38 protein-coding genes and 1 pseudogene (2 of these 39 running past the window's edge) are annotated in these 57,671 nt (G+C 70.2%); 23 read left to right on the top strand and 16 right to left on the bottom strand.

Features of this window, described 5'->3' with window-relative positions; genetic code table 11:
• The 12 genes and pseudogenes from nirD to RS883_RS00835 all read left to right on the top strand — a co-directional run.
• Nucleotides 1–53, top strand: the 3' portion of a protein-coding gene (nirD, locus tag RS883_RS00785) for a nitrite reductase small subunit NirD (RefSeq protein WP_315761716.1). It extends 286 nt beyond the left edge of the window; the window shows 53 of its 339 coding nt (coding positions 287–339); its start codon lies beyond the left edge, outside the window; its stop codon occupies nt 51–53.
• Between the two features lie 151 nt (nt 54–204).
• Entirely contained in the window at nt 205–2,787 is a 2,583-nt protein-coding gene (locus tag RS883_RS00790; RefSeq protein ID WP_315761718.1) for a molybdopterin-dependent oxidoreductase, read from the top strand.
• Nucleotides 2,777–3,577, top strand: coding sequence for a uroporphyrinogen-III C-methyltransferase (gene cobA / locus RS883_RS00795; RefSeq protein ID WP_315761720.1), 801 nt, complete (start codon nt 2,777–2,779; stop codon nt 3,575–3,577). The genes RS883_RS00790 and cobA overlap by 11 nt, the downstream gene beginning before the upstream one ends.
• A 32-nt stretch (nt 3,578–3,609) precedes the next feature.
• Nucleotides 3,610–4,311 carry an HAD family hydrolase gene (locus tag RS883_RS00800; protein WP_315761722.1) on the top strand — a complete coding sequence of 234 codons (702 nt, stop codon included), beginning with the start codon at nt 3,610–3,612 and terminating at the stop codon, nt 4,309–4,311.
• Between the two features lie 215 nt (nt 4,312–4,526).
• A pseudogene (locus tag RS883_RS17105) lies at nt 4,527–4,805 on the top strand (BapA/Bap/LapF family prefix-like domain-containing protein); the annotation flags it as partial.
• 190 nt (nt 4,806–4,995) lie between these two features.
• Nucleotides 4,996–5,502 carry a hypothetical protein gene (locus RS883_RS00805; protein ID WP_315761724.1) on the top strand — a complete coding sequence of 169 codons (507 nt, stop codon included), beginning with the start codon at nt 4,996–4,998 and terminating at the stop codon, nt 5,500–5,502.
• Nucleotides 5,478–13,757, top strand: a complete 8,280-nt coding sequence (locus RS883_RS00810; RefSeq protein ID WP_315761726.1) for a BapA/Bap/LapF family large adhesin — start codon at nt 5,478–5,480, stop codon at nt 13,755–13,757. Before RS883_RS00805 ends, RS883_RS00810 begins: the two co-directional genes overlap by 25 nt.
• Before the next feature lie 278 nt (nt 13,758–14,035).
• On the top strand, nt 14,036–15,214 hold the full coding sequence (locus RS883_RS00815; RefSeq protein WP_315761728.1) for a TolC family protein: 1,179 nt from the start codon (nt 14,036–14,038) through the stop codon (nt 15,212–15,214).
• Nucleotides 15,211–17,394, top strand: a complete 2,184-nt coding sequence (locus RS883_RS00820) for a type I secretion system permease/ATPase (protein WP_315761730.1) — start codon at nt 15,211–15,213, stop codon at nt 17,392–17,394. Before RS883_RS00815 ends, RS883_RS00820 begins: the two co-directional genes overlap by 4 nt.
• A complete protein-coding gene (locus tag RS883_RS00825) occupies nt 17,391–18,578 on the top strand; it encodes an HlyD family type I secretion periplasmic adaptor subunit (RefSeq protein ID WP_315761731.1) in 1,188 nt (395 codons plus the stop codon). Before RS883_RS00820 ends, RS883_RS00825 begins: the two co-directional genes overlap by 4 nt.
• Nucleotides 18,575–20,254: a hypothetical protein gene (locus tag RS883_RS00830; protein WP_315761733.1), complete on the top strand. Its 1,680-nt coding sequence runs from the start codon at nt 18,575–18,577 to the stop codon at nt 20,252–20,254. The genes RS883_RS00825 and RS883_RS00830 overlap by 4 nt, the downstream gene beginning before the upstream one ends.
• Nucleotides 20,245–20,724 carry a winged helix DNA-binding protein gene (locus tag RS883_RS00835; RefSeq protein WP_315761735.1) on the top strand — a complete coding sequence of 160 codons (480 nt, stop codon included), beginning with the start codon at nt 20,245–20,247 and terminating at the stop codon, nt 20,722–20,724. Before RS883_RS00830 ends, RS883_RS00835 begins: the two co-directional genes overlap by 10 nt.
• Here the strand turns inward: RS883_RS00835 and RS883_RS00840 are convergent, their stop codons facing one another.
• The 5 genes from RS883_RS00840 to RS883_RS00860 all read right to left on the bottom strand — a co-directional run bounded on the left by RS883_RS00840 (nt 20,725) and on the right by RS883_RS00860 (nt 28,277).
• Nucleotides 20,725–22,230 carry a tannase/feruloyl esterase family alpha/beta hydrolase gene (locus RS883_RS00840; protein WP_315761737.1) on the bottom strand — a complete coding sequence of 502 codons (1,506 nt, stop codon included), beginning with the start codon at nt 22,228–22,230 and terminating at the stop codon, nt 20,725–20,727.
• Entirely contained in the window at nt 22,230–24,881 is a 2,652-nt protein-coding gene (locus RS883_RS00845; RefSeq protein WP_315761739.1) for a TonB-dependent receptor domain-containing protein, read from the bottom strand. The genes RS883_RS00840 and RS883_RS00845 overlap by 1 nt, the downstream gene beginning before the upstream one ends.
• Nucleotides 24,882–24,949: 68 nt before the next feature.
• Entirely contained in the window at nt 24,950–25,984 is a 1,035-nt protein-coding gene (locus RS883_RS00850; protein WP_315761741.1) for a hypothetical protein, read from the bottom strand.
• Complete coding sequence (locus RS883_RS00855; protein ID WP_315761743.1) at nt 25,981–27,102, bottom strand: CapA family protein; 1,122 nt, start codon at nt 27,100–27,102, stop codon at nt 25,981–25,983. The genes RS883_RS00850 and RS883_RS00855 overlap by 4 nt, the downstream gene beginning before the upstream one ends.
• On the bottom strand, nt 27,099–28,277 hold the full coding sequence (locus RS883_RS00860) for a cytochrome P450 (RefSeq protein ID WP_315761745.1): 1,179 nt from the start codon (nt 28,275–28,277) through the stop codon (nt 27,099–27,101). The genes RS883_RS00855 and RS883_RS00860 overlap by 4 nt, the downstream gene beginning before the upstream one ends.
• Before the next feature lie 78 nt (nt 28,278–28,355).
• Between RS883_RS00860 and RS883_RS00865 the strand changes: the two genes are divergently transcribed.
• Complete coding sequence (locus tag RS883_RS00865; RefSeq protein WP_315761747.1) at nt 28,356–29,348, top strand: LacI family DNA-binding transcriptional regulator; 993 nt, start codon at nt 28,356–28,358, stop codon at nt 29,346–29,348.
• Between the two features lie 60 nt (nt 29,349–29,408).
• Nucleotides 29,409–30,320: a hypothetical protein gene (locus tag RS883_RS00870; protein WP_315761749.1), complete on the top strand. Its 912-nt coding sequence runs from the start codon at nt 29,409–29,411 to the stop codon at nt 30,318–30,320.
• On the opposite strand, the gene RS883_RS00875 is transcribed toward RS883_RS00870, so the two are convergent.
• Nucleotides 30,317–31,588: an alpha/beta hydrolase gene (locus RS883_RS00875; protein ID WP_315761750.1), complete on the bottom strand. Its 1,272-nt coding sequence runs from the start codon at nt 31,586–31,588 to the stop codon at nt 30,317–30,319. The two genes, RS883_RS00870 and RS883_RS00875, sit on opposite strands and share 4 nt — an antisense overlap.
• Before the next feature lie 64 nt (nt 31,589–31,652).
• Between RS883_RS00875 and RS883_RS00880 the strand changes: the two genes are divergently transcribed.
• Entirely contained in the window at nt 31,653–33,020 is a 1,368-nt protein-coding gene (locus tag RS883_RS00880; RefSeq protein WP_315761752.1) for an MmgE/PrpD family protein, read from the top strand.
• Here RS883_RS00880 and RS883_RS00885 read toward each other — a convergent pair.
• From RS883_RS00885 to RS883_RS00925, 9 genes are read right to left on the bottom strand one after another with little or no spacing between them, the layout of a single operon-like run.
• The gene (locus RS883_RS00885; RefSeq protein ID WP_315761754.1) at nt 33,006–34,280 is read right to left on the bottom strand and encodes an MFS transporter; all 1,275 of its coding nucleotides are present in this window, start codon (nt 34,278–34,280) and stop codon (nt 33,006–33,008) included. The two genes, RS883_RS00880 and RS883_RS00885, sit on opposite strands and share 15 nt — an antisense overlap.
• Entirely contained in the window at nt 34,277–35,827 is a 1,551-nt protein-coding gene (locus RS883_RS00890) for a serine hydrolase domain-containing protein (RefSeq protein ID WP_315761756.1), read from the bottom strand. The genes RS883_RS00885 and RS883_RS00890 overlap by 4 nt, the downstream gene beginning before the upstream one ends.
• A complete protein-coding gene (locus tag RS883_RS00895; RefSeq protein WP_315761758.1) occupies nt 35,824–36,945 on the bottom strand; it encodes a dipeptidase in 1,122 nt (373 codons plus the stop codon). The genes RS883_RS00890 and RS883_RS00895 overlap by 4 nt, the downstream gene beginning before the upstream one ends.
• The gene (locus RS883_RS00900) at nt 36,942–38,510 is read right to left on the bottom strand and encodes a serine hydrolase (protein ID WP_315761761.1); all 1,569 of its coding nucleotides are present in this window, start codon (nt 38,508–38,510) and stop codon (nt 36,942–36,944) included. Before RS883_RS00900 ends, RS883_RS00895 begins: the two co-directional genes overlap by 4 nt.
• Complete coding sequence (locus RS883_RS00905; RefSeq protein ID WP_315761763.1) at nt 38,507–39,547, bottom strand: DUF1611 domain-containing protein; 1,041 nt, start codon at nt 39,545–39,547, stop codon at nt 38,507–38,509. The genes RS883_RS00900 and RS883_RS00905 overlap by 4 nt, the downstream gene beginning before the upstream one ends.
• Nucleotides 39,547–41,838: a TonB-dependent receptor gene (locus RS883_RS00910; RefSeq protein ID WP_315761765.1), complete on the bottom strand. Its 2,292-nt coding sequence runs from the start codon at nt 41,836–41,838 to the stop codon at nt 39,547–39,549. The genes RS883_RS00905 and RS883_RS00910 overlap by 1 nt, the downstream gene beginning before the upstream one ends.
• 16 nt (nt 41,839–41,854) lie before the next feature.
• The gene (locus RS883_RS00915) at nt 41,855–43,174 is read right to left on the bottom strand and encodes a peptide MFS transporter (protein ID WP_315761767.1); all 1,320 of its coding nucleotides are present in this window, start codon (nt 43,172–43,174) and stop codon (nt 41,855–41,857) included.
• On the bottom strand, nt 43,171–44,157 hold the full coding sequence (locus RS883_RS00920) for a dipeptide epimerase (RefSeq protein ID WP_315761769.1): 987 nt from the start codon (nt 44,155–44,157) through the stop codon (nt 43,171–43,173). The genes RS883_RS00915 and RS883_RS00920 overlap by 4 nt, the downstream gene beginning before the upstream one ends.
• Nucleotides 44,157–46,154 carry a serine hydrolase domain-containing protein gene (locus RS883_RS00925; protein ID WP_315761771.1) on the bottom strand — a complete coding sequence of 666 codons (1,998 nt, stop codon included), beginning with the start codon at nt 46,152–46,154 and terminating at the stop codon, nt 44,157–44,159. Before RS883_RS00925 ends, RS883_RS00920 begins: the two co-directional genes overlap by 1 nt.
• A gap of 120 nt (nt 46,155–46,274) precedes the next feature.
• Between RS883_RS00925 and RS883_RS00930 the strand changes: the two genes are divergently transcribed.
• A complete protein-coding gene (locus tag RS883_RS00930) occupies nt 46,275–46,922 on the top strand; it encodes an XRE family transcriptional regulator (protein WP_315761773.1) in 648 nt (215 codons plus the stop codon).
• Between the two features lie 3 nt (nt 46,923–46,925).
• On the opposite strand, the gene RS883_RS00935 is transcribed toward RS883_RS00930, so the two are convergent.
• The gene (locus RS883_RS00935; RefSeq protein ID WP_315761775.1) at nt 46,926–47,897 is read right to left on the bottom strand and encodes an AraC family transcriptional regulator; all 972 of its coding nucleotides are present in this window, start codon (nt 47,895–47,897) and stop codon (nt 46,926–46,928) included.
• Between the two features lie 169 nt (nt 47,898–48,066).
• Between RS883_RS00935 and RS883_RS00940 the strand changes: the two genes are divergently transcribed.
• The 7 genes from RS883_RS00940 to RS883_RS00970 all read left to right on the top strand — a co-directional run.
• A complete protein-coding gene (locus RS883_RS00940) occupies nt 48,067–48,702 on the top strand; it encodes a (2Fe-2S)-binding protein (RefSeq protein ID WP_315761776.1) in 636 nt (211 codons plus the stop codon).
• Nucleotides 48,702–49,718: a xanthine dehydrogenase family protein subunit M gene (locus RS883_RS00945; protein WP_315761778.1), complete on the top strand. Its 1,017-nt coding sequence runs from the start codon at nt 48,702–48,704 to the stop codon at nt 49,716–49,718. Before RS883_RS00940 ends, RS883_RS00945 begins: the two co-directional genes overlap by 1 nt.
• The gene (locus RS883_RS00950; protein ID WP_315761781.1) at nt 49,718–51,889 is read left to right on the top strand and encodes a xanthine dehydrogenase family protein molybdopterin-binding subunit; all 2,172 of its coding nucleotides are present in this window, start codon (nt 49,718–49,720) and stop codon (nt 51,887–51,889) included. Before RS883_RS00945 ends, RS883_RS00950 begins: the two co-directional genes overlap by 1 nt.
• A gap of 13 nt (nt 51,890–51,902) precedes the next feature.
• Nucleotides 51,903–52,790, top strand: coding sequence for an NAD(P)H-binding protein (locus tag RS883_RS00955; protein ID WP_315761783.1), 888 nt, complete (start codon nt 51,903–51,905; stop codon nt 52,788–52,790).
• Nucleotides 52,791–52,950: 160 nt separating this feature from the next.
• On the top strand, nt 52,951–54,141 hold the full coding sequence (locus tag RS883_RS00960) for an alpha/beta hydrolase-fold protein (RefSeq protein WP_315761785.1): 1,191 nt from the start codon (nt 52,951–52,953) through the stop codon (nt 54,139–54,141).
• A gap of 158 nt (nt 54,142–54,299) precedes the next feature.
• A complete protein-coding gene (locus tag RS883_RS00965) occupies nt 54,300–55,787 on the top strand; it encodes an ATPase domain-containing protein (protein ID WP_315761786.1) in 1,488 nt (495 codons plus the stop codon).
• A gap of 71 nt (nt 55,788–55,858) precedes the next feature.
• Nucleotides 55,859–57,671 carry the 5' portion of an ATP-binding protein gene (locus RS883_RS00970; protein ID WP_315765221.1) on the top strand. The gene runs 470 nt beyond the window's last position, so 1,813 of the gene's 2,283 nt are visible here — the first part of the coding sequence; its start codon is at nt 55,859–55,861; its stop codon lies off the right edge, out of view.

Here is a 57,671-nt window from a genome sequence, read left to right on the forward strand (position 1 = left end):
GCGGCGGCCGCGTGCTGATCTGCCGCGCCAGCCTGTTGAAGGCGGCGGCATGAGGGCGCTGGCCAAGATCCTTCCCCGGAGGGGGAGGGGGACCAGCGAAGCTGGTGGAGGGGTAGTCGCCTCGAACGCAGCGCCGCATGGCTGGGCGGCCTACCCCTCCACCGCCTTCGGCGGTCCCCCTCCCCCTCCGGGGGAGGATCGTTCGTGACGATCAAGACCACCTGCGCCTATTGCGGCGTGGGCTGCGGCATCGTCGCGACGCGCACGGGCGAGCGATCGGTCGAGATCAAGGGCGACCCCGACCACCCCGCCAATCGCGGCCGACTCTGCTCCAAGGGCACGCATCTGGGCGAGACGGTGGGCCTGGAGGGTCGGCTGCTCCATCCGATGATCGGCCGTCGCCGCGCGTCGTGGGACAAGGCGCTGAACCTCGTCGCCGCGCGCTTTCGCCGCACCATCGCCGAGCATGGGCCGGGCAGCGTCGCCTTCTACGTCTCGGGCCAAATGCTGACCGAGGATTATTACGTCGCCAACAAGCTGATGAAGGGGTTTATCGGCACCGCGAACATCGACACCAATTCGCGCCTCTGCATGTCGAGCGCGGTTGCCGGCCACACCCGCGCGTTCGGCGAGGACGTCGTCCCGGCAAGCTATGATGACATCGACGCCGCCGACCTGATCGTGCTGGTCGGGTCGAACACCGCCTGGTGCCACCCGATCGTCTATCAGCGCATCCGCGCGCGGTGCGATGCCGGTGCGAAGCTCGTCGTCATCGATCCGCGCCGGACGGAAACGGCGGACGAGGCCGACCTCCACCTCGCGATCCGGCCCGGCAGCGACGTCGCGCTGATGAACGGCCTGCTCGCCTGGTGCCGAGATGCGGGCGTGCTCGACAAGGCATTCCTTCGCGACCATGTCGCGGTGCCGGAGGGGTTCTGGGACATCGAGGACAGCGACCTCTGGTCCACCGCCCGCACCTGCGACGTGCCCGCCGCCGACCTCCGCCGCTTCTACGAATGGTTCGCCGCCACGCCGCGGACGGTGACGCTGTTCAGCCAGGGCGTGAACCAGTCGCTGACCGGCACCGATCAGGTCAACGCGATCCTGAACGTCCATCTCGCCACCGGCCGCATCGGCAAGCCGGGTGCGCAGCCCTTCTCGATCACTGGACAGCCCAATGCCATGGGCGGGCGCGAGGTCGGCGGGCTCGCCTCGACGCTGGCCGCGCACATGGACTTCGCCGAGGCGAACCGCGCGATCGTGCAGCGTTTCTGGGCCTCGCCGACGATCGCCGCCAAGCCGGGGCTCAAGGCCGTCGACCTGTTCCGCGCGGTCGGCGAGGGGCGGATCAAGGCGCTGTGGGTGATGGCGACCAACCCCGCGGTGTCGATGCCCGACGCCGGCCGCGTGCGCGAGGCGCTCACCGCCTGTCCGTTCGTCGTCGTCAGCGACGTGATGGCCGACACCGACACGGGCGCCTTCGCGCACGTCCGCCTCCCCGCCGCCGCCTGGGGCGAGAAGGACGGGACCGTCACCAACTCTGACCGCACGATCAGCCGCCAGCGCGCGATCTTCCCGCTGCCGGGCGAGGCGAAGCCCGACTGGTGGATCGTCAAGGAGGTCGCGCGGCGGATGGGGTGGAAGACCGCCTTCGCCTACGACCGGCCCGCCGATATCTGGCGCGAGCATGTCCGCCTCTCGACCTATCGCAACGAGGGCGCGCGGCTGTTCTCGCTGACGGGACGGGCGAGCGGCGGCAATGCCGATTACGACGCGATGGCGCCGTTCCGCTGGGGCGGGACGCCGTTCGCCGATGGCCGCTTTCCGACGCCCGACGGTCGGGCGCGATTGGTCCCGGTGGCGCAGAAGCCGCTCGCCGCGCCGCTGCGCGACTGGCCGCTGACGCTCAACACCGGCCGTTATCGCGACCAGTGGCATACGATGACGCGCACCGGCCTCGCGCCCAAGCTCGCGCGCCATCGCGAGGAGCCGCTGGTCGAGGTGCATCCAGAGGATGCCGCGCGGCTGGGCATCGCCGACGGCGCGCTGGCGCGGGTCGCGACGCCGCAGGGCGAGAGCCTCTATCGCGCGCGTGTGACCGATGCGCAGCGGCCGGGCGAGCTGTTCGTACCGATCCACTGGACTGACCAAACCTCTTCGGGCGGGCGTACCGGCCTGCTCCCGCGCCCGCTCGCCGATCCGATCTCCGGCCAGCCGGGGTTCAAGGCGGCACCGGCCGCCATCACCGCGGTCGCGACGAGCTGGCGCGGGTTCCTGATCCTTGCGGGGGAGCCGGCGCCGCGGCCCGACTGCCTGTGGGCGACCCGCGTGGCGATCCCGTCGGGAAGCCTTTGGGAGCTGGCGGGCGATGGCGATCCGGCACGGCTGGAGACGATCCTGCCTGCGGGCGAGCGGATCGAGGCGGTCGACGCCGCGCGCGGCACCCGCCGCGTCGCGGTACTCGCCGGCGGGCGGCTCGTCGCGGCGCTGTTCGTCACCGAATGCGGCGAGCTGCCCGCGCGAGACTGGCTGATCGCGCAGCTGGGCGAGGTCGAAGCGGCGCCGACGCTGCTCGCCGGCCGGGCGCCTGGGGCGGTGGTCGATCGCGGGCCGGTGGTCTGCGCATGCTTCGACATCGGCCTCAAGACCATCGTCGCGGCGATCCGCGACCAGGGACTGGCCGACGTCGCCGCGATCGGCGCGGCGATCGGTGCGGGCACCAATTGCGGCTCGTGCCGCCCCGCGCTCGCGCGGCTCATCGCAGGAGAGACGACCCATGCGGCATGACGAGTTCCCGGCCGGCAGCGTCTGGCTGGTCGGCGCGGGGCCGGGCGATCCCGACCTTCTGACGCGCAAGGCGCTGCGGCTGATCGCCGCGGCCGACATCGTCTTCCATGACGCGCTGGTCGGCCCCGGTGTGCTCGATCTGATCGGGCCGGAGACCGAGCGCGTCAGCGTCGGCAAGCGATCGGGCCGCCATTCCAAGGATCAGGGAACGATCGACGCGCTGATCGTCGCTGCGGCGCTCGCGGGGCGGCGCGTCGTTCGGCTGAAGGGCGGCGACCCGGCGATCTTCGGGCGGACGGCGGAGGAGCTCGCCGCCTGCCGGGCCGCCGGCGTGCCCGTCCACATCTGTCCCGGCATCACCGCCGCCAGCGCCGCGGTCGCCTCTGCCGGCGCGAGCCTGACGCTGCGCGGTCTCGCCCGGCAGCTCACCTTCGTGACCGCGCACGCATCGGCGGGAAAGCCGCTCGATCTCGACTGGCGAACGCTGTCGGCACCCGATGCGACGCTTGCCGTCTATATGGGCCGCGCCGCCGCCGCGACCGTCGCCCGGCAGCTCATCGCCGCGGGCCGCGCGCCGGACACGCCGGTGCTCGTCGTCGTCAACGCCGCGCTGCCCAGCGAGCGGATCATCCGCGGCCAGCTGTTCGCGCTTTCCTTCCTGGTCGAGGCGGTCAGCGACGACGATCCCGCGGTGCTCATCATCGGCGAGGCGGTGGCCGCGGCCGATGGACGCAGCGCCAAGGCCGCCCTGGCCGTCACCGCACCGTCGAACGCCTCCAACCCGGCTTGATCGCCGCGGCGGATCGCGGCAGCGAAGGTGGCATGACGATCCGCCTCATCTGCCTCGATGCCGACGACACGCTGTGGCACAACATGCGGCACTTCAACGCTGCCGAGGACGCGTTCCTGGCGATGCTCCGCCCCTTTGCCGAGGCGGGGGTCGCCCGCGCCGCGCTGGAGGCGTGCGAGGCGCGCAACCTGCCGCTCTATGGCTACGGCGCCAAGGGGTTCACGCTGTCGATGATCGAGACCGCGGTCGAACTCTGCGGCGACCGGATGCGTCCAGGGATGATCGCCGACCTGCTCGCCGCCGGCCGCGACCTGCTCGCCCACCCCGTCGAGCTGCTCGACGATATCGACGCGACGCTGGACGCGCTCGACAGCCGCGGCAAGCTCGTGCTCGTGACCAAGGGCGATCTGCTGCATCAGGAGGCCAAGCTCGCCGCATCGGGCCTGGGCGATCGCTTCGCCGGGGTCGAGATCGTCAGCGACAAGACAGCCGCGACCTTCGAAAAGCTGTTCGCGCGGCATGGCGTCGAGCCCGAAGAGGCGATCATGGCCGGCGATTCGATGCGGTCCGACATTCTGCCGTCGCTGGCGGCCGGCGCATGGGCCGCCTATGTCCCGCAAGCGGGCGCGTGGTCGCATGAGCACGCCGCGCCGCCGGCGGCGGGCGACCGCTTTGCCGAGCTGCCGAGCCTGGCGGCGCTGCCCGCGCTCATCGATCGCATCAACGTCGGCTGAACCGGACGGCCGGAAGCCGCACGATCGCGTGATCCCGGCGGGCAAAGCGTTTCGCCCGAACAATCATTTTCAGAATCGGAAGCGTCGCAACGCGCGGCGGCAATCGACCGTCCTCCCGCTCGTAACTGGCGCGGTGCGCCGGGGCGTATCGCGTTCGTATACCCAACGACCGTCGACGCGAACGCCCCCGCCCCGGCCGCAAAGAGGGGTTCGTCATGCTGGCCAAGATCATCGACAAGGCGACGGGTAAGGAAATCGACGTTTCGGGTGACATCATCGACCTCGACGCCCCCAGCGTCGTTCGGCTCACGCTGGAGCGCGGCGACGTCGCCGCGATGGAGCGCAGCGGCAACGACCTCTTGATCCGACTGACCAACGGCCAGCAGATGCGAATCGCCGACTTCTACGATGATCGCAGCAACGTTCCCAGCGACCTGGTCCTGGTCGGCAATGACGGCACGATGTGGCTGGCAGCGGCGCCCGCGGGCGGCACGCCTCGCTGGTCGCTGCTCAATGAGATCGACGACCTGCTGACGCCGGCGGCGCAGGCCGGCGGCGGCAGCAGCGCGGCGCTGATCCCCGCCCTGCTCGGCGGCGCGGCCGTGATCGGCGGCGGCGCGGCAGCCGCATCGGGCGGCAGCGGCGGCCGCGACGACTTCGAAGGCGACGCCGACGCGGATAGCGATGCGGACGCGGATGCTGATGCCGATGCTGACGCAGACGCTGACGCGGATGCTGACGCGGACGCCGACGCTGACGCTGACGCTGACGCTGACGCTGACGCTGACGCTGACGCTGACGCCGACGCCGACGCCGATGCTGACGCGGACGCGGACGCGGATGCCGACGCGGACGCTGATGCCGACGCCGATGCCGACGCTGACGCTGACGCCGATGCCGATGCAGATGCAGATGCGGATGCAGACGCCGACGCTGACGCCGACGCCGATGCGGATGCAGACGCGGATGCGGATGCGGATGCCGATGCTGACGCTGATGCTGACGCCGATGCAGATGCGGATGCAGACGCTGACGCCGACGCCGATGCTGATGCCGACGCCGATGCCGATGCTGACGCCGATGCCGATGCTGACGCTGACGCCGATGCGGATGCCGACGCAGATTCCGACGTCGATACCGAAGCGCCTCGACCGCCGACCGCGGTGGTGGCCGCTGACGGTCGGAGCGTGACCGGCACCGGCGAGCCCGGCGCGACGCTCACGATCCGTGACGCGGCCGGCGCGGTGATCGGCACCGGCATCGTCGCTGCCGACGGCAGCTATTCGGTCGCGATCGACCCGGCGCAGGTGAATGGCGAGATCGTCTTCGCGACGCAGACCGATGCCGCCGGCAACGCTTCGGAGCCGACCCCGGCGACCGCGCCCGACCTGACCGCGCCCGACGCGCCCGTCGCGATCCTGTCGCCCGACGGCACGGTCGTCACTGGCACGGGTGAGCCCAACACGACCGTCCAGATCCGCGGCCCCGGCGGCGTGCTGATCGGCACCGGCATCGTCGGCGCCGACGGCAACTACACCGTCACGCTCACTCCCGCGCAGACCAATGGCGAGGCGATCTCGGTCACGCTGACCGACGCGGCCGGCAACGTGTCCGATCCCACGCCGCTGACCGCGCCCGATACAACCGCGCCCGATGCGCCCGACGTAGCGATCGCGCCCGACGGCACCGCGCTGACCGGCACGGGCGAGCCCGGCGCGACGATCATCGTCCGCGATGCCACGGGCAACGAGATCGCGAGCGGCGTCGTCGGCGCCGACGGCACCGTCAACATCCCGCTGGCGCCGCCGCTGGCCGATGGCGAGGTGGTGACCGCGGTCCAGACCGATCCCGCCGGCAACGTCTCCGATCCCGTTCGGCTCGTCGCGCCCGACATCACCGCCCCGCCCGCGCCGGAGGCGACGGTCGCCCCCGACGGCGCCTCGATCAGCGGCACCGGCGTGCCCGGCGCGATCATCACGATCACCGATGCGGACGGCAACCTGATTGGCCGCGTCCGCGTCGGCGCCGACGGCACCTTCCTGGCGCCGCTGGTCCCCGCGCAGGTGAATGGCGAGGCGCTGAGCGTCGTCCAGAGCGACGCCGCCGGCAACGCCTCACCGCCGCTGGCGCTGACGGCGCCCGATCTCACCGCCCCCGAGGCGCCGACCGCGACGATCGACGATGACGGCACCACGCTGACCGGCACCGGCGAACCCGGCGCCACGATCGAGGTTCGCGCCGCCGACGGCACGATCGTCGGCACCGGCACCGTGGGTGCGGACGGCAGCTTCACGCTGACGCTGACCCCCGCGCAGGCCGATGGCGGCGCGCTGTCGGTGACTCAGGCCGACGCGGCGGGCAATGTCTCGCCGCCCGCGACCGTCGTCACGCCGGACCTCACCGCGCCCGAAGCGCCGGTCGCCGCGATCGACGCCACCGGCACGATCGTCAGCGGCACCGGCGAGCCCGGCGCGACGATCACCGTCCGCGGACCCGATGGCGCCGTGCTCGGCACCGCCATCGTCAACGCCGCCGGCGCCTATAGCGTGACGCTCACCACGCCCCAGCTCGACAGCCAGGAACTGTCGGTGGTGCAGAGCGATGCCGCGGGCAACGAATCGGGCGCGACCTCGGTCGTCGCGCCCGACCTGACCGCGCCCGACGCGCCGGTCGCGACGGTGTCGGCCGACGGCGCGCTGGTGACCGGCACGGGCGAGGCGGGGACGACCGTCCGCATCCTCGATCCGGTCGGCCAGCTGATCGGCACCGGTACGGTGAATCCGGACGGCAGCTTCAGCATCGCGATCGCGCCTGCGCAGGTGAATGGCGAGACGCTGTCGGTGCGGCTGACCGACGCGGCGGGCAACGTCTCCGCCCCGGCGACGCCGACCGCGCCGGACCTCGTCCCCAACGACTCGCCCGACGCGCCGACCGCCACGGTCAGCGCCGATGGCACGGCGGTGAGCGGCACGGGTGAGCCCAATGCCGCGGTTATCGTCCGCGATCCCGATGGCGTGACGATCGGCACCGGCACCGTCCAGGCGGACGGCAGCTACACCATCGTCCTCGACGTGCCTCAGCTCGACGGCGAAACGCTGAGCGTCGTTCAGGTCCGCCCGGGCGGTGCGGCGTCGCCGCCGGCCTTTGCCGATGCGCCCGACCTGACCGCGCCCGAGGCGCCGACTGCGGAGCTCGTTCCCTCCGGCGAGGTCGTCACCGGCACCGGTGAGCCCGGTGCGACGATCACCGTGCGCGCCGCCGACGGCACCGTGCTCGGCACCGCGACGGTCAATGCCGCGGGCAATTATGCCGCGACGCTGAGCAGCGCGCAGCAGAATGGCGAGACGCTGACCGTCATCCAGACCGATGGCGCGGGCAACGCTTCCCCGCCAATCCCGCTGGTGGCGCCCGACGTGACCGCGCCCGCGGTCCCGACGCTGGCGATCGCCGACGACGGCGCGACCGCGACCGGCACCGGCGAGCCCGGCGCGACCATCACCATCCGCGATCCCGCGGGCGTGGCGATCGGCACCGCCATCGTCGCGGCGGACGGCAGCTACTCGGCGCCGCTCTCCCCCGCACAGACCAATGGCGAGCAGTTGACCGCGACGCAGGCGGATGCGGCCGGCAACGTCTCGCCGGAGGTAAGCGCCCCCGCGCCCGACCTCACCGCGCCCGACGCCCCCACCGCCGCGGTTTCGCCGGAGGGGACGCTGGTGGCCGGCACGGGCGAGCCCGGCGCCACCATCACCATCCGCGACGCGGTCGGCAACGTCGTCGCGACCGGCACCGTCGGCACCGATGGCCGCTTCGCCATCCCGCTCGATCCGCCGATCGTCACCGGCGAGGCGCTGAGTGTCGTCCAGGCGGATGCCGCGGGCAACGCCTCGCCGCCCGCCACCGCCGCGACGCCCGACCTGACGCCGCCCGAGGCGCCCGAAGCGACGATCGCGCCCGATGGCGCCAGCGTCAGCGGCACGGGTGAGCCCGGTGCGACCGTCACGATCGTCGACGACAATGGCGTGCCGCTCGGCAGCGCGATCGTCGCCGCGGACGGCAGCTTCACCGTCCCGCTCGACCCGGCGCTGGCGGATGGCGAGACGCTGATCGTTCGCCAGCAGGATGCGGCGGGTAACCTGTCCCCCGCCACCAGCCTGACCGCGGCGGACACCACCGCCCCCGGCGCGCCGACCGCGACGATCGCCGAGGATGGCAGCGTCGTCACCGGCACCGGCGAGCCCGGCGCGACGGTGCGCATCGTCGACGCCGCCGGTACGCTGGTCGGCACGGCGGTCGTCGGCGCCGATGGCAGCTATCAGGCGACGCTCGACCCCGCGCAGCGCAATGGCGAGCAGCTGAGCGCGACGCAGACCGATACCGCCGGCAACACCTCGGCCAGCATCGGCCTGCTTGCGCCCGACCTCACCGCGCCCGGCGCGCCGGTCGCCGAGGTGTCGGATGACGGCACCGCGCTGACCGGCACGGGCGAGCCCGGCGCGCTGGTTCGCGTGACCGATGCCCTGGGTAACCTCATCGCCACGGGCATTGTCGGCGCCGACGGCAGCTTCAGCATCCCGCTGACGCCGGCCCAGGCCAATGGCGAGACGCTGACCGTGGTTCAGGTCGATGCCGGCGGCAACGCCTCGCCCTCGACCAGCGTGACCGCGCCCGACATCACCGCCCCCGCCGCCCCCACTGCCGACGTCAGCGATGATGGCACGGTGGCGACCGGCCGCGGCGAACCCGGCGCGACCGTCACCGTCACCGACGCCGCCGGGAACGTCATCGCGACCGCACCCGTCGCGGCGGATGGCAGCTACAGCGTCCCGCTCGCGCCGCCGCTGCTCAATGGCGAGATCGTCACCGTCGTCCAGACCGACGTCGCGGGCAACGACTCGCCCGCCACCTCGGTCACCGCGCCCGACGAGACCGCGCCCGAGGCGCCCGTTGCGACGATCACCGACGACGGCACCGCGCTGACCGGCACTGGCGAGCCCGGCGCCACCGTCACCGTCACCGATCCGGCGGGCAACACCGTCGCGACCGGCACGGTGGGCGCCGACGGCAGCTTCACGCTGCCGCTCCAGCCGCCGCTGGCGAATGGCGAGACGGTGACCGTGGTACAGACCGATGCGGGCGGCAACGCCTCACCCACGACCAGCGTCACCGCGCCCGACATCACCGCCCCGGCCGCGCCCAGCGCCGAGGTCGCCGACGACGGCACCGCGGTCACCGGCACCGGCGAGCCCGGCGCGACGGTCACCGTGCGCGACGCGGAAGGCAACGTCATCGCCACCGCCCCGGTCGCGACCGACGGCAGCTACAGCGTCCCGCTCGTCCCGCCGCTGCTCAACGGCGAGACCGTCACCGTCGTCCAGACCGATCCGGCCGGCAACGACTCGCCCGGCGTCGATGCGACCGCGCCCGACGAGACCGCGCCGGCGGCACCCGCCGCCGAGATCTCGGAGGATGGCGGCACCATCACCGGCACCGGCGAACCCGGCGCGACCGTGACGGTCCGGGCGGGCGATACCGTGCTCGGCACCGCGACCGTCGCGGCCGACGGCAGCTACAGCGTGCCCCTGACCCCGCCGCAGATCGACGGCCAGGACCTGACCGTGACCCAGGCGGATGCCGCGGGCAACGTGTCGCCCGGAACGCCGGTCGAGGCGCCCGACTATAACGGGCCGCCCGCACCGACCGCGGAGGTGTCCGACGACGGCGCGCTGGTGACGGGTACCGGCACCGCCGGGTCGACGATCACCGTCATCGACGTCGACGGCACCGTGCTCGGCACGGGCCCCGTCGCCGCGGATGGCAGCTTCTCGATCCAGCTGACGCCGCCGCAGATCGAGGGCGACCTGCTCACCGTCCGCCAGGCCGACAGCGCCGGCAACCAGTCGCCGCCGGTCAGCGTCCTCTCCCCCGACCTGACCGCGCCGGAGGCGCCGACGGCGACCGTGTCCGATGATGGCCTGACCGTCACCGGCACGGGTGAAGCAGGCGCGACGATCGAGGTGCGCGCGCCCGACGGCTCGTCGCTGGGCACGACCACTGTCCTCGCCGACGGCAGCTACAGCGTCACGCTGACGACGCCTCAGCTCGCCAGCCAGGTGCTGACGGTCGATCAGACCGACCCGGCGGGCAACACCTCGCCTTCGGTCAACGCGACCGCGCCGGACCTGACGGCGCCGGAAGCGCCGACGGCGACCGTGTCCGACGACGGCCTGACCGTCACCGGCACCGGCGAGGCGGGCGCGACGATCGAGGTGCGGGCAGCGGACGGCTCGCCGCTCGGGACGACCACTGTGCTGGCGGACGGCAGCTACAGCGTCACGCTGACGACGCCGCAGCTCGACAGCCAGGTACTGACGGTCGACCAGACCGATCCGGCGGGCAACACCTCGCCGTCGGTCAACGCGACCGCACCGGACCTCACCGCACCCGAAGCACCCATCGCCACCGTGTCGCCCGACGGCCTGACCGTCACCGGCACCGGCGAGGCGGGCGCGACGATCGAGGTGCGCGCGCCGGACGGCTCGTCGCTCGGCATGGCGACCGTGCTCGCCAACGGCACCTACACCGTCACGCTGACGACGCCGCAGCTCGCCAGCCAGGTGCTGACGGTCGACCAGACCGATCCGGCGGGCAATACCTCGCCTTCGGTCACGACGACCGCGCCGGACCTGACGGCACCGGAGGCACCGACCGCTACCGTGTCGCCCGATGGTCTAACCGTAACCGGCACCGGCGAAGCAGGCGCGACGATCGAGGTGCGCGCGCCGGACGGCTCGCCGCTCGGCACGACCACTGTGCTGGCGGACGGCAGCTACAGCGTCACGCTGACGACGCCGCAGCTCGCCAGCCAGGTGCTCACGGTCGATCAGACCGATACCGCAGGCAACACCTCGCCCTCGGTCAACACGACCGCTCCGGACCTGACTGCGCCCGAAGCGCCCACCGCCACCGTGTCGCCGGACGGCCTGACCGTCACCGGCACCGGCGAGGCTGGCGCGACGATTGAGGTGCGCGCGCCGGACGGCTCGCCGCTCGGCACGACCACCGTGCTGGCCGACGGTAGCTACAGCGTCACGCTGACGACGCCGCAGCTCGCCAGCCAGGTGCTGACGGTCGATCAGACCGACCCGGCGGGCAACACCTCGCCTTCGGTCACGACGACGGCACCCGACCTGACGGCGCCGGAGGCACCGACCGCTACCGTGTCGCCTGACGGCCTGACTGTCACCGGCACGGGTGAGGCCGGCGCCACCATCGAGGTACGCGACCCGGCCGGCACGGTCGTCGCCACCACCGTGGTGCTCGGCGACGGCAGCTACAGCGCGGCGCTCAATCCGCCCCAGGACAATGGCGGGGTGCTGAGCGTCACGCAGGAAGATGCCGCGGGCAATGTCTCGCCGGAGGTCGACGTCCCTGCTCCCGACATCACCGCGCCTGCCGCCCCCACCGACCTTGCGGTCGAGGCGGACGGCACGACGCTGACCGGGCGCGGTGAGGCGGGCGCCTCGGTGGAGGTCACCGATGCCAGCGGCGACGTGATCGGCATCGGCACGGTCAATCCCGACGGCAGCTTCTCGGTCGAGCTCGTCCCGCCGCAGACCGGCGGCGACAACCTCAACGTCGTCCTGATCGACGGGGCGGGCAACGACTCGCTGCCCGGCATCGTGTCCGCGCCGATCGACATCGATGCGTTCGACAATGTCAATAGCGTCCAGCTCGACGTGTCGCCGACCAGCACGCCGGTGGAGCTTGGCGCCGCCAACTATACGGTGCTGCTGTCGCTCGGCCTGATTGACCTGTCGGCGCAGGTGCTGGCGGTCCCGACCGTCAACTTCAGCGTCGCCACGGGCCACACGCTCGATGCCAGCTTCACCTATGACGCGGTGGCGAGCATCGGCGTGGCGAGCAACTACCGCGTCGTCGTTCAGCGGCTCGAGGGCGGCCAGTGGGTCTCGCTCGAAGGCACACCCGGCGGATCGCTGCTCGAACTCGGCGTGCTGGCGGGCGACCTCAACGCCACCGCCGACCTCGGGCCGGGCCAGTATCGCGCCTTCGTCGCCTTCCAGGGTGTCGCCGGCCTCGGCCTGCTCGGCGCCCTGGAGGTGTCGGGGATCGACAACGACTTCACCCGGCCGATCGTCGACCCTGAGACGGCGACGGGCAATGTCGTCACCGATCCCGGCCCGGGCGGCGAAGTCGACATCGTCGGCGCCGCCACCGTGGTCGAGAGCGTCACGGTGGGCGGCGTCACCACCGCCGTCGCGGCGGGCGGGACCAGCGTTCGCGGCACCTATGGCACGCTGACGATCAATCCCGACGGCAGCTACAGCTATGTGCCGGATGCGAGTGCCGCCGGCATCGGCCGGAGCGACAGCTTCACCTACACGCTGCTCGACCCGACCGACAACGAGCGCGAAAGCGCGAACCTGACGATCAACATCGGCAGCGACGATGTCGCGGCGCCGGTGGCGACCAACGATCAGGCGAGCGTCACCGCATCGTACGACTATCTCGTCACCACGCCCACGGCGGTCGCGGGCGTCTTCTTCGACACGCCGGGCACGCTCGCCCTGCCGGTCACGCGGTCGCAAACCGGCACCTTTACCGTGGCGGCGAACGACCAGTCCGACGTGACGATCAGCGCGATCCGCGGCGGCAACGTCGCCCTGCTGCCCAGCTACACCATCACCGTCCGCGATGCGGCCGGCGTGGAAGTGGGCCGCGTGACGGGACTGGCGGTCGTCGGTCCGCTGAGTACGGGCCTGTCGCTGACGGTTCCGGACCTGGATCCCGGTACCTACAGCTACACGATCAGCAGCACCAATATCGCTGGCACGGGCTATACGACGACGTCGCAAATCAGCCAGACGATCACCAATCTCGACCAGTTCGACTTCGACAGCGCGACGACGGCGACGGGCAACATCCTCGCCAACGATGTCGATGGCGGCGCTTTCGCATCGCTTCGGATCGAGAGCGGGACGGGCTTCACCCCCGTGGGCAATGCGACAGTGAAGGTCGATGGCGACTATGGCCGGCTCTTCATCGATGCCGATGGCGATTACCGCTACGTCGTCGATGCGGACCTCGCTTACGCCCCCGGGCCGCGGGTGGACAGCTTCACCTATGAGATCGTCCAGCCCGGCGGGCAGACGGCGACGGCGACGCTGGACATCACCATCGCCTCGGCGACCCCCGCGACCGCACCCGCACTGACCGCGGAGTTCGGGATCTTGGAGGAGCAAGGTGAGCTGGAGACGGTCCTTGCCCGCTACCTCGACGAGCAGGGGACGCAGGAAGGTCAAGGCCTCCATCCGGATGCGCCTGCGCCAGAACCGGCCGCGATTGTCCACGATCCTGTCGACCCATTTGCTTACATAGATCAGCAAACGTACGAAGAGGATCGCCACCATCTTGGTCCGGTTTGACAAGTTGGCCCGATTTGGTGGGACTTCCCAAGGAGATAGCGCCGCATCTTAGTACTACGTTAAGCTCCCGATGCTTTCCTCCGTCTCAGACGAAAGAAAGTATTAGGGGAGTCGTGCGGATGCGGCGCGATGCTCGTGTAACTTTGGTCGCTCTAACCTGCCTGCTCGTATCCCCGGGATACGGGCAGGCGCTGTCTGATCGAGCCCCCGGCGCACCAGCGGGCGCGGTCCTCACCCTGGATCAGGCGGTCCGCGCCGCGGTCGCCTGGCACCCCCAGGTGACCGAGGCGTCGGGCTCGCTCAGCGCCCGCCGCGAGGAAATCGCGGTCGCCCGCGCGGGCTATCTGCCGCGCGTCAACGCCGGGGTCGACAGCGGCTATGACAGCCGCATCGCCGACAGCTGGCGCCCGCGCCCGACCGCGTCGGTCGACCAGATGCTCTATGATTTCGGCAAGGTGGCGAGCGCCGTCGCCGCCGCCCGCGCCGACACCCGGGAGGGTGAAGCGCAGCTGCTGCTCGCGATCGACGACCTCGTCCGCCAGACCGCCTTCGCCGCGATCGAGCTCCAGCGCGCCGCGGCACTCCGCACCGTCGCGCAAGCCCAGCTGGCGCGGATCGGCGAGATCAGCCGGCTGGTCGGCGACCGCAGCGACGTCGGCGCCGCGACCCGATCCGACGCGCTTCAGGCCCGTGCCCGTGTCGAGAGCGCCCGCGCCACGCTGTCGCAGATCGAGGCGTCGACGCAGCGTTGGTCGGCGGCGCTCGCCTTCCTCGTCGGGCGCGACACGCCCGTCCCGGGCGTCACCGACGACGCGCCCGCCTTCCTCGACACCGCCTGCATCGACGCGAGCGTCCGCCCCGAGCCGGTGCCTGCGATCATGGCCGCGGAGGCACGCCGCGACGAAGCGGAGGCCAATCTTCGCCGCAGCAAGGCGGACCAGTATCCGACCATCGCGTTCGGCGGCAACGCGTCGACCGACCTTGCCTCCTTCACCTCGGACCGCAGCATCTACAGCTTCGGGCTGCGCGCCTCGAGCGAGGTGTTCGGCGGCGGCGCGCGGCGCGCCCGCGCTCGCGGCGCGCAGCTGGCGCTCGGCGCGGCGGAGGCGTCGATCGCCGCGACCCGGCTGGAGACGCGGCAGGCGCTGGCGGAAGCCGGCACGCAGGTGCCGCTCCTCACCGACCTGCTCCAAACGCTGGAGCGACGGCGCACCGACATGGCGGAGACGGGCAAGCTCTACGAGCTCCAGTACCTCCAGATGGGCACGCGCACGCTCGTCGATCTTCTCAACGCCGAACAGGAGCTGCACCAGGTGGGGTTCGAGATCGTCAACACGCGCCACGATCTGCGCCGGCTCGAGATCGACTGCCTCTACAATAGCGGCCGGTTGCGCACCGCCTTCCAGCTCGATGAGCGACAGATCACCGGACGGCAGTTTGCGGGGAGGATGCAATGAGCGCGCTTCAGGCGATCCCGCTGCCGACGACCGCGCCGCTCGAAGACTGGCTCGGCATGCTGCGCAGCATTTCGCGGCATTACCGGCTGCCGCTGTCCGAACAGAGCGTACGGCTGGCCGGCGCCTGGCGCAGCGACGGCGACGAGCGGATGATGGTCGCCGCGATCGCCCGGGCGAGTGGACTGGGTGCCCGCTTCCTCGAAGGCAGGGCAGCCCGCGTCACCCGCTGGCGCCTGCCGATGATCGCCCGGCTGAAGGGCGGCGAGCTGCTGCTCGTCACTGCGATCGATGGCGAGGGACAGGCGGTCTATTCAGGCGCCGGCGACAACGGCCTTACCTCGCAGATGCCGCTGGCCGAGCTGGTCGCCGAAACCGCCTTCTTCGTCGTCGCGCGGCCCGCGCGGTCGGCGCCCGATCCGCGCATCGACGCCTATATCCGCCCCTATGAGGAGCATTGGCTCCGCCGCATCCTGATGCGCGATGCGGGTGCGTACGGGCACGTGATGATCGCGTCGCTGGTGTCGAACTGCCTGGCGCTCGCGACCGTGCTGTTCTCGATGCAGGTCTATGACCGCGTGGTGCCCGCCAATTCGGCAGCGACGCTCTATATCCTGTTCGCCGGCGTGCTCGCGGCGATCCTGTTCGACTTCGCGCTTCAGCGGCTGCGGTCGATTATCATCGACGTGCTCGGCAAGCGTGCGGACCTTCGCATCTCCGACCGGGTGTTCGGTCACGCGCTGCGCGTCCGGACGCAGTCGCGGCCGCGATCGACGGGTACCTTCATCTCCCAGCTTCGCGACCTCGACCAGGTGCGCGACCTGCTCACCTCCACGACCGTCGCGGCGATCGCGGACCTGCCTTTCTTCCTCCTGTTCCTCGTCATTCTCTGGTCGATCGGGGGCCCGCTCGCACTGGTGCCGATCGGCGCCGTCGTGCTGCTGCTCGTTCCCGGCCTGCTCGCACAGCGGCGGATGCGCGCCTATGCGACCGAGGCAATGCGCGAAAGCTCGCTGCGCAACGCGCTCCTGGTCGAGGCGGTGCAGGGCATCGAGGACATCAAGTCGCTCCAGGCGGAGGACCGGCTCCAGCATCAGTGGAACCACTACAACGCCGTCTCGGGCGAGGCGCAACTGAAGCTGCGCAGCCTGACCAACACGCTCACCTCCTGGACGCGGACGGTGCAGAACGGCGTCTATGCGACGGTCATCGTCGTCGGCGCGCCGATGGTGATCGCCGGCGACTTGACGACGGGCGCGCTCGTCGCGGTGTCGATCCTCGGCTCGCGAATGATGGCGCCGATGGCCAACGTCACTTCGCTGCTCAGCCGCTATCAACAGGCGCGCGTCGCGGCCAAGGGCCTGGACGAGCTGATGGCGCTGCCCGTCGACCAGCCCGAGCATGAGCATCGCATTCCCCTGCCCTCGGCTGCCGGCAGCTTCTCGATCCGCTCGGCGCTGTTCGCCTATGGCAACGATCCCGATGCCAAGCCCGTGCTGTCGGTCGACCGGCTCGACATCGCCGCGGGAGAGAAGGTCGCGATCCTGGGCCGCAACGGCGCGGGCAAGTCGACGCTGCTCCAGGGGCTGTCCGGCCTGCTCCGCCCCATCGCGGGCGAGCTGCTGCTCGACGACCTGGCGATGCATCACATCGACCCGGCCGACGTGCGCCGCGACGTCGGCCTGCTGACGCAGGACAGCCGGCTGTTCCACGGCACGCTGCGCGAAAACCTGATGCTCGGCGCGCCGCAGGCGAGTGTGGAGGCGATCTGGACGTCGCTGACGATGGTCGGTGCCGCGCCGTTCGTGCGCCAGCTCAATGACGGGCTGGAGCATCTGGTGCTGGAGGGCGGCCGCGGGCTGTCCGGCGGACAGATCCAGTCGCTGCTGCTCGCACGGCTGATCCTGCGCGATCCGGTCGCGTTGCTGCTCGACGAGCCCACCGCGGCGATGGACGAGACGGTCGAGCGCCAGTTCATCCAGCGCTTCAAGACCTGGGCAAGCGGACGCACCGTCATCCTCGCCACCCACCGGATGCGCGTGCTCGACATCGTCGATCGGGTGATCGTCGTCGATAGCGGCCGCATCCTCCTCGACCAGCCCAAGGAAGCTGCCCTCAGGACGATGCAGGCGACGCGAGCGCAGGCGACGCGGGCGCAGACGACGCGGGAGAAGGCGGCATGAGCGCGGCGGCGGTCCTGGACGACGACCTGCTCGACGATGGCGAGCGCCGGCGGCTGGCGGTCTCGACCCGGCTTACCTGGACGCTGATCGCGCTGTTCGCGGTCGCGCTGGGCTGGGCATGGCTCGCCGAACTGGACGAGGTGTCGACCGGCCAGGGCAAGGTCGTGCCGACCAGCCAGGAACAGGTGATCCAGTCGCTCGAGGGCGGCATTGTCACCGAGATGAAGGTCAAGCAGGACGACCTGGTCCAGCCCGGCCAGATCCTCGCGCGGCTCGACCCGACCCAGGCGGGATCGACGGTCGAGGAGAGCGAGGCCAAGTACCAGTCCGCGCTCGCCGCCCAGACACGGCTGTCGGCCGAGGTCAACGGCACCGCGCTCTCCTTCCCCAAGGAGCTCGCCGGCTTTCCCGCGATCACCGCCAGCGAGACGCGGCTCTACAATGCGCGCCGCTCGGGCCTTGCCCAGTCGGAGGCGCTGATCGACAAGTCGCTCGCGCTCATCAACCGCCAGGTCGGCATCGGCGAGCAATTGAGCGCCGTCGGCGCGGCGAGCACGGTCGAGGTCATCAAGCTGAAGCGCGAACAGGCCGAGCTTCAGCTCAAAAAGGCGGACCTGCGCTCGCAATATCTGGTCGAGGCGCGGCAGGAACTGGCGCGCGTCAGCCAGGACGTCAACGCACTCGCCCCCATCATTCGCGGCCGGTCGGACACGCTCCAGCGCCTCGTGCTGCGCTCGCCGGTGCGCGGCGTGGTCAAGAGCCTCGCGGTCTCGACGATCGGCGGCGTGGTGCCGCCCAATGGCGAGGTGATGCGGATCGTCCCGCGTGACGACCGCCTCCTCACCGAAGCGCGCATCTCGCCGCGCGACATCGCTTTCATCCACCCGGGCCAGCGCGCCAGCGTCAAGATCACCGCTTACGATTACTCGATCTATGGCGGGCTGGAGGGACAGGTCGTCAGCATCTCGCCAGACACGATCCGCGACGAGGTCAATCCCGACATCTTCTATTACCGCGTCTATGTCCGCACATCTTCCGACCGTCTGGTCAACGATGCGGGCAAGGCGTTCCCGATCACCCCCGGCATGGTCGCCACTGTCGATATCCACACGGGGAGCAAGTCCGTGCTCCAGTATCTCCTGAAGCCGCTCAATCGCGTCAACGAAGCATTGCGCGAACGATGACCGCCGCGCTCGACCTCCGCCTGCTCGCGCTGGCCCCCGCCGCCCTGTCGGCACCCCTCGTCCAGGTGGAGGGACGCGACCGCTGCATCCTGTTTCTCTCGGCCAGTGACGGCGACGCGCGTGCGGTCACCGTCTGCGGCGTCGGCGGCGACCCCGGATCGGCCTGGAATGCCGCGACCGAGAAACTGCGCAGCCGCACCACCGCTCTCCGCTGGCTCCGCCTCGACTGGGTGCGCGTGGTCGAGGCGAGCGACTGGCGCACGCTCGGCGACCGGCTGGGGCGGACCAAGCGCAACTATTTCCGGCTGGGCATCGCGATCGATGCCGGGTTCGAGCACGCGTTCCTCGAAACCGAACTCAACGCCAACGCCATGCTCTATGGCGGCCCGGCGCATGGCTGCGCGCTGCTGAACGAGGCCAATTTCGCGCGCTATGCCCGGCTGCGCGACCAGGTGGCCGCCGTCGATTTTGCCGGGGACGCGCCGATCTGGCTGTTCGCGACCGACGCGCTGTTCCTCGACGAGGCGGGCGGGCTGCATCCGATCACGGGACGCGGGCGCGTTTCGGGCATCCGCGACGTGCCCGATGCCGCCGATCCGGCGCTGCTCACCCAGCTGATCGACGGCGGGGCGCGCTATCTCGCTACGCAGGTCGGGGACGACGGGCGGTTCAGCTATGGCTGGCACGCCTGTTTCGACCGGCCGATCGAGTCCTATAACAGCCTGCGCCACGCCAGCACCGTCTATGCAATGCTGGAGGCGTGGGAAGTGACGCGCGATCCGCTGGTGCTCGCCGCGATCGACCGCGCGCTCGTCCACCTGGTCGGCGACCTGATCGTCCGCACCGGCGACGCCGCCTTCGTCGCGGAAGCGAATGGCGAGCTCAAGCTTGGCGGCAATGCGGTCGCCCTGCTCGCGCTCGTCAAGCATGCCGAGCTGATGGGGACGGAAGCCAACCGGCCGCTGATGGAGCGGCTGGCGAACGGCATCGTCGCGATGCAGGACGCGCATACCGGACGCTTCGTCCATGTGCTCGACCATCCCTCGCTCGCGGTGAAGGACCCGTTCCGCATCATCTATTATGATGGGGAGGCGGCGTTCGCGCTGACGCGGATGTACGAGCTGACCGGCGACATCAGCCTCCTGCGCGCGGTCGAGCGGGCGTTCGATCATTTCATCGATGCCGGACACGCCAAGGCGCACGACCATTGGCTCGCCTATGCGGTCGAGGCGCTGAGCCGCTACAGCGCGCATCCGCGCTACTTCAAGTTCGGTGTCGACAATGTCCGCGGCTATCTCGACTTCGTCGAGCGGCGCATCACCACCTTCCCCACCCTCCTCGAACTGATGATGGCCACCCGCTCGCTCATTGAGCGGATGCGGCGCGATCCGGGGGCGGCGCCGATGCTGGCGTCGCTCGACCTCGACCATTTCGACCGGGCGATGCACGCAAGGGCGCGGCATCTGCTCACTGGGCGTTTCTGGCCGGAGCTTGCGATGTTCTATGCCAATCCCGACCGTATCGTCGGCAGCTTCTTCATCCGCCACCACGGCTTTCGTGTGCGGATCGACGATGTCGAGCATTACCTCTCGGCACTGATCGCCTATCGCCGGCACCTGATCGAGGGGGCGGCGGCGCGGACCGAGCCGCTGCGGAGGGTCGCATCATGCGCCTGACCGATCAGCGCCAGCAGCGGATCGAGGTCGCCGCGCCCGGCCCGCGATCCTTCGCGCGGCAGCTCTCGCTCCTCGACTGCGCGCGCATGACCCGCACCGCGCGGGCGCGGCACAGCGACACCTTTCCCAAGGGCGTCTTCCGCGACCGGGCGTGGGACATCATGATCGAGCTGTTCATCGCCGATGGCGAACGCCGCTCGCTTTGCATGAAGGATGCGATGATCATCGCCGAGGACAGCCCGGCGGGGTCGGTCCGCCGCGTCGACTCGCTGGAGGAAGCCGGACTGGTCGAGCGCACGGTCGATCCCGACGATCACCGCCGCGTGCTGATCCGTCTGAGCGATCGCGGCACCCATGCGATGACCGCGTTCCTGCGCGACCTCTATATGCTGGACTCGCCGGTGCCGACGCCGCCTAGCCACGCGGCGCCGACGGGGTTCAAGCCGGCGTCGCAGGGCAGCCTGGACTGATCAAGACCCGACCAGCGATCGTCGCTGCATCGCGCCGCCGAGCAGGCGATCGTCGACACATCGATAGGACGTCGCGGCCTCGGTTGGCCCCTTGCCATCATAGAGGGCACGCTGCGGAAACGGGCACAGCAGGCGGGTGAAGTTCGGCCGATTGTCCGCCAGCTTGGTCGCCACGAGTTGCCGCGGCGGCTCGCCCTGCTCGACCCAGCGGATCAGCGCCCAGAGCGCGTCGCGGCTCGGGTCGCCGGGCGCGGTCGCGTGGCCCGATCCGCCGAGATTGTCGGCGCCCGGCCCGCCGCGGCAATGATACATGCCCGGCACCATGAACAGCCGCACCGACTCGTCCAGCCTGGGATTGCCGCGCGCCAGCGCCGCGTAATAGTCGATCGTCGGACCCGCATTGGTCGACGGGTCGGCCCAGCCCTGCCAGATGATCGCCTTGCCGCCGCGCGCCGTGAACGGCTGGATCGCGACACGATCGGCGCGCAGTTCGGGCATCGCGCGATTGGCGGCGGCGAGGTCGGCGGTGCGGCGGAAGCTGTTCTCGTCCCAATTCGCATCGTCATGGACGCCGTCCGCCCACATCGCGCGCAGCAGCGGCGACGGCGGCCCCGGCCGCGTGCGCACACCCGGCAACAGCCCGCCGTCCATCGCCCGCCCCCGCTCGTCGCGCATCGGCGCGGTGATGCGATCGAGCATCGCGAGCTTGGGCGCGGTCAGGCAGCCATCGGCGTGCCCGGGCTTGCACAAGAGCGTTGCGGTCCTGAAGCGGCACGCCATCGGGTTCTCGACGATGCCGTCACGCACGCCGTCGTTCGCATCGCAGGCGGCGGTCGCCTTCGCCTCGTAGAGCGCCCAGTCGGCGTCCGAGAGCGCCGCGCCCGACTGCCATTTCTGCTGCAGCGAGAACCACATCATCCGCACCGACTGGAGCGGCATGTATGGCCCCGGCGCGCCGGCGAGCACGCCGTCATAATCGCCGGGGTAGGACTGCATTTCCTTCAGCGCCTGGCGCCCGCCGCCCGAACAGCCGGTGAAATAGCTGCGGTTCGGCGCTCTGCCATAGAAGCGCGCGACCAGCGCCTTGGCCGCCTCGGCCGTCAGGTGGACGGCGCGGTGCTCGTAATCGGTGCGCGCCTTGGGATCGGCCATCCAGCGCGCCTGGCCCGCCTTGTGGCCGCTGTCGGTGGTGACCGCGGCGAAGCCTTCATTGGCGCGCAGGCTGAGGTCGGCATAGTTGAACACGCCCGCATCGCCGCCGACGCCGGCGCCCAGCAATCGCCCGTTCCAGTCGGTCGGGAGCCACAGTTCGAAGCCGATATTGCCCTCGATCGTTCCCTCGACCCGGCAGAGCGGCACGTTGAGACGGCTGGGCTTGTAGGGGCTGGTCGTTGCCGGCTGCCAGCCGGGCGCCACCTCGCTCGCCGCGGTCACCTGCACCTGTCCGGCGTGCGCGCCGACCAACGACGCGCATCCGGCCAGCACCGCGGCGAGCATCGCCGGCATCAGAACTTCGCGCCGAGCGTGAAGGAGATGAGGCGCCCGAACGGCGATGCCGATTGCGGGTCCCAGCCATTGGTCGTGTCGACGAACGGCGGATCCTCGTTGAAGAGGTTGCGCGCATCGACCGACAGCGAGATCGCGCGCGTCAGGTCATAGCTCAACGACAGGTCGAACGTGTCGTAGTTGCCCACCACCTGGTTCGGCACGACGCTGTCGTTGAGATAGCTGTTGAGGTGGTTCCAGGTCAGTCGCGTCCGCACGCCGCCCACCCGCGCGCCCAGGTCCGCCTGGCTGCGGAAGCGCTGCGTGAAGCCGAAGGTGTTGAGCACGTCGCGAAGCCCCGCGCCCGGCACCGCTTCGAAAAGATAGTCGAGCAGATAGGTGCCCTGGAAACCGGCATCCAGCTTCACCGGCCCCCATTCCCAGTCATAGCCGAGCGTGAAGTCCAGCCCGCGCATCAGCGAGGTGCCGAGATTCTGGCGGCGGCCATCGGCGATGAAGGTCACTTCCGACTGGTTGATCGGCGCGTTGATCGGCAAGCCCGAATTGACGAGCCCCGCGATCTCCGCCGCGCTCGGGTTGAAGCGCACGAACTGGCTGTAGATCGGGTTGGTGAGCAGGCCGGGCGTGCCGCGCAGCGCTTGGATCTGGTCGGTATAGTCGATGCGGAAATAGCTGAGCGACGCCTGCAGGCCGGGGATCGCCCGCGGCGTCGCGTCGACCGTGAACGACCAGGTCTTGGCCTGTTCGGGCTGGAGCTGCGGATTGCCGCCCGCGATGCCGATGCCGATCTGGTTGCCCGCGGGCCCCGGCAGCGTGTCGAAATAGAGGCCCGCGCCGCCGCCGACCGTCGACGTCTCGGTATAGGTCGGCGCGCGGAACGACGTGCCGTAGGTGCCCTTGAGGCTGACACCGTCGAACGGCGCATAGGTCAGGCCGAACTTCGGATTGGTCGTGCTGCCGAAATCGCTGTAATTCTCGTGCCGGACCGCCAGCGACAGCGACAGCCGCTCCAGCCCCGGCCGCGCATTGGCCGAGCCGACGAACGGCACGAACAATTCGCCGAACAGCGCATCGACGTTGCGGCTCCCATCGCCCACGGTCGGCACCGGCGTCGCCGCCTGGCCGGTCAAGAGGCTGGTATAGGTGTATTCAACGCGGTGCTCGCCGCCCACCGCCAGCCGGACCGCGCCGCCCGCCATCTGGAACAGCGATCCGTCGACCTGGCCGTTGACGACCTCCAGCCGGGTGCGGCCGGTGATAACGAACAGATTGTCGGTGATCCGCGCGATCGTGTCGGGATTGTTCGGCCCGCCGAACAGGTTGAGCGCAGTCGCCGGGTTGGTGTCGCGAAGCGCTGCGTTGAGCGCGGCGGTGTTGACGCCCGAGCGACGACGATCGGCGACCTCGCTCGATCGGCCGTGCGCATAATAGACGGTGGCGCGGAAGTCACCGAACAGCTGCGCCTCGACCCCGCCGGTCACGTTCCACGATTCGGCGAAGTACGGGTTCTCCTGAAGCCCGATCGTCGGCACCAGCGAATAGGCGACGTTGACCGACGTCGCCCCCGCAACCGGCGAGACGAAGAACGGGTTGGTGTTGGGGACGGTCGCGTTGATCGTGGGGTTGACGGTCAGCACGCCCTCACGCCGCGACCAGAAGCCGTCGCCGAAGATGCGAATGCCGTCGGTGAGGTTCTGGCTGAACGCGCCGACCACGCTCCAGCGATCCTGCTCGGCGATGACGGGGTCGAGCCCGCCATAGAAGCAGCGGTTCGACGTGCCGCGCACCAGCGATCCGACATTGGCCTGCGTCACCCCGCCCTGCGGGATCGCATAGCTGCCGCCGCCGACGGTGATCGTCCCCGGATCGCAATTGGTGACGCGAAGGTCACGGCCACGGCGATAGCGGTTGTCCTGTTGGTACCAGTCGAGCTCCGAGCCATAGAGCGCGCCGTTCTGCGAATATTCGCCCGCGACCATCGCCCAGCCGCTGCCCCAGCGATGCCCGGCGATCAGCGACGCCTGCTTCTCGTCATAGCCGTCCTCGGTAAAGCCATAGCGGACGCGGCCTTCGATGCCGGAAAAGTTCTTGCGCAGGATGAAGTTGACGACACCCGCGACCGCATCCGAGCCATAGATTGCCGACGCGCCGTCGGCGACCACCTCGACCCGGCCGAGCGCGATCGAGGGAATGACCGAGGGGTCGGTGAACTGGCCCTGCGTTCCCTGCGGCGGCAGGCGCTTGCCGTCGTAAAGGAGCAAGGTCGCGTTGGTCGACAGGCCGCGCAGGTTGATGCCCGCGCCGCGCGTCGCGTTGGCGGCGCCGTTCTGCGCCGACCCGCCCGCGCGATTGGCGCCCAGCGACACGACCTGCGGCACGCGGCGGAGCAGGTCGTTGGTCGAGATCACGGGCTCTTCGAGGATCTTCTCCGAATCGAGCGCGATGACGTTGGAGCCGACCGGCTCGATCCCGCGGATGCGGCTGCCGGTGACGACGATGTCCTCGACCGCGGCGTCGCCGGCGGGCGCGGGCGCCGCGTCGGGCGCGGGCGGCGGCGTCTCCTGCGCGGCGGCGGGCATGGCGACGGCGAGCGCGAGGCCGGCGGTGCCGGCGCGCAGGGCGAGCGCAAGGATGCGGGTGCGGTCGGTCATAAACAATCCCCTCCATGGGCCGGCCGGTCCGCACGTTCCTGCGGTTCGGGCCGGGAAAACGGTTTGGTTCAGGTCGTCTCGGCTCGCGCCGCACGCGCCGGCCGATCGGCAAAGCGCGGGGCGAGCGACAGGAGCACGATCGCCGCGATCAGGATGCCGGCGCCGATCAGCTCGGCGGGGCGCGGATGCGGCAGGCCCCAGACCCAGGCGAGGATCAGCGCGCCGCCGACGCCCGCGACCAGGCTCGCTGCGCGCTCCAAAGGCACGCAATAGGCATTCTCGCGCGGGTCGAGCAGGATGATGATCGCGAACACCGACACCACCGTCAGCGTGAAGCCGATCGCCAGCAGCGGCCAGATGACGGGATCGAACCACACCTGGACGAAGCCCCAGCCAAGCTCGCCCGACTGGCCGCCGATGCCCGAGGCGGAGATCGCCGCGAGCAGCGCCACCGACAAAGGCAGCGCGAACACCTTTTCCTCGACGAAATACTTTCGGACCGACGCGGGGTCGCCGCTCTTCGACACCTTGGTCATCACGGCCAGGCGGATAAAGTAGCCGATCGTGTAGAGCACCACCGTCAGGATCGCGAGCGGCGGCAGGTTGAACCCGCCGCGGTCGCTGAGCGTAATGACGAGCGCCGCCAGCACCATGACGAGCGCGGTCCAGCTCCACCAGCGAACGCGCCGTCCGAACGCCATGTCGACCAGCGGCGCGATGAGCAGGATGTCGCCGCGCATCAGCAGCTGGATGAACGGGATGCTCACCCCCTGAAAGGTGAAGCTGAGCGGCACGGTGAACAGGACGAGCGCGGTGCCGAGCCCCGACAGCAGCGTGTACTTGGTCGGGACGGGAACGCGTCGCCCGGCGACCATCACCGCATTGGCATCGCGGTGCCAGCCCGACCACCAGATGAAGAGATAGGTGAGGACGGTCGAGATGATGAGCGACGCGGGCAGCGTCTCCAGCCCCGTCAGCGGCCGGCCGAGGCCCGGATGCGGCGTGCTCGTCAACAGCTTCGTGACGATGACGTTGGGAAGGTAGGCGAGCAGGTAGAGGAAGACATAGCCTTCCAGCGGGAAGGCGCTCATCCGGTCCTTCATGCCGCCTGCTCCAGCTCGACCATCGCATCGCCGACGACGTAGCGGGCGTTCAGCCCCGCCTCGTCGGTGATCGCGGTCATGTAGTCGACGACCTCTGCGTGGCGGGGATCGTCGCGGCCGACGAAACGCGGCACCGCGTCCCGATCGATGTACACGGGAAGGAACCCCGTCCGCTCGATCCGGCCGTTCGCGATCTCGAACCGGGCGACCATCGACAGGCGGGATGCCTTGGGGAAGTTGTAGAGGCTGTCGAAATCGGGCTCCCACTCCTCGGCGAGGACGCGGATCTCGTTGAAGCTCTTCGACGCGGCATGGACCGGGTCCATGCGCAGGTCGGTCGCGAAGTTGCAGAGCGAGTGGAAGACGGGCTTGCCGTCGATCCACTCGCACCCCTTCAGGATGTGCGCGTGCCCGCCCAGGATCGCGTCGGCGCCCGCGGCGATCGCAGCGCGCGCGACGTCGCGCTGATAGTCGGCGATGGCCGCGCGGACGAAGTGGATGCCCCAGTGCATCGACACGAAGACGAGGTCGGCCTCGGCCTTGGCCGCGCGGACGTCGGCCTCCATCGCCGCCAGGTCCTCGCGGTGGGGATAGGTGTGGATGCGTGCGGGAGTGCCGGGCTGGTCGTGCTCGATCTGCTCGTAGACGGTGTGCGCGCGCATCGGCGCGCAGCCGGGCCGCCGCTCGTCCGCCCAATAGCTGTGCGGCAGGATGCTCGAATAAGCGAGGATCGCGACGCGGGTGCCGTCGCCCAGCGTGATGCGGACGGGCCGGCGCGCCTCGGCGATGTTCGCACCGGCGCCGACCACATGGAGACCGGCGCGCGCGAGATTGTCGCGCGTCTCGAAGAAGGCGTCGTTGCCCCAGTCGAGCACGTGGTTGCCCGCCATCGAGATGACGTCGAACCCCGCCCGGGCGAGCGCATCCGCGCCGTCGGGGCGTGCGAGCACGGCGTGGCGCGCCTGGGGCAGGCGGACGCCCTTGGTCGCGAAACTCGTCTCAAGCTGCGCGAAGGCGATGTCGGCGGCGGTCAGCACGTCGCGCGTCGCGACGAAGCTTTCGTCGTAATCGTCGCGATCGGGGGCGAGGTCGCCGGCGGCGAGGAGGACGTGAGTCACGTCGCCGCCTCGAACGTCACCGGCGCCGACAGCGCGCCAATCTCGGGGAAGCGCGTCTGCACCGGCTCGCCCGCCAGCGCGAAGCCGGGGGCGGCGGCAAGCAGTTCCTCCAGCGCCACGCGCAGCTCCAGCCGCGCGAGCGGCGCGCCGACGCACATGTGCGGCCCGCGACCGAAGGCGACCGAATCGCGCATGTTGGGGCGGTCGAGGCGGAACTGGTCCGCATCCTCGAACACCTCCTCGTCGCGATTGGCGGAGGCATAGACGAGCGCGATCGGCTCGCCCGCGGGGATCGTCCGGTCGCGGATGGTTACGTCGCGAACCGCGGTGCGGGCAAAGCCGCGATAGGGGGTGTAGAGGCGCAGGAACTCCTCGATCGCGGGCGCGACCAGCGACGGATTGGCGCGCAGCCGGCTTTGAAGCGCGCGATCGCGGCCGAGATGGACGGCGATCGACCCGATCATCACGCTGGGCGCGATGATGCCGACGACCAGCACCTGGCGGATCGTCCCGACGATCATCTCCTCGGGCAGCGGCTCGCCATCGACCCGGGCGGCGAGCAGCGCGCTCGTCGCGTCCTGGTCGGCGGGCAGCGAGTTGGCGCGTCGATCGGCGACGACGGCGCGGGCCATGTCATAAAGGAGAAGACTGTTCTCCTTGGTCGCGTCCATGTCGTTCGACTGGACGGCGATGTTGTAGAGCCGACCGACCCGCGTCAGCTCGGCCACCGCCTCCGCCGACAGGTTCATCCAGTTGGCGAAGGTCGCGATCGGCATGTGCGCGGAAAAGTCCGCGACGATGTCGCCGCCGCCGTTCGCGACCATCCGGGCCAGCAGGTCGCGGCAGATTTCCCGCACGATCGGCTCCAGCCGGGCGATCGCACGCTCGGTCAGCAGCGGCGCGAGCGCCCGGCGATAGGGCGTGTGCTCGGGCGGATCGAGGTGGAGCGGCGGGCGCCGGCCGGTGAACGCGACCTTGGGCACGACGTTCTGCTTCGACGTGATGTAGGTCTGCCAGTCCGCGGCGGCGGCGGCGACGTCGGCATGCTTCATCAGCGCCCAGAACCCGCCCCAGGTGTCGCTGTGCGCGACCGGGCAACGCGACCGCAGCTCGGCATAGACGGCATTGGGGCTGTCGAACGTTTCCGCGACCAGGGGATCAAAGTCATGCGCCATAACATAAACGCTACCGGTTCATGAAAGCGCTTGCAAGCGGTTTTGCATGTCGGCGCCGTGTCGCGCTAAGGATCGGTGATGGCAGGACGCAATCCGAGGCTGGAGGACGTGGCGGCGCAGGCGGGGGTGTCGGCCGCCACCGTCTCGCGCTTTCTCAACAACCCCGCGGTGGTCGCGGCGGCAACGGGCGCGCGCATCCGCGAAGCCATTGAAGAGACGGGCTATGTCCAGAATCTCGCCGCGACGACGCTGGCGAGCAACCGCAGCCGGCTGATCGCCGCGCTCGTCCCCGACATCGCCCAGTCGATCTTCAACGACACGGTCGAGGCGATGATCGACGAGCTGTCGAGCGACGGCAACAGCGTGATGCTGGCGCTGACCGGCCCCGACAATCACCGGCTGACGCGCGAGATCAACATGGCGCTCGCCCGCCGCGTCGACGCGATCATCCTGACCGGCATCGTCTCCGATGCACAAATGCGTGCGCGATTGCAGGATTCGGGCATCACGGTGATCGAGACCTGGGGCCTGCCGCCCGATCCGATCGACATCGCGGTCGGGTTCTCGCACCGCGCGGTCGGCGAGGAGCTGGCGCGCTTCCTGCGCGGACGCGGCTATCGCCGGCCGCATCTGGTGGTGCCGCGTTCGACGCGGTCGGAGCGGCGAGCCGACGGGTTCGCGGCGCGCTGGATCCATGACGGCGGGACCGAACCGACGCGGCTGAGCGTCAATGTTCCCAGTCACTTCGGCCAGGGCCGGCTGTCGTTCCGCGCCCTGTCGGACCTGCCCGAGATGCCCGACGTGGTGGTCTGCGGCTCCGACTGGATCGCGCAGGGGCTGATCGTCGAGGCGCAGGCGGCGGGCATCCGTGTGCCCGATCGGCTGGCCGTGACGGGGTTCGGCAACCTCCGGCTGGCCGGCGACATGCGCCCGACCATCACCTCGGTCGACGTCGATGGCGCGAGGATCGCCCGCGAGGTGATGCGCGTGCTTCGCGCCCGCGCCACTGGGCAGACGATCGAGCGGCACGTCGATGTCGGCTTTCGCGTGATCGCTCGCGAAAGCGCATGAAAGCCCTTGCATCAGTCGGCTGACGAGATAGCTTTCCGCCATAACATTGGTGGAGGAAGCATGTTGGGTCGATCGATCGCGCTGGCGCTGTTGCTGGCAAGTCCCGCGGCGGCGCAGGAGGGCGGCCCGCGCGTCGAGCTGCCCGACACCGGCGGCACCGGGCCGTACCGCGCGATCCGGGAGGTTGACGCGACGCTGCCCGACCATGTCGTCTATCGCCCCGCCGACCTTGGCGCGCTGAAAGGACGCAAGCTCGGCATCCTCGTCTGGGGCAATGGCGGGTGCAGCGAGGATGGCGCGAGCGCCCGCCAGCACCTGACGCAGATCGCCTCGAACGGTTATCTGGTGATCGCGCCGGGGCGAATGCTGAGCGGTCCGGGCGCGCCGCCGTCCCCGCCCCGTCCCGCCGGCCCGCGCGAGCTCAAGGCGGAAACGTCCGCCGCGGACGTCACCGCCGGCATCACCTGGGCCCTCGCTGAGAATGCGCGTGCCGGATCGCGCTATCGCGGGCGCATCAACCCCAGGCAGGTCGCGATCGCCGGGCATAGCTGCGGCGGGCTCCAGGCGATCATCGGCGGCGCCGACCCGCGTGTGCGGACGGTGATCGTCCACAACAGCGGCGTCTTCACCGACGGAACGAACCCGATCCGCGGCATCACGGTCGACAAGTCGATGCTCCGCGCGCTGCACACGCCGGTGCTCTATGTGGTGGGCGGAAAGGGCGACGTCGCCTGGCCCAACGGCACCGACGACTATGCCCGCATCGAGCATGTCCCCGCCGCGCTGATCGACGGCGATGTCGGCCATGGCGGCACCTTTCGCGAAGCCAATGGCGGCGATGTCGCGCGCTTCTCGGTCGACTGGCTCAACTGGCAGCTTCGCGGCGACCGCAAGGCGGCGGCGCGCTTCACCGGCAAGGATTGCGGGCTGTGCCGCGATCCGAAATGGCGGTTCGAGAAGAAGGGCTTTTAGCGACAGGTTCCGCCGCGCACGCACGGCCGCAGCATCGGCGCGGGGCGGTGCGACGGGAAGATCGCGGGAGTCGCCGGCCAGCGACCCCGCTCGATCCGCTGGTCGAGCATGCGGATCGCGCCGACCACCTCCTCGGGCGAGAAAGTGCAATGCCCCGCGCGGTTCGCATAGATCGAGCGGACGCCGCCGCGCGCCGCCTCGGCATAGCCGCGCTGCATCGCAGGCGCGGTGAGGCCGTCACCCGCGGTCTGCACGGCGAGCAGCGGGACGAGCGGCCGCGCGTTCGGCTGATAATGCGCGCGCATGTAGGAGACCGCCCTCGGATCGGCGGCAACCCGCTCGCCGGCGTTCAGGCGCTCGAGATCGGCGTCCAGGTCCAGCCCTGCCCTGGCATAGAGCGCCGCGACGGCCGCGCGCCGGCCGGATCGGGCGAGCTGCGCGCGATAGTCGACCCCGGTGTTCCAGGAGAAGACGCCGCCCGCCCGCGCCTCCTGATCGGTGCGCGGCAGGTACACGCCCATGACGAACGCCCGGGCGATCTCGGCGGCCACCGCATCGGCGTCGCCGCGCGCGGGTGCGGGCTCGCCGGCGCTGGTCCAGTCGGGAATGCCAGCGAGCACGCCCGCCAGCGCCACGCGCGCGCGACCTTCCGGCGTCCGGATCGCTGCCGCGAGCGCATCGGCAACGCGCTTGCCGTTGGCGCGGTCGTCGTCGATCCGAACCAGACGGATGCCGGCATCGGGCGCGACGAGGGTGCGGAAGGCATAGGCGCCGTCGAGCGCCATGTTCATCATGCCGAGCGATCCACCGATCGACGCGCACATCGGCGCGGCGCCATCGATCCCGCTCCCCGGCGCCTCGGCCAGCGCGGTGGTGACGAGGCCGCCCATCGAATAGCCCCAGGCGATCACGCGCTTCGGCTTGCCATGGCGCTTCGCGAATTCGGCGAGCGCCGCACGCTGTGCCGGCACCGCCTGTTCGAGCGCCCAGCCGCCGCTGCCATAATCCGACGCAAGCAGGGCATAGCCCTGCGCCATCAGCGCGTCGCCCGTCCCGCGCGGCGCCGGCTCGGGATCGCCGGCGCGCGGGCTGTAGCCGCGCGAGTAGAGGAGCAGCGTGCCGTTCCATTCCGCCGGCACCTGTTCGATCCAGCGCGCGCCGCCGGGCAGCGTGCCGGTCGCGGTGCGCGGGGTCGGCGCCTGTGCCGCGGTGGCGAGGATGAGCGCCAGGGCCGCAGTCGCCCGGTGCAAACGCTTCAGTCCCGTCATCACCATCCTCCGCCCGCTTTTCGCTTGCCTTAGCCATATTGCGGGTGTGAAAGCGTTTGCAACAATGTTTTGCCTCGAAACCATTTCGGCCGATATCGCCCAACATTTCGCGCGGACGACCTTTGCCGAGCTGCCCGCAACGACCGTCCATGCGACCCGCCGCGCGCTGCTCGACGCGGTCGGGGTGATGCTCGCGGCAACGGGGCTGGCGGAGGATGTCGCGCCTTATCAGGCGCATGCGGCGGAGACACCGGGACCGTGCCGGCTGCTCGGCAGCGGCGCGCGGACGAGCCCGGCGATGGCGGCGCTCGCCAACGGCTCGCTCGCGCATGCGCTCGATTTCGGCGACACCTTCGATGCGGGGCCGGCGCACCCCAATGCCGCGACAGTGCCGGCGCTGCTCGCGCTGGCCGACGCCGATCCGGCGATCACGACGGGCGAGCTGCTGACCGCGATGGCGCTGGGCGCCGACCTTGCCTGTCGCCTGTCGATCGCGGCGCCGCGCCCCTATGAGGCAGGCGGCTGGTATCCGCCGCCATTGGTCAACACGATCGCCGCCGCGGCCGCCTGTGCCAAGCTGCTCGGCTTGACGGCCGACGGCATCCGCGATGCGATGGGGCTCGCCCTCCTCCAGGCGAGCTTTCCCGCCGAGATCAAGCTCGACCCCACCTCTCCCCTGCGCGGCGTGCGCGAGGGGTTCGCGGCGCGCGCGGCGGTGGAGGCGGCTTTGCTCGCCCGCGCCGGTGCCCGCGCCTTTGCGCAGCCGCTGGAGGGGGCGGGCGGCTTCTTCGCCGTCTATGCCGGCGGGCCGCCTACGCCCGCCTTGTGGGACGGAATGGGCGAGACCTGGCTGGGCGAGCGCGTCAGCTTCAAGCCCTGGCCCGCCTGTCGCGGCACGCACCCCTATATCGAGGCGGCACTGGCGCTGCGGGATCGCGTCGATCCTGCCGCCATCACGTCGATCGAGGCCGAGACCGGCCCGATCCAGGCGATGCTGATCCGCCCCGGCAAGGCGCGCCCGCAAAGCGCGATCGATGCGCGGTTCAGCATCCCCTACACCGTCGCGCGCGCACTGATCGACGGGCAGGTCGACCTCGACAGCTTCACACCCGCACGACGCCAGGAGGCGCAGGTCCTGGCACTCACCGACCGCGTGATCGAGCGCGCCAATCCCGCCTGGACGCGCGCCGAGGCGGCGAGCGGGTCGCTGACGATCGTCCTGAACGACGGCACGCGCCACCACCATGCGGTCACCACCCCGATGGGCAGCCCCGAGCGGCCGATCGACGATGCCGCGCTGACGGCGAAGTTCGTCGCTTGTGCCAGCCACGCTGCCCGAGCGATCGACGGCGACGTGGCCGAAGCGCTCGCCGGGCGCCTTCTGGGCGGCGACCCGGCCGTCCCTGCGGCTTCGCTGCTAAGCCTCGACTGAGGCGTCCGCGCGCGCGGCGATCAGCAGGCAGAGCGCCGATGCGATCGCGGCGGGAACGCAGATGCCGGCAAACGCACTCGCCAGCATCGCCTCGCCCCCCAGCGCGCGGCTGAGCAGCGCGACGATAGCGGGCGCGCCCGCGGCGCCGAACACCGCAGCGGCAAAGGTGTTGACGCCCAGCGCCAGCCCGCGGATCTCGTTGGGGATCACCATCGTCACCGCGATCACGCCGATCGTCGCCACCACCGCCCCGGCAAAGATGTGGAGCGCGAGCAGCGCGCCGAAGCCCGTCAGCGGCCCGACCAGCGGAAACAGCGATGCCGGCGCGACCGCCAGCGCCATCACTGCCGCGGGGATCAGCACCCCGCCCCGGCCGCTCCGCCGTCTCCCGAGCTCCGCCAGCCAGCCGCCGGCCAGCGCCCCGGCGATGCCGCCCGCCAGCAGGATCGCACCCAGCCAGCCGGCAAACGCGCCGGGCGTCAGGCCGCGGCGAATGAGCAGCGGGCTCGACCAGATCGACGCGGCCTGGATCGTCACCTGCGCGAACAAGAGGCCGAGCAGCAGCGGCACGAGGAACCGGCGATACGCCCAGAGCTCGCCCGCCGCAGCGCGCAGGTCGGGCGCCAGTTCGCGCCGCTCCTGGCGCGCGGGCTCACGCACCAGCGCCAGCAGCGCGAGCAGGATCGCGCCGATCACCGCGGCGGCGAAATAGAGGACGCGCCACGGCGCCGTGGCGATCTCCCCCGCCGCCGCCATCCGCGTCAGCATGTCGAAGGCGAGCCCGCCCGCGAGCACGCCGCACCCCTGCCCCAGCGCCTGGCCGACGACGAGCAGGCTGGTCGACACCGACCGCCGCTCCGGCGGGTAAAGGTCCGCCGCCATCGAGAAGGCCGCGGGCACGACGAGCGCGGCGACGAGGCCGAGCAGCATCCTGCCGACGATCAGCATCGGAAAGTCGCGCGCCGCGCCGATGGCGACCAGCGCGGCGGCCCAGGCGACGAGCCCGAAGCCGAGCAGCCGCCGCCGCGAACTGCGGTCGATCAGCCGCCCAGCAGGCAGCGACGCGAAGCCGAGCGCGAGGCCATAGGCGGTGCCCTGAAGCAACGCGACCTGAAGATCGCTGAGGCCCAGGTCGCGCTTCATCGGCTCCGACAGGAGCGCGGTCAGCGTGATGTCGGTGGTGAGAACGAAGCCGAGGAGCGAGAGGAACAGGATGCCGCCGAGTGCGCGCCCGGGGCTGGGATAGCCCGCCGTCGTCATCCCGCCGCCCGAGCGAAACGCAGGCGGTGGGTGCGGCCGGTGGTGACGCGCAGCCCCTTGCCATCGACCTCGACCAGCAGCGCGAGCGACAGCGTGCCCGCCGCGCGGGCCTCCCACAGATCCGAGCCGATCGCGCGAAGACGGTAGTCCATCGCGCCCAGCGGTCCGGCGAGGCGCAGCGTGGCGTCCTCTTCACTGCGCTCGACGCTGACGCTCATCTCGGCCGATGCGTTGACGAAGCGGCCCGTGATTGCGGCCCAGTCGGGCTCGGCGGGCGCGTCGACCCGCACCAATCGCTCGCTCGCGCCATATTCGGCGAGCGTCAGCGCGCCGCCGCCTGACTCGGGCGTCACGCGCATGTCGGTAGGGACCAACGGCACGCTTAGTCGCCCGTCGGCATCGCGGCGCGCGGGGAGCGTCATGCCGTCGATGCGGATCGCCTGTTTGTCGTCCACCGCCTCCAGCGCGATCCGCCGGCCGCTTTCCCGCGAATAATAGATGCCGGTGACGACCTCGGCCGGATGGTCGGCCTCGACCGGGGGCAGGTCGGGGATGCAGCGGTCGATGATGTCGTCGACGAGGCGGTGAAGGTCGAGCCCGCCGATCCCGTTGCTCATGACGATGATGTCGAGCTCGTGATCAAGCACCTTCATCATCTGGCACGATCCACCCACCACCGCGCCGGCATGGTGCAGCGTCGTCAGCCCGCGCCGCGTGTCGGTCGTCAGCGCGAGGCCATAGCCATGCGTCGTGACGGGCGTCCGCATCGTCGCCCAGGTCTCGGCCGAACCGACGCGCGGCGCGCTCATGTGCGCCAGCCAGCGGAGCATGTCGTCGACGGTCGAGACGATGCCCCCCTCGCCGCCGATCGGCACGCCGAACACGCCGCGCCGCCACCCGCCGCCGGGCACGGGAACGTGGAGCGTGGCGCTGTTGGGGACGAGATCGGTGTCGAGTGCGCGCAGCAGCGTGTCGTTCATGCCGATCGGCGCGAAGATGCGCTCGCGCAGCAGGTCGGCGAACGCCGTGCCGCTCACCCGCGCGGCGATCTCCGCGAGCAGGACATAGCCGCCATTATTGTAGCTCCACGTCGCGCCGGGCTCGAAATTGACGTCGTCCAGCGCGGCGAGCAGGCGGAACTGATAATCGGGCTCGGCCGCCACGCCGGGGCCGGCGGCGTGAAGGATGAGGTCGAGGCTGTCGCGCATCCCGCTGGTGTGCGCCATCAGCTGGCGGATGGTGATGCGGTCGGCCCAGCCGGGCAGCTCGGGCAGGTGGCGGCGCGGCGTGTCGTCGATCGACAGCCGTCCTTCTTCCGCCAGCAGCATGACCGCGAGCACGGTGAAATGCTTGCTGGTCGACCCGATCCGCATCCGGATCGTGGGCGAAAGCGCCACGGGCAGCTCGACGCTCGCCAAGCCGACGCCGCGGCGATAGGCGGGCCGACCACGATGCGCGACGCCGACGGCGAAGCCGGGCGCGTCGGTGCGGTCATAGGGCCTGAGCAGCGCGTCGAGCGCGGCGGTGTCGATGGTGATGTCGGTCATGCTTGCTCCTTGCCCGCCGCGCGCGCCGCCTCGACCACGCGGAGCAGATTGCCGCTCCACAGCTTTTCGAGATCGGCTTCGGTCAGGCCGCGCGCTGCCAGCCGGTCGGTGACCGCGGGCAGCACCGTGATGTCGTCCATGCCGGGAAAGCCGCCACCGCCGTCCCAGTCCGCACCGATGCCGACATGGTCGATCCCCGCGACGTCGATGACGTGCGCCAACCCCTCGACAAAGCGGTCGAGGGTTGCAGTCCACATCGGCTCGGCCGCGTCCAGCGCGATCCAGTCGCGCGCGAGCGCCGCCTGCGCCGCGGGGTCGAGATCGTAGATGCGGCCGTGCAGTCCGAACAGGCGCGCACGATCGGCGGTCATCCGCATCTCGGACAGGAAGATCGTCGCTAAGCAGACGACGCCGCCCTGCGCCGCGAGCGCGCGCAAGCGGCCATCGTCGATGTTGCGCGGATGGTCGTGGACCGTGCGCGATCCCGAATGCGACAGTGCGATCGGCGCGGCGGACTCGGCGATCAGCTGGTCGAACACGCTGTCGGCGGCGTGGCTGGCGTCGACGACGATGCCGAGTTCGTTGGCGGCGCGCAGCCAGTCGCGGCCGGCGGGGCTCAGGCCGTGCCACATCGCCGCGTCGGTCGAAGAGTCGGCGAGCTGATTGGTGCGCGCATGCACCGGCCCTGCCATCCGCACGCCGCGCGCGTGGAACTCGGCGAGGTGACCGGCGGGGTCGTCGCCCATGAAGTAGCTGTTCTCGATGCTCTTGAAGACGACGCATCGTCCCTCGGCGTGCAGACGCCGCGCATCGTCGGCGGTCAGCGCCAGGCCGATGCGATCGGGATAGGCGGCGAGCATCCTGTCGATCTGATCCGACCGCCGCCACGCCGCCGCCAGCGCGGTCGCATAGCCGGCGGCGTCGAGCGCGCCCTGCTCGGTATAGGTGACGAAGAACCCGCCGGTGAGATTGCCGTCCTCCATCCGCGGCAGGTCGACCTGCGCGACATCGTCGGCGAGCGCGTGGCGATCGCCGAACCGCCATCCGGCGCGCCCGAAATGGACGGGAACGTCGAGATGCGCGTCGAGCGTCAGCAGGCGGCGGTGCAGGTCGTTCATTTCGCCGCCTTGGGCGTGAAGAGAAGATCCTGATAGTCCCAGCTGAAATCGGCGATCGGCGACAGGGGCTTCATCGTCACCCGATCGACCTTGCCCTCCGCATCCAGCGCGAAGGTGACGATCGCGGGCTCGATCGCCGGATCGTCGAAGCGGGTGACGAAGCTGTCATAGCCATGATGCTCCAGCCGCCCCGCCATGCGCGGCGTCGATCGAAAGTCGATGGTGAGCCCAGCCGAACCCGCGCCTATGACGATGTCGCCATACCAGGGATCTGCATAGGTGCCGGCATAGCGCGGCAACGGCAGCGACGGGCCGGCCTTGGCCGTCGCCGCGGGCTTGGCATCGGCCAGGGCCTTCAGCGCGTCGGCGATGCCCTGCTGCTTGTAGGCGCGCCATTTCGCCGGCCAGTCGCCGCGCGGCAGGCCGAGATAATGGTCGAGCAACTCGTGCATCAGTCCGCGGACCAGCTCGCCGTCCTCGCTGTTGATGAGGATCGCGAAGCCGATGTCGCGGCCGGGTACCAGCACCACCGCCGCCTTGAACCCGAACACCGCGCCGCCGTGCCAGACGATCTGCGTGCCGCGATACTCCTCGACGTCCCAGCCGAGCGCGTAGAGCGAGGTCGCGGGCTGCACCGGTGCGAGCGCGGGCGGCAGCGGATCGACCGGCTGGATCACGTGCGGGCGCCAGAGCTCGGCATGCGCCGCCTCGCTCCACAAGCGCTGGCCGTTGGGCATCGCGCCATGGGCAAGCTGGATCGACAGCCAGCGGGCGAGGTCGTTGGCGCTCGACGCCATGCCGCCGGCGGGCGCGGCGCTGCGCGCGAGTTCGTCGCGCTCGTCGAGCAGCAGCTGCGTTCCCGCCCCGCGCAGCCCGCCGTCCAGCCGCGCGTGCGGCATCGCGCGATTGGCAGCGGCGAAGCGCGGCGCGGCGTCGGTCGTCGTCGCCGCCATCCCCGCGGGTGCGAGCAGAAGGCGCGCGACATAATCCTCCCAGCGCTCGCCCGTCACTTCCTCGATCAGCTGGCCAGCGACCATGTAGAGGACGTTGTCATAGGCATAGCCGCTGCGGAAACTGGTCTTGGGCTTGAGGAAGCGTAGCCGCCGCACCGCCTCCGCGCGCGACAGGTTGCTGCGCGGCACGAACAGGAGGTCGCCTTGCCCCAGGCCGAGGCCGCTCCGGTGGACGAGGAGGTCGCGGACGGTGATCTCGCGCGTGACCCACGGGTCGTACATGCGGAACCAGGGGAGGTGGTCGATAACCGGATCGTCCCAGCCGATCTTTCCCGCATCGACCAATGTCGCCAGCGCGGCGGTGGTGAACGCCTTGCCGGTGGAGCCCGTCGCGAACAGCGTGTCGGCGTCGACGGGCTCGGCGCCGCCCAGCCGCCGGGTACCCCAGCCGCGGCTGAGCGTCGTGCGTCCCTTCTCGACGATCGCAATGGCGATGCCGGGCACCCCCGCCTCGCGCCGCAGCGTCTCGACCCGCGCCGCGAAGCCGCGCGGCGGCTCGGCGGCGGCGGGTACGGCGACCAGCAGCGCGACAAGGGCAATCAGCCGCTTCACCGGGCGCAGGCGTCCAGCAGCCGATCGAACGGCGCACCGCCGCGGATCGGGTCGGCGGCGGGCAGGCCGGTGCGCGCCGCAACCGTCTCGATCGCCTCGGCCGCAGCGGCATCATCGAGCCCGGCGGTGTTGAGGCTGATCCCGGCGCAGCAGATCGCCGGGTTGGTGACGCGGCCGAGCGCGATCGTCTGGGCGATCACGTCTTCGACCGACGGGACCGGCTGGCCCGGGTGACCGAGGATCTCGCTGCGGCCGGGGGCGTGACAGACGACAAACGCGTCGGGCTGGCTGCCCTGGAGCAGCCCTAGCGACACCGCGCCATAGGCGGGGTGGAACAGCGATCCCTGCCCCTCGATCACGTCGACATGGTCGGGGGCGGCATCGGGACTGAGGCATTCGGCGGCGCCGGCGATGAAGTCGGCGACCACGGCATCGATTGGAATGCCGCTGCCGGCGATCATGATCCCCGTCTGCCCGCTCGCGCGGAAGGTCGCGTCGATCCCGCGTGCCGACAGCCCGCGCGCGATCGACAGCGCGGTGTATTTCTTACCCAGCGCGCAATCGGTGCCGACGGTCAGGATGCGCTTGCCCGTCCGCTTGCGCCCGCTCGCGACGGGCAGATCGGTGGGCGGCACGCGCACGTCGATCAGCCGCCGACCGTGCTCCGCGGCGAGTTCGGCAAGCCCCGGCAGATCGGCGAGCCTGGAGTGCATCCCCGACACGAGGTCGAGGCCGCTGCGCAGAGCCTCCTGAAGCACCGCGACCCACGCATCGGGGATCACGCCGCCGCGATTGGCGATGCCGATGACGAGGCCGCGCGCGCCCAGCGCCGCCGCCTCGCCGACGCCCACGCGCGGCAGGCCGGTGGTCACCGTCGCCTGCGGCAGCGCCACTTCGCCGACGCAGCGCTCGGGCGCCCAGTCGCGCAGGCCGAACGCGGTCTTGGCATAGCCGGGCTCGGTCACGTCACCCAGGAAGACGAGATAACGCGGCGGCAGCGACAGGCCCGGCGGCGCCGCCGATGGGGCGCTCGCCATCAGAAGCCCGCGGTCAGGCTGAGGCCGAAGGTCCGCGGCCGAATGATCCCCGTCCCGATCGCGCCACCCGGATAATTGAACACGCCGCTACCCGTCTGCGCGAGCACCGAGGTGATGCCGCGCGCATTGCCCAGATTGCGGACATAGGCCTGAAGCTCGAAACGCCCGAAATCGATGCCCGCACGCAGGTCGACGACTTCATAGGCGGGGATCCGCGCGAAGCGACCGAAGGTCGAGAGATAGGGCACGTCGAAGCTGCCGACCTGTCCGGATACCGAACGCAGGCTGCCGCCGATCGACGCGCGCATGTCGCCACCCAGCGCCCATTCGTAATCCGAGTTCACGCCGAAGCTGAACTCGGGCGTGAAGGGCAGGCGATCGCCCTTGACCCCGCCGACGAGCAGCGGGTCGGTGTCCTCGGCAAGCACGGCGCGCGTATAGGTGCCGTTGATCGTCGTGACGAAGCCGTGGATTGGACGGATCGTCGCGTTGAACTCCGCGCCGTCGATGTCGGCCGACGCGCCGTTGACGTTCGCGCCGAAGCCGCCGACCACCGACAGGAGCTGAATGTCGCTCCAGTCGATGTGATAGATCGCCGCCTCGATCCCGAAGGTACGGTCAGCGGTCTCGCCCTTGAAGCCGATCTCGTAGCTCGTCACCTCGTCGGGGCCGAAGGTCGCGGGGAAATTGTCGGGCGCGGTCGGCGGCACGACGTTGGGACCGCCGGGGCGATAGCCCTTGGCGACGCGCGCATAGAGGTTGGCGCTTTCCCCCAGCTTGAGCTTGGGCGCGACCGACCAGGTGAAGACGTCGTCGGACGAGCGCCCCTCATAGGGGTCGGTGGCGCCGAGCAGGCCGGTGCCGGTGTTGAGCGAGGTCTGGTCGTTGTGGCTCCACCGCCCGCCCAAGTCGATCTCGAGCCGTCCGAGCCGCAGCGTCGCATTGGCGAAGGCGGCATATTCCTCATAGGTGGAGGCGGTCTGCGCGCCGCCCAGCCCGCCGAACTGCGGGATATAGGGGACGATCGCCAGCGTGTCGGGATCGACCGCGTCGATCAACTGGTCGATCAACGCCTTTTCGTTGGTGTAATAGCCGCCGACCAACCAGTCGAACACGCCGCCGCCCGCGCTCGCCAGGCGGAGTTCCTGCGTCCATTTGCGATTGTTGGTAATCTGCGCAAGCTGCGCATCGGCATCGAGCGGCGGCAGGCCGAAGATCGGGCCGAACGCGTCGACGACGTTGTTGATGAACACGCTCTGGTCGTCGCGCCGCCGCTGCCACTGGGTGCTGCGGCTGGTCGACGAGGTCAGCGTGCCGAAGCCCAGGTCATAGTCGATGAGCAGGTTGTAGAGGCGATACGCCACGTCGCTGTACGACGGCACGAATTGCGAGAAGGTAAGGCCGCCATAAAGCGGCTTGAGGCTGACCGGATCGGCCTCGACCACGGTCGGTGCATCCACCTCGATGTTCTGGAGGAGCGCGCTGGCGCGAATCGACAGGCGGTCGGTCGGCGTCCAGAGGAGCGAGGCGCGGCCGCCATAGCTGTCGAAATCGTTGATGTTCTCCTCGCGATCCGACCCGCCGGTGCCGACCGAGTCGATGAAGCCGCCCTGATGGCGGAAGGTGCCCGACGCGCGGAAGGCGAGGTTCTCGGCCAGCGGCAGGTTGATGACGAGATTGCCCTGATAGGAAACGTCGCCCCCATCAGTGGTCTCGACCGCGCCCCGCGCCCGCGCCTCGAAGCGGGTCGGGTCGGGCGCGTTGGTGACGTATTTGACGAGCCCGCCGAGCGAGCTGGCGCCATAGAGCGTGCCCTGCGGCCCGCGCAGCACCTCGACCCGGGCAATGTCGAACGCGTCGAAGTCGCCCGCGAGCGCCGCGCCGTTGGCGAGGCCGCTGCTCGACCCGAACGGCGTCTCGTCCAGATAGACCGCGACGGTCGAGGCGACGCCGCCGGTGTTGACGCCGCGCAGGACGAGCCGCCCCTGCCCCGGCGTCGCCTGGACGAGCTGAAGGCTCGGCACGTTGTTGAGATAATCGGCGATGTTGTTGACCGACTGGCGCTCCAGCGTCTCCCCCGAGACGACCGAGACCGATTGCGGCACGTCGATCAGCGCCTGCTCGCGCTTCTGAGCGGTGACGACGATGTCCTCGCCCTCACGCGGATTGCCGCTGGGCTCCGCATTGCGAGCCGGGTTGGTGCCCGTCGCCGCGTCCTGTGCCGCCGCCGGTGTGGCGGCCACCAACCCCATGATCGCCGCCGAAATGAGCAAAGCCGTCCTGCTTGCCATCCTACCCTCCCGAAGCTCAGATTTTCTGATCGGAGACTATTGTTCCGATCGGAGAAGTGTCAACGGCTTTGTTCGCGCCGCGCATCTCCACGCTGGTGACGAAGCCATCGATGGCGCGCAGCAGCACCGCCGCCGTCGCGGCGACGCCGGCTAGCATCAGGAAATAGGCGGTCGGCGTCGTGCTGCTCCACAGCGTGCCGACGAACCCGGCCGCCAGGCTGCCGGTGAAGATCGCGAGGAACCACGCCGCCACCGTCGTCGCGCCGTAACCCTCGGGCGCGAGGCGCGCGAACAGGCCTAGGCCCACGGGGAGGATGAAGAGCTCGCCCAGCGTCAGCACCGCAAAGAACAGCGCCAGCCACGGCCACGCCGCCGCGCCGCCCGCCGTCGCCGAGGCGAAGGCGAGCAGCGCGAACGACCCGGCGACGATCAGCGCACCGGTCGCCATGCGGCGGGCCGAGGACTGGACGATCCCGCGCTCGGCACGCCGCGCCCACCAGGCAAGCAGCGGCGGGGTGAACAGCATCACGAACAGCGGATTGAGCGACTGGAACCACGTCATCGGGATCGTCCAGCCGCCCGCGCGCCGGTCGACGCCGCTGTCGGTCCAGAGCGCGACGGTATTGCCGACCTGCTCATATGCCCCGCGGAACACGGTCACCGCGCCCGCCACCGCGACGAGCGCGGCGACCATCCGCCAGTCGAACGCGCCCCTGGGCGCCGCCGGGTCGCGCCGCCGCGGCGGCTCGGGCGGGAGGTAGCGCTGACCCCAGACATAGATGCAGAGGCCCAGCGCCATGCCGATCCCCGCTGCGCCGAACCCCCAATGCCAGCCGAGCGTCTCGCCCAGCGTCCCGCAGATGATCGGCGCGAGGAACCCGCCCAGGTTCACGCCGACATAATAGACATTGTACGCCCAGCCGCGCCGCGGATCGTCGGCGGTATAGAGGCTGTCGATCTGGCTGGGCAGGCTGGGCAGGAACAGCCCGTTGCCGAGCGCGATGGTGGCGAGCGCGGCATAGAGCAGCGGCTCGAACGCCATCATGAAATGGCCCGCCGCCATGATCGACCCGCCGATCACGATCGCCAGCCGCCGCCCCAGCAGCCGGTCGGCGATCACCCCGCCCAGGATCGGCGTGAAATAGGCGCAGGCGGTATAGGTGCCATAGACGATCGACGACCATTGCTGATCGAGCAGCAGCTCCTTGGTCATGTAATAGACCAGGAGCGCGCGCATCCCGTAGTAGGAGAACTGCTCCCACATGTTGGTGAGGAACAGGATCGTCAGCCCGCGCGGCTGGCCGAACCAGGTGCGCTCGGGCCGGGCCGCGGTCATGCGCCCCAGACCTCCGGGCCGGCGAACAGCATCCCGCCGCGATAGGTGACGGTCGGCGCCGGATCGTCGGCGAGGAAGGTGGGCCCGTCGAGATCGACGAGATCGGCAAGCTGGCCAAGGACGAAGCCCGGCGCGGTCGCCAGGCTGGACCCGATCATCGTGCCGACCATGACGCCCAGGCCCAGGCGGCGCGCCTCCGCCGCCATCAACAGCCCCTCGGTCAGGCCGCCGCACTTGTCGAGCTTGATGTTGACGACGTCGAAGCGGCCGACCGACGCCGCGACATCGGCAAGGCTCAGCACGCTCTCGTCGCCCGCGATCGGGATCGGCGAAGCGAAGCCGTCGAGCAGCGCCTCCTGCCCGCGCGCCAATGGCTGTTCGAGGAGGGCGACGTCATGTGCCTGGAGTCCCTCGACCAGCGCGTCCAAGTCGGCGCGCGCGAATCCCTGGTTGCCGTCGACGCCCAGCCACACCTTGGGCCGCGCGGCGCGGATCGCGGCGACGCGGTCGAGGTCGAGGGCGAGGTCGCCGGTCAGCTTGACCTTGATCGACAGCGCCTCGCGATAGCCGCGCGCACGATCGGCCATCTTCTCCGGGCTGTCGGCACTGACGGTGAAGGTGGTGCGGATTGGGTGCGGGGCGGGAACGCCGGCGAGCTGCCAGACGGGCCGACCCGCGCGGGATGCCTCCAGCTCCCACAGCGCCGCGTCGACGGCGTTGCGGGCGCCGCCCGGCGGCAGGATCGACCGCAAGGCTTCGCGGGTCGGCCCCGCCTCGATCGCGTCCCGCGCGCCTTCGATCGCCGCCTGCATGTGCGCGAGGTCGTCGCCCAGATAATAGACGCCCGCCGCCTCGCCGCGCCCGCGATGCTCGCCATCGGTCAGCGTGACGACCAGCACCTCGGCGGTCTCGAACACATAGCCCGAGATTGCGAACGGCTCGGCCAGGCGCAGCGTCCTGGTTTCGTAAGCGAGCGTCGACATCAGTAACCGACCGACAGCGCGAGCAGGTTGAAGGTGACGGCGGTGTAGAGGATGACCAACGCCGCGAGCAGGAACAGCGTGTTCCAGAGCTTGCCCATCCAGCGCCGCCCGCCACCGCGCCAGGTGACCCACGCGTTCCACCCGGCGATGGCGACCGTGCCTACGAACACCACCGCGCCGACCGCCTTGAGCAGCCACAACAGCCACTCGGTATCGACGCTGAGCAATTCGAGCTTCGAGAACATGGTGACGACGATGCCAACCCACAGACCGATCGCGATCACCTCGGCCCAGGCCATGATCCGGGCGGCGCGATCCGCGCGGCGGGCGGTACCGGTCAGCGGATGCTGGGCGGCATAGCGGCGGCGATTGAACCAGCCGACCGGCCAGGCGAGCGCGGTCAGGAGGATGACGCCCAGGCTGGCATAGAGCGCCGGGAGCAGCCACCCCGCCGATTGCGATCCCGGCACGCGGTCGAACACCATGAAGGGCGAGACCATGTCGAAGCTCCAGCGCACGACACGGCCGTCCACCACCTGCGCCGCCAGCCGGTCCTCACCGCCGCGGTCGCGCCAGACGAAGGGGGCGATCTCCACCCATTTGCGCGCCGCGCCGCCGGGGCCGGTGAGCGAAGGGATCGACAGCCCGCCTTCGTCGTCCAGGCCGATCTCGGTCTGGCCGAACGGATTGAGGATCGCGACGAAGTTCGATTCGGACCGGCGGCTGTTCTGCCACAGGCCGACCATCATCCTGGCGTGCTGCGCCGCGGTCGCCTTGTCGACCTGACCGTCGCGGGTCGCATCGGGAAAGTAGCGGTCGGCAAAGTCGCGGAACAGCTCGCCGCGGATGCGCTGCGCCGCGCCGTCGCGGCCGCTGCTGTTGAACGCGACGTACAGGCCGACGCCCTCGCGCCGGAACAGGTGCAGGGCCGCATGGAACGCCTGGAGATCGCCCAGATGCGCGGTGACTTCGCGCCCGTTCACGTTCGTCTCAAAGAAGCCGAGCTCCATGCGGTTGAGCGGCGGGATCAGCGACTTGGGATCCACCCGACCGAGCGGACTGTCGTGCATCATCGCCGCCGTCTCCGGCCGCATCAGCCCGCGCCCGTTCATCAGGTGCGCGGCCATGAACTTCGCCATGTCGAGGCCGGATGCGCTGAGCGACCCCGCCGGCGCAGGCACGACGATCTCAAACGGGATCGGCTTGCCCGAGGCGAGCGGCACGCCCGTCGCCATCAACGGGCGCAGCTTCGCGGGCAGCGGCTGGCGGAAGCTTGCCGTCGACATGCCGATGGGCGCGAACACGCGCTGCTCGACATAATCATCGAACGGCATCTTCGCGACGCGCTGGACGATATAGCCCGCCAGCGTCGTGCCCCAGTTCGAATAGGCGGGCGTCGTCCCCGCCTTGAAGATGCGGCGCGGCACCCAGCGCTTCAAATACGCCTCGACGGGCATGTTGTTGGCGGGATCGTCGGTGATGAGATCCTTGACCGCTTCCTCGAACCCGCCCGTGTGCGTCATCAGGTGGCGCATCGTCACCGGCCCGTCCGCACGCGGCGGAATGCGGAAGTCGAGATAGGTATTGATGTCGGCGTCGAGGTCGATGCGTCCCGCCTCGACCTGTTGCATGACCGCGGTCCAGGTGACGAGCTTCGACACTGAACCGGGGCGGAACAGCGTGCGCGCGGGATCGACCGGTCGCCGCGTGGCCGGATCGGCATAGCCATAGCCCTTGGCCGCGACGATCCGCCCACCCTGGACCACCATCACCACCGCGCCCACCATGTCGCCGGAGTGAAGCGCATAGGGCATGTAGCCGTCGAGCCAGGCGGAGACGTCGGGTTCGGTCAGCGCATGAACCGGTCCGCTGACCGGCGGTGTCGCGGGCGCCGCCGCGACGGGGGGCGACAGCGGCGGCTGCATCCGCGCCTGCTGCGCACTGGCGCCGACGCCCACCAGCGCCAATGCCGCTGCCATCCAAGCCTTCAACGCCATGGTCCGCTCCTGCCCTGGTTGCTCCCGGGTTCGTGCCCGGCTAATCTGGACAATAGTTATTCCGATCGCGCCAATGTTATCCTGATCGGAGAATGCGTCAATGGCTTGGAGAGAGATTGCATGTCCGCTGATCGGCCGACCCTGGGCACCCTGCTCAAGGGGCTTCGCGCGCGTGAGGGTTGGACGCTCAAGCAGATGAGCGCCAAGAGCGGCATCCCGGTCTCGACGCTGTCCAAGATCGAGCACGACCGGCTGACGCTCTCCTACGACAAGCTCCAATCGCTGGCGCAGCGGCTGGGCATGCGGATGTCCGACCTGTTCGCCGAGACGGAGGCTGAGGCCGGCCCCGCCGTCACCGCGCGCCGCAGCCTGGGCGATGTCGAGCGCGCGGTTCGGGTCGAGACCCCCAATTACGACTATTATTATCTCTGCACCGAGCTTCGCCGCAAGCGGATGATCCCCGTCGTGACCAAGATCCGCGCGCGATCGGCCGAGCAGTTCGGCGACCTGGTCCGCCATTCGGGCGAGGAGTTCATCTATGTGTTGAGCGGCAGCGTCGTCGTGCAGACCGAATTCTACGATCCGGTCACACTATCGGCGGGTCAGTCGCTCTATATCGATTCGAGCATGGGCCACGCCTATCTCGCCGCCGAGGGGTGCGACGAGGCCGAGGTGCTGGGCGTGATGTCGAGCCCCGAGGAAAACCTGATGGACGCGATGCTGACGCTCCACGACCGCCACCGCGCCGAGGCCAAGGACGCGGCCTGACGCTCAGCGCTGCACCGCCGCCACCGCCTGGCGCGTGCGGCGGACCGCGGCGGGGGGCTCGCCCGCCCAGAGCTTGAAGGCGCGGCCGAAGGCGGGAACCGAGCGATAGCCGGCGCGGCGTGCGATCTCCTTGAGCGGCATCTGCGCTTCGGCAAGATGGGCCGAGGCGAGGAACATGCGCCATTCGCGCAGATATTCGATCGGCCCGCGCTCGACCAAGGCGCGGAAGCGCTGGGCGAACTGCGACCGAGACGCGCCAACCTCGATCGCCAGCAGGTCGACCGACCAGTCGCGGCCGGGATCGGCGTGGATCAGCGACAGCGCGCGACCCACCAGCGGATCGCCGAGTCCGCGCAGCCACCCGCGATCGTCGCGCCCGTTCGAGACCAGATGCTCGCGCACCGCCTCGACGAACAGATAGTCGGCGAGCCGCGCGGCGACGAGGCGCGCGCCCGGCGCGCTCGCCTCCACCTCATGGTCGATCGTCATCGCGACGGTTCGGATCGTGGTCCGCGCCCGCTCGCCCGAAATGCCGCGCAGCATCAGGATATCGGGCAGCGCCGAGAGCAGCGGATTGCGCCGACGGTCGGCGAACTCGAAGATGCCCGACACCAAACGCGTGACCGGCGGACCGTTGGTGCCGAAGCGCAGCACGCGCGGCTTCAGCCGGATACCCGGCCGCCATTCGGGCAGCCCGATATCGACCGCGATCCGGTGAAAGGGCAACGCCTCGGCATCGTGTGCGGAGAGGAGCAGATGCGCCTCGCCGCGCGGGAAGATCGCCATCTCGCCGACGCCCAGCCGCACCAAGTCGTCGGCATCGTGGCCGACCCACGCCTCTCCCTCGATCACGAGGTGGAAGGGCGCACCGCCCAGGCACTCCTTCGAGAAACCCCAGCCGGCGCCGAGCTCCATCCGCGAAAAGACCGAGCCTTGCAGCCTCAGCCCCTCGAGCACCTGGTCGATGGGGTCCATGACGATCTCCCTGGAACCATGGCCGAAACCGAAGCCGCATCTTCCCGCTCTGCGCGCCCTTGGCAATCTGGGGCCGCGGATCTGGACGATCGCGACAGCTTTTCGGACGAACGACATATCCCGTCCAGCGGACAGGCCCGCTATCTTCCGGGACAAGGGAGTGCAGTCGATGAGCCAAGACGTCGAACCGAAGCCTTGTTCCACCCACGACCCAGCCGGCATGGGCGTCAGCCGGCGGACCGCGCTCCAGGGGAGTGCCGCGCTCGCGCTCGCACCGCTGGCGGCGCCCGCCGCGGCCGCGACCGGCGGCGCGATGCCGGCGGAGTCGGAGCATCGACTCGCGCTCGCCACCACGATCAACGGCGAGCGCTTCGACGGCGAGATTGACGCCCGCACCTCGCTGCTCGACCTGCTGCGTGAGCGGGTGGGGCTGACCGGTGCCAAGAAGGGCTGCGACCATGGGCAGTGCGGCGCGTGCGCCGTCCATGTCGACGGCCGCCGCGTCGCCTCCTGCCTGACGCTCGCCGCCAAGGTGCAGGGCCGCGAGGTGCTGACGATCGAGGGGCTGTCGGACGGGGAGACGCTGCACCCGATGCAACAGGCCTTCATCGATCATGACGCGCTCCAGTGCGGCTATTGCACGCCCGGCCAGATCATGGCCGCGGTGGCGCTGGTACGCGAAGGGCATGCGACCTCGCGGCCGAGCATCCGCGAATATATGAGCGGCAACATCTGTCGCTGCGGCGCCTATGTCGGGATCGTCGCCGCGATCGAGGATGCGGCCAAGCGGATGGGGGCGGCCTGATGCAGCCCTTCACCTATACGAGCCCGCGGTCCGCCGCCGAGGCGATCGCCGCGTTTGGGCGCGCGGGCGCCGGCGCCAGCTATATTGCGGGCGGCACGTCGCTTTACGACATGATGAAGCTCGACGTCGCGCGGCCCCGGCACCTGATCGACGTGACCGCGATCGAGGGGCTGGACGGCATCGACACCGATGGCGCGGTGCTGCGCTTCGGCGCGCTTGCGCGGATGAGCGACGTCGCCCGGGATGCGCGGGTGCTGCGCGACTATCCCGTGCTCGCCGAATCGCTGTCCAAGGCCGCATCGCAGCAGCTTCGCAACATGGCGACGGTCGGCGGCAACCTGTTGCAGCGGACGCGCTGCGTCTATTTCCGCAACGGCACGGGCAATCCGTCCGCGGTCGGCGTCTATCCCTGCAACAAGCGCGAGCCCGGCAGCGGCTGTGCGGCGATCGAGGGGATCGACCGCGGCCAGGCGGTGCTGGGGCAGAGCGCGGCCTGCACCGCGGTCAGTCCCGGCGATTGGCCGGTGGCGCTGGTCGCGCTGGACGCCTCGGTCGAAATCCTGGGGTCAGGCGGGTCGCGTACGCTGCGCGTCGCCGACCTCTATCGCGCACCGGGGACGACGCCGCACCTCGAATTCGCGCTGTCGCCGGGCGAGATCATCGTCGCGATCACCGTACCTAAAACCGCCGCAGGACGGCGATCGACCTATCACAAGATCCGCGACCGGGAGAGCTATGCCTTTGCGCTCGCTTCCGCCGCGGTCGCGCTTGACCTGGCGGGCGGGCGCGTGCGCCGGGCGCATGTCGCGCTCGGCGGCGTCGCGACGCGGCCTTGGCGCGCCGAGGCGGCCGAGCGGATGCTCGCCGGCCAGCGTCTGACGGCAGAGACGGCGCTCGCCGCTGGCCGGGCGGCGCTGACGGGTGCGCGTGCCGGCCGTCACAACGGGTTCAAGATCGAGCTGGCCGCCCGCACCGTTGCCGACGCGCTGATGATCGCCATGGAAAGGAACGCCTGATGCCTGCCGAGCCTTTCGGGGATCGCGCCCGCTTCGACGCGCGCGACAAGGTGCTGGGCCGCACGCGCTTCAGCGCCGACGTGAGCCTGCCCGGCATGCTCTATGCCATGGTCGTCCCCGCACGGATCGCCCGCGGCAAGCTGACCGAGCTGTCGGTCGAGGCGGCAATGGCGGTGCGCGGCGTCGTGCGCGTGCTGACCGCCGCCGATTTCGGCAAGCCGGCGCCGCCGCCGCCCGGCGCGCGCGGGCTGGGCGCCGCCCCCGCCACGCCGACGATCGTCGCCGAGATCCCCTATCGCGGGGCGCCGATCGCGATGGTCGTCGCCGAATCGATCGAGGCAGCGATCGAGGGGGCCGAGGCGATCGCCGCGCGCTATGCCGAGGCGCCGAGTTTCGCCGCGACGATCACCAGCCTCGGCGGCGAGCGCCAGCCGATCGAGCCGACCGTGGCGGGCGATGCGGCCGCGGCGATGCAGCGCGCGGCGACCGTCGTCGAGGTCGAGTATGAATGCCCCGCCCAGCACCACAACCCGATCGAGCTCCTCTCGACGGTCGCGGTCTGGAGCGGCGGGCGGCTGACGATCTATGAATCGGCGCAGGGCGCGCAGGTCGTCAAGGCGAACGTCGCCAAGGCGCTGGCGATCGATCCGGCGATCATCGACGTGAAATCCTTCTATGTCGGTGGCGGCTTCGGCCAGAAGGGTACGGCGCAGCGCCAGGCACCGCTCGTCGCGCGCGCGGCGATGCTGATCGGTCGCCCCGTCAAGCTGGTGATGCCGCGCGGACAGGTGTTCCACAATGCCAGCTTCCGCCCGCGCAGCCGCCACCGGATCAAGATCGGCGCCGATGCGGCCGGGCGGATGATCGCGGTCGAATATGACGCGGACCACCAGCAGTCGCGCACCGGGCAGTTTCCGCCCGACTATCACGAATCGCAGCCGCAGATGTACGGCATTCCCAATTATCGCGGCACCGCCGCCAATGTCCGCATCGATACGCAGGGTCCGGGCTATATGCGCGCGCCCTTTCCCCACCCCGCCTCCTTCGCGTTCGAGGGCGCGGTGGACGAGCTTGCCTACAAACTCGGCAAGGATCCGGTCGCCTTTCGCCTCGCGCATGATGCGACGACCGACCCGATCACGGGACATCCGCTGTCCTCCCGCTTCCTCAACGAGTGCATTGCCGAGGGGGCGCGGCGCTTCGGCTGGGACAGACGACGGGCGGCGCCGGGATCGATGGTGCAGCCCGACGGCACGCTGGTCGGGATCGGTGTCGGATGCGGCGCCTATCCCGCGCTCACTTCCGCCAACATCGCCAGGCTGCGCGTGGGCGCCGACGGCACGACGCGGCTGTCGCTGTCGGCGCACGAGATGGGCCAGGGCATCCGCACGGTGATCGCCGCGGCGCTCCTGCGCGCGCTCGACATCGATGGCGAGCGGCTCAGCCTGGAGATCGGCGACACCGCGATGACGCCGCAGCACCTGACCGCAGGCTCCTGGGGCACGGCGAGCGCATTGCCGGCGGTCGAGGCCGTGGCGGAGAAGCTCAAGGCGGCGATGGCCGAGTTGCTCGCCGGACGCGCCGTCCCGGGCAATCTCCACCGCCAGCTTGCCGCCATTCGTCGTCCCTTCGTCGAGGTCGAGGTCTCGACGCTGGCGCCCGGCCAGGATGCGGCGGCGCTTCAGGGGCTTCGCGGCTATGGCTATGCGCTGGCGGGGCCGGATTATCCGCGTTTCACCACCTTCAGCTACATCGCCCACTTCGCCGAAGTGCATGTCGAGCCGCGCACGCGCCGCATCCGCGTGCCGCGCGTCGTCAGCGTCGCCGATTGCGGGCGCGTCATCTCCCCTCGCACCGCCGCGAGCCAGGTCCGCGGCGGCGTGGTCTGGGGCATCGGCTCGGCACTGCGCGAGGAGACCGAAGTCGACCCACGCTTCGGCGGGTGGTTCAACAACGACCTTGCCGACTATGTCGTCCCCGTGAACGCCGATGTCGGCGAGATCGAGGTGGCGTTCATCGACCGGCCCGATCCGCTGCTCAACACGATCGGCGCGAAGGGGCTGGGCGAGGTGTCGCTGGCGGGCGCCTCCGGCGCGATCGCCAACGCCGTCTTCCATGCGACCGGCAAGCGCATCCGGCGCATGCCGATCCGCATCGAGCATCTTCTCTAGCAAAGGCATCATCATGATCGTCGTCACCACGCCGACCGGTCAGGTCGGCCACCATGTCGTGCGCCATCTGCTCGCCGAGGGCAGCCCGGTCAGGATCGTAGCGCGCGACGCCGCCCGGCTCGAGCCCGCGCTGACCGGACGGGTCGAGATCGTCGAGGGATCGCATGGCGACCCGGCGGTGATCGATCGCGCGCTTGTCGGGGCCGACGCGCTGTTCTGGCTGGTGCCGCCCGATACGGCGAAGACGCTGGAGGCGGCGTATCTCGACTTCACCCGCCCCGCGGTGGAGGCGATCCGCCGGCACGGCATCGCTCGCGTCGTGAGCGTCACCGCGCTCGGCCGCGATACGCGCTGGCAGGATCGGGCGGGCCTGGTCACCGCCTCGATCGCGATGGACGACCTGTTGATGTCGAGCGGCGCGGCATTCCGCGGGCTGGCGATGCCGTCTTTCATGGACAACCTGCTGCGTCAGGTCGCGAGCATCGCCGGCCAGGGCATATTCTATGGCACGATCGACCCCGACCGCCGGGCACCCACGACCGCGACCGCCGACATGGGCGCGGTCGCGGCGCGGCTTCTGCTCGATCGCGGTTGGGCGGGCCAGGCCGAGCAGCCCGTGCTCGGTCCCGAGGACCTCTCCTTTGCCGAGATGGCGGTGACCGTAGGCGAGGTGCTGGATCGCCCGGTGCGCTACCAGCCGATCCCGCTCGACGCATTCCAGGCGCAGCTGCTGGCACGCGGGATGAGCGGCTCGTTCGCGCAAGGGTATGTCGACATGATGCGCGCAAAGGACGAGGGGATCGACAACGTCGCCCGGCGCGACGCGGCCAGCGCGACGCCGACCCGCTTCCGCGACTGGTGCGAGCGCGTCCTGAAACCCGCGGTCGACAAGACCGCCTGACGCGGATGCTCGTCACCGGCGGGTCTGGCTTCATCGCCGGTGAAGGACGCGGGCTTGAACTCACCGCCGCAATAACGCTTGCTTACTGACCGGCGCCTCCCGATAACTCCGACAAAATAGAAGGCCGACGTGCGGGGATCGGCAATCGGGAGAGGCATTCATGAAATTACAGGCTGCATTGCTGCTGGCCGCAGCGACGATCGTCACGCCGGCCTGGGCTCAATCGAGTCCGCCGAAACCGGCCGCACCGGCGACGGTGGTCGAGGACTTCAAGCCCTCTTCGCTCAACCAGCCGGGCAAGCTCTATCCGCAGGTCAATTCGCAGGGCTATGCCCGCTTTCGGATCGAGGCGCCCGAGGCCAAGGCGGTGAAGGTCAGCCTGGGCCTGGGCGGCCGGGGCGGCACCGTGCTGACCAAGGCGCCGGACGGCAGCTGGATGGGGACGTCGGAAGGCCCGCTGGACGAGGGCTTTCACTATTATCACGTCACCATCGACGGCGGGGTCTTCAACGATCCGGGTGCGCAGAACTTCTACGGATCGGTCCGGTGGGAAAGCGGGATCGAGATCCCGGCGCATGATGCCGACTTCTACGCGCTGAAGAACGTGCCGCACGGCAATGTCGCGCAGGTGCTGTTCCCCTCGCCCAGCACGGGCACGCCGCGGCGCGCCTTCGTCTATACGCCGCCGGGCTATGCCAAGGACGCGGGCACGCGCTACCCCGTGCTCTACCTCCAGCACGGCTGGGGCGAGGACGAGACCGCCTGGGCGAACCAGGGCCATGCCAACCTCATCATGGACAATCTGATCGCCGCGGGGAAAACGCGGCCGTTCATCATCGTCATGACGTACGGCATGACCAACGAGGTGCGGCCGGGCCAGCCCGGCGGCCTTGCCGCGTTCAACATCAAGCCGTTCCAGACCGTGCTCCTCGACGAGCTGATCCCGTACGTCGACGGCAATTTCCGCACGCTCGCAGACCCGGCGCACCGGGCGATGGCGGGCCTGTCGATGGGCGGGTTCGAGACCAAGCTGATCGCGCCCAAGCACCTCGACACGTTCAACTATATCGGCCTGTTCAGCGGCGGCACCGTGTCGCTGGAGGACGTCAACACCACGCCCGGTTATCGCGACAAGGTGAAGATGACCTTCGTTAGCTTCGGCAGCCGCGAGCTCGAGCGTGGGGGCGGCGGGCCGCCGGGTGGGCCGCGCGTCGACCCGCGGGTCAATGCCAAGGCACTGAAGGATGCGGGCATCCCCAGCGCCTTCTACGTCTCGCAGGACACCGCGCACGAGTTCCAGACGTGGCGGCGCAGCCTGCGCGAATTCGCGCCGATGCTGTTCAGGGACTGAGCGCCGGTAACCGGCCGCCCGCACGATGCGTTCGTGCGGGCGGCTTTGGTGCGAAATGATCCCGTCCGCGCTTAACCCGTGATGGCGCGGGCGCTGGCCGCCTGCCATAGATCGACTCATTCGGCCCCAGGCCATCGATCGCGCGTGGGAGAATCAGCTTGGCGACGACAGCATCGAACGACGCGCGGACCGGCATCGACGGGCTCGACGATATCCTGAGCGGCGGCTTCGACCGCGGCCGGTGCTTCCTGGTCGAGGGGAGCCCCGGCACCGGCAAGACGACGATCGCGCTTCAATATCTGCTGACCGGCGCGTTTGCGGGCGAGCGCTGCCTGTACGTTACCCTGTCGGAGACGGAGGACGAACTCCGCGCCACCGCTACGGCACATGGCTGGGACATGGCGGGCGTCGAGATCTACGAACTGATCCCGCCCGAAAACCTGCTCGACGAGGATCAGCAGCAGAGCCTGCTCTATTCCTCCGACCTCGAACTCGGCGAGACGACGAAGCGCATCTTCGAGGCGTTCGAGCGGGTGCGGCCCGATCGCGTCGTCCTGGACAGCCTGTCGGAGATCCGGCTGCTCGCGCAAAGCTCGCTTCGCTATCGGCGCCAGATCCTCGCGCTCAAGCATTATTTCGCCAAGAGCAATGCGACGGTGCTGATGCTCGACGACCTCACCACCGACGCCAACGACAAGACCGTCCACTCGGTCGCGCACGGCGTCGTCCGCCTGGAGGAACTGGCGCCCGAATATGGCGCCGAACGTCGGCGCGCGCGCGTTATCAAATATCGCGGGCGGCGCTTTCGCGGCGGCTATCACGATGCGACGATCGAGACGGGCGGCGTCAGCATCTTTCCCCGCCTCGTCTCCGCCGAACACAAGACGAGCTTTCCGCGCGAGCTCGTCACCGCCGCCTCGCCCGAACTCAACGGCCTGCTCGGCGGCGGCATCGAACGCGGGTCGAGCGTGCTGGTGCTCGGGCCGGCGGGCACGGGCAAGAGCTCGATCGCGCTGACCTTCGTCCAGACCGCGATCGAGCGGGGCGAGAGCGCCGCCATGTTCGTGTTCGACGAAGAGATCGGCTTGCTGATCCACCGCGCGCAGGGGATCGGGATCGACATCCAGGCGATGATCGATTCGGGCAAGCTGCTGCTGCAACAGGTCGATGCCGCCGAGCTGTCGCCGGGCGAGTTCTCGTCCCGCGTACGGCACTGCGTCGAACAATATGGCGCGCGTACCGTCGTGATCGACAGCCTCAACGGCTATCAGGCGGCGATGCCGGGCGAGCAGGCGCTGATCCTGCACCTACACGAAATCCTCCAATACCTGAACCGGCAGGGGGCGACGACCTTCCTCACTGTGGCGCAGCACGGGCTGGTCGGGGACATGAAGACGCCGGTCGACGTCACCTATCTGGCCGATACGGTCGTCCTGCTCCGCTATTTCGAGGCGCTCGGCCGCGTTCGCCGGGCGGTGTCGATCGTCAAGAAGCGGACCGGCGCGCACGAGAACACGATTCGCGAATTCCAGATCGGCTCACGCGGGCTGTCGCTGGGTGCCCCGCTGACCAACTTCCAGGGGGTGCTGCGCGGCGTGCCCGTGCTTCAGGGCGACATCGACCTGCTGGACGGCGACGACGCGTGAAGCGGACGACGGTTTCGGAACGTGCGCTCGTCGTCGCGCCGCGGGGCCGCGACGCCGCGGTCGCGAGTGCGATGCTGGGCGAGGCAGGGCTGGAGGTTGCCGCCTGTGGCTCGCTGGCCGACCTGCTGGCCGAACTGGACCGCGGCGCGGGCTTCGTCATCGTCACCGAGGAGGCGATCGCCACCGCCGACCTGTCGCCGCTGTCCGCTTGGCTGGCCGACCAGGCGGAATGGTCGGATCTTCCCTTCATCCTTCTCACCAGCCGCGGCGGCGGGCTGGAGCGCAATCCGGCGGCGGCGCGCTATCTGGAGGTGCTGGGCAACGTCACGTTCTTGGAGCGGCCGTTCCACCCGACGACACTCGTCAGCATCGCCCGCTCGGCGATCCGCGCGCGCCGCCGTCAGTATGAGGCGCGCAGCCGCCTGATCGCGCTTCAGGACAGCGAGGCGCGGTACCGCACGCTGTTCGAGAATATCGAGGTCGGCTTCTGCATCATCGAGATGCTGTTCGATGCCGACGGCACCCCGAGCGACTATCGCTTCATCGAATCCAATCCCGCGTTCGAGGCGCAGGCCGGGTTCGAGCCCGCGGGTCGGCGGGTCCGGGAAGTCGCGCCCAACCACGAGCAGCACTGGTTCGACTTCTACGGCCGGATCGCGATGACGGGCGTGCCGGGCCGCCTGGAGGAGGGATCGGCGGCGCTCCGTCGCTGGTGGGACGTCCACGCCTTTCGCGTCGGCGCGCCCGAGCAGCGCCGGGTGGCGGTGCTGTTCAACGACATCACCGCGCGCCGCGACGCCGAACTGCGGCTGAAGGACATGAACGAGACGCTGGAGGCGCAGGTCGAGGCGCGGTCGGCGGAGCGGGACCGGCTGTGGAGCCTGTCGCAGGACATGCTGGCGCGCGCCGACTATGCCGGCATGATGTCGGCGGTCAGCCCGGCGTGGAACTGGGTGCTGGGCTGGAGCACGGAGGAGCTGCTCTCGCGCGGCTATGCCACCTTCATGCATCCCGAGGACGAGGCCTCGACGCTGGCGGCGATCGCGGCGATGGCCGACACGGGCGAGCCGACCCGGTTCGAGAACCGCATCGCCACCAGTGATGGCGGGTGGAAGGCGATCGAGTGGATCGTCGCGCCCGAGCCCGATGGCCGGAACTTCATCGCCGTCGGCCGCGACCTCAGCCACGCCAAAGCGCGCGAGGCCGAGCTCGAGGCGGCGCAGGAAGCGCTTCGCCAGAGCCAGAAGATGGAGGCGATGGGCAGCCTGACCGGCGGGGTCGCGCACGATTTCAACAATCTGCTGACCCCGATCATCGGCTCGCTCGACCTACTCCACCGCAAGGGGCTGGGCAGCGAGCGCGAGAAGCGGTTGATCGATGGCGCGCTCCAGTCGGCCGAGCGTGCCAAGACGCTGGTCCAGCGCCTGCTCGCCTTTGCCCGCCGCCAGCCGCTTCAGGCGACGGCGGTCGACTTGCCGCCGCTCGTCGACGGGATGCTCGACCTGATCGGCTCGACGCTGGGACCGACGATCGACCTGAGCGTCCGGCTCGATCCCGACCTGCCACCGGCGCAAGCCGATCCCAACCAGCTGGAGATGGCGCTCCTCAACCTGGCGGTGAACGCGCGCGACGCGATGCCGGACGGCGGCGAGCTGACGATCTCCGCGGCGCGCGAAAGCGTGCGCGAGCCGCAGCCGGGCCTGCCGCGCGGCCATTATGTCCGGCTGGGCGTCACCGACACCGGCAGCGGCATGGACGAGGCGACCCGCCAGCGCGCGATCGAGCCGTTCTTCTCGACCAAGGGCATCGGCAAGGGGACGGGCCTGGGCCTGTCGATGGTCCACGGCCTTGCCGCGCAGCTCGGCGGCGCGCTGACGATCGACA

Origin of the sequence: Sphingomonas sp. Y38-1Y (assembly GCF_032391395.1) — a bacterium.
Lineage (GTDB): Bacteria > Pseudomonadota > Alphaproteobacteria > Sphingomonadales > Sphingomonadaceae > Sphingomonas.

Coding starts and splice junctions, on each gene's coding strand:
- cobA (WP_315761720.1), top strand. CDS start 2,777: ATGCGGCATGACGAGTTCCCGGCCGGCAGCGTCTGGCTGGTCGGCGCG.
- RS883_RS00800 (WP_315761722.1), top strand. CDS start 3,610: ATGACGATCCGCCTCATCTGCCTCGATGCCGACGACACGCTGTGGCAC.
- RS883_RS00805 (WP_315761724.1), top strand. CDS start 4,996: ATGCGGACGCGGATGCTGATGCCGATGCTGACGCAGACGCTGACGCGG.
- RS883_RS00820 (WP_315761730.1), top strand. CDS start 15,211: ATGAGCGCGCTTCAGGCGATCCCGCTGCCGACGACCGCGCCGCTCGAA.
- RS883_RS00825 (WP_315761731.1), top strand. CDS start 17,391: ATGAGCGCGGCGGCGGTCCTGGACGACGACCTGCTCGACGATGGCGAG.
- RS883_RS00830 (WP_315761733.1), top strand. CDS start 18,575: ATGACCGCCGCGCTCGACCTCCGCCTGCTCGCGCTGGCCCCCGCCGCC.
- RS883_RS00835 (WP_315761735.1), top strand. CDS start 20,245: ATGCGCCTGACCGATCAGCGCCAGCAGCGGATCGAGGTCGCCGCGCCC.
- RS883_RS00840 (WP_315761737.1), bottom strand. CDS start 22,230: ATGCCGGCGATGCTCGCCGCGGTGCTGGCCGGATGCGCGTCGTTGGTC.
- RS883_RS00845 (WP_315761739.1), bottom strand. CDS start 24,881: ATGACCGACCGCACCCGCATCCTTGCGCTCGCCCTGCGCGCCGGCACC.
- RS883_RS00850 (WP_315761741.1), bottom strand. CDS start 25,984: ATGAAGGACCGGATGAGCGCCTTCCCGCTGGAAGGCTATGTCTTCCTC.
- RS883_RS00860 (WP_315761745.1), bottom strand. CDS start 28,277: ATGGCGCATGACTTTGATCCCCTGGTCGCGGAAACGTTCGACAGCCCC.
- RS883_RS00865 (WP_315761747.1), top strand. CDS start 28,356: ATGGCAGGACGCAATCCGAGGCTGGAGGACGTGGCGGCGCAGGCGGGG.
- RS883_RS00870 (WP_315761749.1), top strand. CDS start 29,409: ATGTTGGGTCGATCGATCGCGCTGGCGCTGTTGCTGGCAAGTCCCGCG.
- RS883_RS00875 (WP_315761750.1), bottom strand. CDS start 31,588: ATGACGGGACTGAAGCGTTTGCACCGGGCGACTGCGGCCCTGGCGCTC.
- RS883_RS00880 (WP_315761752.1), top strand. CDS start 31,653: ATGTTTTGCCTCGAAACCATTTCGGCCGATATCGCCCAACATTTCGCG.
- RS883_RS00885 (WP_315761754.1), bottom strand. CDS start 34,280: ATGACGACGGCGGGCTATCCCAGCCCCGGGCGCGCACTCGGCGGCATC.
- RS883_RS00890 (WP_315761756.1), bottom strand. CDS start 35,827: ATGACCGACATCACCATCGACACCGCCGCGCTCGACGCGCTGCTCAGG.
- RS883_RS00895 (WP_315761758.1), bottom strand. CDS start 36,945: ATGAACGACCTGCACCGCCGCCTGCTGACGCTCGACGCGCATCTCGAC.
- RS883_RS00905 (WP_315761763.1), bottom strand. CDS start 39,547: ATGGCGAGCGCCCCATCGGCGGCGCCGCCGGGCCTGTCGCTGCCGCCG.
- RS883_RS00910 (WP_315761765.1), bottom strand. CDS start 41,838: ATGGCAAGCAGGACGGCTTTGCTCATTTCGGCGGCGATCATGGGGTTG.
- RS883_RS00915 (WP_315761767.1), bottom strand. CDS start 43,174: ATGACCGCGGCCCGGCCCGAGCGCACCTGGTTCGGCCAGCCGCGCGGG.
- RS883_RS00920 (WP_315761769.1), bottom strand. CDS start 44,157: ATGTCGACGCTCGCTTACGAAACCAGGACGCTGCGCCTGGCCGAGCCG.
- RS883_RS00925 (WP_315761771.1), bottom strand. CDS start 46,154: ATGGCGTTGAAGGCTTGGATGGCAGCGGCATTGGCGCTGGTGGGCGTC.
- RS883_RS00930 (WP_315761773.1), top strand. CDS start 46,275: ATGTCCGCTGATCGGCCGACCCTGGGCACCCTGCTCAAGGGGCTTCGC.
- RS883_RS00935 (WP_315761775.1), bottom strand. CDS start 47,897: ATGGACCCCATCGACCAGGTGCTCGAGGGGCTGAGGCTGCAAGGCTCG.
- RS883_RS00940 (WP_315761776.1), top strand. CDS start 48,067: ATGAGCCAAGACGTCGAACCGAAGCCTTGTTCCACCCACGACCCAGCC.
- RS883_RS00945 (WP_315761778.1), top strand. CDS start 48,702: ATGCAGCCCTTCACCTATACGAGCCCGCGGTCCGCCGCCGAGGCGATC.
- RS883_RS00950 (WP_315761781.1), top strand. CDS start 49,718: ATGCCTGCCGAGCCTTTCGGGGATCGCGCCCGCTTCGACGCGCGCGAC.
- RS883_RS00955 (WP_315761783.1), top strand. CDS start 51,903: ATGATCGTCGTCACCACGCCGACCGGTCAGGTCGGCCACCATGTCGTG.
- RS883_RS00960 (WP_315761785.1), top strand. CDS start 52,951: ATGAAATTACAGGCTGCATTGCTGCTGGCCGCAGCGACGATCGTCACG.